The sequence below is a fragment of the Caulobacter sp. DMC95 genome (assembly GCF_056313785.1).
In genome coordinates, this window is sequence record NZ_JBQUZP010000008.1 from 1 (window position 1) to 54673 (window position 54673).

The window sequence follows — 54673 nt, forward strand, 5'->3', positions numbered from 1 at the left end:
GATCGCTTCATTCGTCCGTCCCTTTCCTGGGGGCGGACTCTAATTATTCCTGGAGGAGTTTCAGGGGGTCACGTCAGCCGCAATAGCCACGACTGTTCGCATCAATGAAGAAGGGCCCGCAGCGTGCGCTGCGGGCCCTCGTCCGTTTCGCGATGACCGAGCGTCTATTCGACGCCGAGCTTCTTGCGGAGAAGCTCGTTGACCGTGCCCGGGTTGGCCTTGCCGCCGGTGGCCTTCATGACCTGGCCGACGAACCAGCCCAGCGCCTGCGGCTTGTCCTTCACGGCTTCGGCCTTGTCAGGATTGGCGGCGATCAGCTCGTCGATGGCCTTCTCGATCGCGCCGGTGTCGTTGATCTGCACCAGACCGCGCTTCTCGACGATCTCGGCGGGACGCCCTTCGCCGGCCCACATGTGTTCGAAGACCTCCTTAGCGATCTTCGACGAGATGGTGCCGTTCTCGATCAGCTCGACCAGCTGGGCGATGTCGGTGTGCGGCAGCGGCGAGTCGGAGAACGACGTGCCCGCCGCCGACAGCTTGGCTAGCAGCTCGTTGGTCACCCAGTTGGCCACTAGCTTGGCGTCGCGGCCCTTGGCGGCGGCTTCGAAATAGTCGGCGCGGTCGGCGTCGATGATCAACACGCCAGCGTCGTAGGCCGACAAGCCGTACTGGCTCTGCAGGCGCGCCTTCTTGGCGTCCGGCAGCTCCGGCAGGGTTTCCTCAATCGACTTCACCCAGGCTGAATCCAGAACCAGCGGCAGCAGATCCGGATCAGGGAAGTAGCGATAGTCGTGCGCCTCTTCCTTGCTGCGCATCGAGCGCGTCTCGTTTTTGTTGGGATCGTACAGGCGCGTTTCCTGGTCGATCACGCCGCCGTTCTCGAGGATCTCGATCTGGCGGCGGGCTTCGTACTCGATGGCCTGCTGGATGTAGCGGTACGAGTTGACGTTCTTGATTTCGCAGCGCGTGCCCAAGTGGCTGAAGTCGCCCGTGGCACGGAACTTCTCATAGTCACCCGGACGGCAGACCGAGACGTTCACGTCGGCGCGCAGGTTGCCCTTCTCCATGTCGCCGTCGCAGGTGCCCAGATAGACCAGGATCGTGCGTAGCTTCTTCACATAGGCGGCGGCTTCCTCGGAGGTGCGCATGTCGGGCTTGGAGACGATCTCCATCAGCGCGGTGCCGGCGCGGTTCAGATCCACGTAGGTCGCGTTGGGATCCTGGTCGTGCAGCGACTTGCCGGCGTCCTGCTCTAGGTGAAGACGCTCGATGCGGACGTCAAAGGTCGTGCCGTCGTCGCGCTCGACGGTCACCACGCCCTCGCCAACGATCGGTTGGTCGAACTGGCTGATCTGATAGCCCTGCGGCAGATCCGGATAGAAGTAGTTCTTCCGGTCGAAGCGGCTCTTCAGGTTGATCTGCGCGCGCAGACCCAGGCCCGTCTTCACCGCCTGCTCGACGCAGAACCGGTTCAGCACCGGCAGCATGCCCGGCATGGCCGCGTCCACGAGGCTGACCTGCTCGTTGGGCCCCGCGCCGAAGCCGACGGCGGCGCCCGAGAAGAGCTTGGACTTGCTGGCGACCTGGGCGTGCACCTCAAGACCGAGGACCATTTCCCAGGGACCGGTGCGGCCTTGGATCTGTTTGGATTCTTGCGTCATGGCCGTCTCTCTACATCAAGCGAGGCGGCGCGGAAAAGCTCTAGCGGCGCAGCGACACGATGTTCCGTCCATCCTAAATAGCCGTTGTGGCTTGCAGCATTACAGCGCGCTACGGGCGCCTGGACGCACCACTCGAAAATAAGGCCGAAATTCGCTCAAAATCGCACCATTTCACGATGAGGGAACCGTCGAGTTATCGCGCCGTTCGACTCCACGAACTGCTCACTCACGGAGGTAGAAATGCCCACCGCTTACACGAACCGCTCGACGCTCAATTTCGATTCCCCTGAGCCGACTGTCACGGCGGACCCGAATGCTTCGGCTCTGTTTCCGTCGCAGCCGGTCTATGCACGGACACCGAAAAAGAGTGCCGGCGGCAACCTGCCACTGATGGTCGGCGCGCCCGTTCTCGCGATCGTGGCCGGCGGTCTCGTCTGGATGGCGATGGGTGACCGGCCAGCGACGCCGACAGATCCGCAATCGCTTCAGACGGCCGCCGCTGAGACCGAGCCCTCCCCCGGTCTGGAGCCAAGTCTACCGCAAGCGACGCCGATCCCGCAGCCCACCGAACTGGCGGCGAATGAAGCCGCGCCCGCCCCTGAATCGGTTTCCCGCGAGTCGGTCGCCCGTACGCTGACCCCTCGCGCTTCGGCTCCGAGCCGCGCTCCGGATCGTCGCGTCGCGGCGGCTCCGGCTGAAACCACCGCTCCGGACGCCTCGGCCGCGTCGTCGAACGTCAGCGCGACCGTCCCGGCGCCGCCTCCGACGGTCAGCGCCCCAGCGGTCGCCGAGCCGCCGCCGCTGGTGATCCCGGCGCCGGCTACGCCGCAACCGTCGATGCCGGAACCGACCACGCCCATGTAGGGCGCCAAGACAGGCCTAAAGAAGAAGGGCGGCTCTAGATCGGAGCCGCCCTTTTCACATCACCACCACTTTTCGGCCTTGGCCTTGAAGCCCGCGGCCTTCTCGACCGCGCCGGCGACCGAGAACACCGTCGCCTCGTCAAGCGGCTTGCCGATGATCTGCAGGCCCAGCGGCAACCCGTTGGCGTCGAGACCCGCAGGCAGCGACAGCCCCGGCAGACCCGCGAGATTGGTCGTCACCGTGAAGACGTCGTTCAGGTACATGGCGATCGGATCGTTGCTGTTCTCGCCCAGGCCGAACGCCGCCGAGGGCGCGGTCGGGGTAAGGATCGCGTCGCACTGGGTCCAGGCGTTGTCGAAGTCCTCGGCGATGCGGCGACGCACCTTCAGGGCCTTCAGGTAGTAGGCGTCGTAATAGCCGGCCGACAGCACGTAGGTGCCGATCAGGATACGGCGCTTGACCTCATCGCCAAAACCAGCGGCGCGGGTGTTCTCGTAGATCTCGGTGAGGTTCGCGCCCTCTTCCCGCAGGCCGTAGCGCATGCCGTCGTAACGGGCGAGGTTCGAGGACGCCTCGGCAGGAGCCACGATGTAGTAGGCTGGCAGAGCGTACTTGGTGTGCGGCAGGCTGATGTCGACAATCTCGCAGCCGGCTTCCTTCAGCCAGGCGATGCCATCGGCCCAGAGCTTCTCGATCTCCGCCGGCATGTTGTCGACGCGGTATTCCTTGGGAATGCCGATCTTCAGGCCTTTCACCGACTTGCCGACGAACTGGGTGAAGTCCGGCACGGGCACGTCGAGGCTGGTCGAGTCCTTGGGGTCATGGCCCGACATCGAGGTCAGCAGCAGGGCCGCGTCCTCGACGGTCTTGGCGATCGGGCCGGCTTGGTCCAGCGAGCTGGCGAAGGCCACCACGCCCCAGCGCGAGCAGCGGCCATAGGTCGGCTTGATACCGACCGTGCCGGTGAAGGCGGCCGGCTGGCGGATCGAGCCGCCGGTGTCGGTCGCCGTGGCGCCCAGGCAGAGGTCCGCCGCCACGGCGGCGGCCGAACCGCCCGAGCTTCCGCCCGGCGTCAGAGCCTTGGTCGAGCCCTGGGCGCGCCAGGGGTTGGTGACGGGGCCGAAATAGCTGGTCTCGTTCGACGAGCCCATGGCGAACTGGTCGAGGTTCAGCTTGCCCAGCATCACCGCGCCGTCGCGCCACAGCCGGCTGGTGACGGTCGACTCATAGGTCGGGACGAAGTTTTCGAGGATCTTCGAGCAGGCCGTGGTGCGCACGCCGTTGGTGCAGAACAGGTCCTTCACGCCCAGCGGCGCGCCCTCCAGCGGACCGGCCTCGCCCAGCGCCCGGCGGGCGTCGGACTTCGCGGCCATGTCCAGAGCCTGCTCCGGCGTTTCCAAGATATAGGCGTTCAACCCGCGAGCGGCCTCGATGGCCTCGATGTGGGCCTTGGTCAGTTCAACCGAGGTGAACTCGCCGGCGGCCAAGCCGTCGACGGCGGCCTTCAGGGTCAGGTTCGTCAGGCTCATTATTCGACGACCTTCGGCACGACAAAGAAGTTGTTGATCGATTTGGGCGCGTTGCTGGTCACGCGGGCGGGATCGCCGCCCATGGTGACGGCGTCTTCGCGCAGCGGCAGGCCAGCGGCCACGACGCTGGTCAGGGGCTCGCAGCCGTCGGTGTCCACCTCGGCCAGCTGCTCGATCCACGTCATGATGCCGTTCAGTTCCTGGGCCAGCGGCTCCAGGCGCTCTTCGGGCGTCGCAATGCGGGCGAGGCGCGCGACCTTCCGCACGGTGGCGGCGTCAATGGCCATGGAAGGCTACTCCGGATAGATAGTCAGCATTGACTGTTATTGTCGGTGGGTAGCGGGCGACGGCTCGCGTTTCAAGGCGAACCTCTCCTTCGACCTCACCCTGAGCTTGTCGAAGGGCGAGGCTGACGCACGACGCGGCGCCCTTCGACAAGCTCAGGGTGAGGACGTAGAAGACCGCCATGCCCGTTCTCGACATCCAAGACTTCGCAGCCGCCCTGCCCCAGTATGCCGCCATCGTGGGCCTGGACCCGGGCGAAAAGACGATCGGCGTGGCCGTCTCCGACGTCACCCGCACGGTCGCTAGCCCCTTAGCGCTGATCGAGAAGACCAAGTTCAGCAAGGACGCAGAGCAGCTGTTCAAGCTGATGGACAGCCGGAACGCGGTCGCGATCGTCATTGGTCTGCCCATGAACATGGACGGCACCGAGGGCGTGCGCTGCCAGTCCAACCGGGCGCTGGGCCGCAACCTGCTGCGCCTGAAGCCCGAGTTGCCGATCACCTTCTGGGACGAGCGCCTGTCGACGGCGGCGGTCACCCGCGTCCTGATCGACGAGCATGACATCTCGCGCAAGCGTCGCGACGAGGTGGTCGACAAGATGGCCGCCGGCTGGATCCTGCAGGGCGCACTGGAGCGTCTGCGCGGCGTCTAGATCACTGTCCGCATCGAACATTCCCTCCCGGCGAGAAAGTCGAGGCTTTTCGACCCGGAACCGAGTTGGTTAACATTCGTCGATTGCCAAACGGGGGATGGGCATGGACTTGAGACAGAAATCTGGCCGCCATCGCGCGGCCGCGGCAAGCGCAGCCTTGATCGTTCTGCTGACAGCCAACATCGGCGTCGCGAGCGATGGCGCAGACTGTCCACCCAATCCCGAGCCCGGCAAGTGCTACGAAAAGGTCTACAGCCCGGCGCTTTACGAGGATCGGGCCGAACAGGTGCTCGATCAACCGGCGCGGACTGGAAGCAATAGCGCGCCGGCCACCTACAGAATCGTAGTGACGCGGCACAAACTGCGTGACGCCAGCTTCACCTGGCAGGTCGTCCCCTGTGGTCCGGGTCGCATGCCGCCACGCACAGGCGGCTAGTCTGCAAACGGACGGAATTTGTCTGAAGTAACGCCGCTTGACCCAAAAACTCTTTTTGGGTTTTCCCTGAGGCTCGACGGCCCCACCGAAAAAGAAATTCGCTCAGCGGGTGAATTTTCGGGACAACATCGTTTTTTCTTTGGTTAAGGTTAATTGTCGCGTTCCGGGATCGGACTCCAAGTTCGTTCCACGACTATACAGTTCTGGGTTGAGGGCAAACGAGGGGGCTCGAGTGACGAAGAAGGTCTTGATGGGTTTGGTGGCGGTCGCCGTCACCGGCATGTCGGTGAGCCCGGTGCTCGCGGACGGCCGTAACTATGCGCCGGCGCCCGCCGCGCGCAGCTATCCGCCGGTGCCGCCGCCGCCGGTCTATCCGCCCGCGCCGCGTCCGCCGTCGCCGCCGCCAGGCCCGCCCGCGGATGACTGCCTCTGCACGCGTCCGGCGGTGTTCTATGGTCCGACCACGGGCTGGGGTGACATTCGGGTCGCTGCTCCGGGCGTGCGCGTCTATGGCGAGCCGGTCGTCGTGCCGTCGGGCCGCATCGATATTCAAGGCCCGCCGGTCTATGTCGACGCACCGCCGGTTCGCGTGGCCGCGCCGCAGATCTATCTGCACCGTCCTGAAGTGCATGTGCGTCCGTCGGCCGTCACGGTCGAAGCGCCGCAGATCCACTTCACCGGCTGCGCTGACGGCGTGCGCTGCGAACCGGCTCCGCCGCGTCGCTAAGCGTAACCTCAGTCGGGTGATTATCGAGGAGGGTGGCCCAAGGCCCCCTCCTCTTTCTTTTGACGCTAAGAAGCAGGGTCATCGCTGCGGCGCGCAGAACGCTCGGGCTTCGCGCGCCAGCGGCAAGTCACCGCCCTCCAGCGCGGCCTTCACCGCATCGTCGCAGCGATTCTCGCTCAACAGCGCCGTGACCTTGCCGCGCAAGGCCGCCGACTTGATCGCAGCCTCCCTCAGGAGCTGGGCCTCTTTGCGCTCGCCGGGCAGACAGGGCGAGTACCATTTCGCGTCACCGCACCGAGCGATCAGACGCGTCTGGCGCGACAGATCCGTCGAGGTTTCGGAGGCGGCCGCTTCTGCAGGCTTGTCAGCAGCCGGCTTGGCGCGCGCCGCAGCCGGCGCCAGTTCTACGGAAGGGGGCGGCGCCATGACCGGCGGCTGGCCCTCCAGCGGCTTGACCGTCATCTCGGTCGGCATCTGGTAGTGGCAGACCCAGCCCTTATCGGTCGTCTGGCAGGACTGCAGCGTCGCGCGGGTCTCCTCGGCCGGCGCGGAGGCCTGCAACAAAGCGAGCATAAGCAACAGCATGGCCAACCCCGATCGCCGCGCTTCCGAACGCGACCTCTACAGTATGCGCCTCCTGCACGCGGCAACAAGTGAGGGTGTGATCTGAGCGGGCGAGGCAGCGCGTTTTAGAAGCCGCCTACCCCGGCCTTTCCTTAACGGTCAAAGCCGCCTAAGACGCGGGCTCATGACGGCTTCCGCCCATGACCCCGCCCGCGCCGCGATCGAGACGATCCGCAGCCGCGTTTTTGCTTTTCCCAAGCGTCATTTCCTGTCCGCAGGCGATCTGAATGCGCCCCAGGCCGCAGACTTGCTGGATCTGGCCGACGCCTTCGTCGCCCTGAACCGGCAGACTTCCAAGACCCTCGACATTCTGAAGGGTCGGACGCTGATGAACCTCTTCTTTGAGAACAGCACCCGCACCCAGAGCTCGTTCGAGCTGGCCGGCAAGCGCCTGGGCGCCGATGTCGTCAACATGAACCCCAAGACCTCGTCGGTCGCCAAGGGCGAGACCCTGATCGACACGGCGGTCACGCTGAACGCCATGCGACCCGACCTGCTGGTCGTCCGCCACGCCTCATCGGGCGCGGCCAGCCTGCTCAGCCAGAAGGTCAGCGGCCACGTGGTCAACGCCGGCGACGGCCAGCACGAGCACCCGACCCAGGCCCTGCTGGACGCCCTGTCGATCCGCCGCGCCTTTGGCCGCGTGTCGGGCTTGACGGTCGCGATCTGCGGCGACGTGCTGCACAGCCGGGTCGCTCGCTCTAACGTCGCCCTTCTGCACACCCTGGGCGCCAGCGTGCGCCTGGTGGGGCCGCCCACCCTGATGCCGGCTCAGGCCGAGCGCTGGGGCGTCGCGGTTCACCACGACATGAAATCAGGCTTGGCCGGCGCCGACGTCGTCATGATGCTACGCCTGCAGTTGGAGCGTATGCAGGGCGCCTTTGTGCCCTCGACCCGTGAGTACTTCCGCTTCTACGGTCTTGATCGCGAAAAGCTTTCCCGCGCTGCGCCCGGCGCCAAGGTCATGCACCCAGGCCCGATGAACCGGGGCGTCGAGATCGATTCCGACGTCGCCGACGATCCGGCCGTCAGCCTGATCCAGGACCAGGTCGAGATGGGCGTCGCCGCCCGGATGGCGGTGCTCACCAGCCTCGCGGCCCGTCTGGAGGCGGCCCAATGAACGCCCCTCAGCCCCTCGCCTTCGTCAACGCCCGCCTGGTCGATCCAGAATGCGGCTACGATGGTCCCGGCGGCGTCATCGTCTCCGAAGGCGTCATCACCGACGTCGCCAAGGGTCGCGAGTTCGGCAAGCTCAGCAAGGCCGTGCGGGTCGTGGACTGCGGCGGCGCGCTTCTGGCCCCCGGCCTGATCGACCTGCGCGTCCGCACCGGCGAGCCCGGGGCCGAGACCAAGGAAACCCTGGCCAGCGCCGCCAAGGCCGCTGCGGCCGGCGGCGTCACCTCGTTCGTCGTCCAGCCCGACACGGCCCCGGCGATCGACGACCCCAGCATGGTCGACTTCATTCTGCGCCGCGCCCGCGACGTCGACAGCGCCCGCATCCTGGTGGCCGGCGCGGCGACCAAGGGCCTCCTGGGCGAGCAGATGGCCGAGATCGGCCTGATGCGCGAGGCCGGCTGCGTCTATGTCACCGACGCGGGCAAGCCGATCGTCGACAGCAAGGTCATGCAGCGCGTCCTGACCTACGCCAAGGGTTTTGACACCCTGCTGGCCCACCGGCCGATGGACCCGTGGCTGGGCAAGGGCGGCGCGGCGATCGGCGGCGAGTTCGCCGGCCGCATGGGCCTGCCGTCGGTCTCGCCGATGGCCGAACGCATCATGCTGGAGCGCGACGTCGCCCTCCTGGAGGCCACCGGCGGTAAGCTGCTGGTCGACCAGATCAGCTCGGCCCAGGCGCTGGAAACCCTGGCCCGCGCCAAGGGCAAGGGCTTGCGGATCAACGCCTCGGTGTCGATCAACCACCTGTCGTTCAACGAGCTGGACATCGGCGACTACCGCACCTTCGCCAAGCTGAACCCGCCCCTGCGCGGCGAGGACGACCGCCAGGCCCTGATCGAGGCCCTCGCCTCGGGCCTGATCGACATCGTCGTCTCCTCGCACAGCCCGGCCCCCGCCGAGGACAAGCGCCTGCCATTCGACGAGGCCGCGCCCGGCGCGGTGGGCCTGGAAACCCTGCTGCCCGCCCTGCTGTCGCTGTACCACGAGGAGCGCCTGCCGCTGCTCGACCTGATCCGCGCCGTCACCCTGGCCCCGGCCCAGCTGCTGGGCCTGCGCGGTGGCCGCCTCTCCCCGGGCGCGCCGGCGGATCTGGTGCTCTGCGACATCGACGCGCCGATCATCGTGGATGCGGCCCGCCTGCTGTCGAAGTCGAAGAACTCACCGTTCGACGGGCGGCGCCTGCAGGGCCAGGTGTTGATGACTGTGGTCGACGGCCGCGTGGTGCATCGGGCTGAGGGGTGACTCCGAAATCCTCCCCCCAGCGGGGGAGGTGTCGGCGCAGCCGACGGAGGGGGAAGTCCTGCCGACCCTGCCTCTTCCCCCTCCGGCGCTTCGCGCCGCCTCCCCACTAGGGGGAGGATTTGGATGGCGTCCGACTCTGCATTAAACCTAAGGCACAACTTTCGCTTGCGTAGCGGTTGAATTCGCGCGCAACTCGCCTTAGGGTCGAACCGTGCAAGATCTCGCCGCCATCGCCTATCTCACCCTCGGGATCGCCATTGTCGGCGGCTACCTGTTGGGGTCCATCCCATTCGGGCTGATCGCCACGCGCCTGGGCGGAGCGGGCGACATCCGCCAGATCGGCTCGGGTAATATCGGCGCCACCAACGTGCTGCGTTCGGGGCGCAAGGACCTGGCGGCCATCACCCTGCTGGGCGATGCGGGCAAGGGCGTGGTGGCGGTGCTGCTGGCCCGGTATCTGACCCACGGCAATGCGGCCGTGATCGCCTTGGCCGGCGGCTCGGCGTTCCTGGGTCATCTGTTCCCGGTCTGGCTGAAGTTCAAGGGCGGCAAGGGCGTGGCCACCTTCTACGGCGTGCTGCTCAGCGCCTGCTGGCCGGTGGGTGTCGCCGCCGGGGCCACCTGGCTGGCCATGGCCTTCCTGTTCCGCATCAGCTCGCTGGCGGCCCTGACCGCAGCGACCCTGGCCGCGCCGTTCGCCCTAGCCTTCGACCAGCCCTACCCGTTCCTGGGCCTGTGCCTGTTCATGGCCGTGCTGATCTTCATCCGTCACCGCGAGAACATCGCGCGCCTGCTCAAGGGCGAGGAGCCGAAGATCGGCAAGAAGAAGCCGGCGGAGGACGCTCCGCCCGCGCCCGACGCGCCGTGACGCCCGGCCGGCTCTCGGACATCCAGCGCTTCGCCTGGCTGCGGCTGGCGCGCACCGAGACGGTCGGCCCCGTCGCTTTCGACCATTTGATCACCCGCTACGGCACGCCCGAGAGGGCGCTGTCCGCCCTGCCCGATCTCTCGCGCAAGGGCGGCCGCGCCGTGCCGCTATCCCTGCCGCCACGCGAGGAGATCGAGCAGGAGCTCGAAGCCGGCGACAAGCTGGGCGCGCGCCTGATCTGCGGCTGCGAGCCGGACTTCCCGCCCCGGCTGGCAGCCCTAGATCCGCCGCCGCCCGTGCTGTGGGCGCTGGGGCGAGCCGAACTGCTCTCCCAGCACAGCCTCGCCATCGTCGGGGCCCGCATCGCTTCGGCCGCCGGCCAGCGCTTTGCGCGCCAATTGGCCGCCGATCTCGGAATCGCCGGCCATATCATCGTGTCGGGCATGGCGCGCGGCATCGACGGTGCCGCGCACGAGGGCTCGCTCGCCACCGGCGCCGTGGCGGTGCTAGGTGGCGGAGTCGGCGACATCTATCCGCCCGAACACGACCGGCTGCACGCCCGCCTGGCCGCCGAGGGCTGCGTCGTCTCGGAAAGCGCGCCCGACCGCCGGGCCCAGGCCAAGGACTTCCCGCGCCGCAACCGGATCATTTCGGGCCTGTCGCTGGGCGTCATCGTCGTCGAGGCCGAGCTGAAGTCGGGCTCGCTGATCACCGCGCGCCTCGCCGCCGAACAGGGCCGCGACGTCTTCGCCGTGCCGGGCTCTCCCCTGGACCCGCGCTCCAAGGGCACGAACGACCTGATCCGCCAGGGCGCGATCCTGTGCGAAGGCGCCGAGGACGTGCTGCGCTCGCTGTCGGGCCAGACGCATCTGCGCGAGCACGACCACCGCTATGAACCGGCGCCTGACATGGACATCGACCACGACGCCTTGCGCGAACACGTCGCCGCGCTGCTCTCGCCGACGCCGGTGTCGCGGAACGACCTCGTCCGCGCGGCCGCCGCCCCGGCTTCGGCGGTGATGGCGGCGCTGGTGGAGTTGAGCCTGGCCGGCCGCGCCGAGCTTCTGGACGGCGGATTGGTCGCGGAGGCCTAACCTTTCGCTCCGGGCCCGGGCTGATACGCTGGCGTCAAGACGCACCGGAGAGAGTCGTGGACGCCGAAACCCTGCAACGGACCTTCGACGCGGCGGTTAAAGCCCACGGCGAGGGCCGGCTGGATGACGCCGAGGCCGGCTTCCGCGCCGTGCTGGCCGTCCTGCCGCACGAGGGCGAGGCGCTCTTCGGCCTGGGCCTGACCCTGATGGGGCTGCGGCGCTTTACGGCAGCGGTCGCCCCGCTCCAGGCCGCCGCCGCTCAGCCGGGCGCCGAGCCTATCCGCTTTCTCTGCCTGGCCCAGGCGCTCTACCTGACCGGCGCATTCGCGCAGGCGGCCGAGACCTTCGCGGCGATGGAAAACCAGGAGGGCTTCCACGACGGCGCCCGCCTGACCTGGGCCCGGTCGGCCGCCTACGCCGCGCTGGACGACAGCGACGCCGATAGCGCCCTGGCGCTCTACGGGCGGATCGCGGGGCCTGCAGCCGAGGATCTCGACACCGTGGCGCGCGAAGGCTTTTCCGCCCTTGTGGCCTTCCAGCGCCTGGACGCCGCGCGCAAGCTGGGCCGATGGCTGGAAGCCCGGTCGCCGGGGGACGCGATCCAGGCCCACGAGCTGCGGGTGCTGACCGATCCCGAGATCGACCGCGCGCCGCCCGCCTATGTCGAGGCGCTGTTCGACGCCTTCGCCGAACGCTTCGACCACCAGTTGGTCGAGAACCTGGAGTACCAGGCCCCGGCGATCCTGGCGCAGATGGTCGGCGTCGCCGAGCGCCGCTTCGAGCACATGCTGGATCTCGGCTGCGGCACCGGACTGGCCGGTCCGCCCTTCCGGGCCGGCGTCGCGCGCCTGACGGGCGTGGATCTGTCCACCGCCATGCTGTCCAAGGCGGCCGAGCGCGGCGGCTATGACGCCCTGGTCCACGCCGAGGCCGTCGCCTTCCTGCGAAAGACGTCGGACCGCTTCGACCTGATCGTCGCCGCCGACGTGTTCAGCTATCTCGGCGACCTGAGCGATATCCTGACCGCTGCAGCCGCGGCGCTCAGCGACGAGGGCCTGCTGGCCTTCAGCGTCGAGCAGGGCGAGACGGGGTGGCGACTGCTGCCCTCGGCGCGCTACGCGCACGGCGACGACTATGTGCGCGCCGCCGGCGGCAAGGCTGGGTTGGAGGTGATCCAGCATCGCCAGACGCCGCTGCGCCGTCAGGCCGACGCCGCGATCCCGGGCGGGCTCTACGTGCTGCGGAAGATCAGGGCCGCCTAACGCCGCGCGCCCCTGGCGAACAGCAGGTCCGACCACCGCCAGTGACCGCCGCCCAGAGCGAAGCGCGCGCCGCCCGGGCCGTCGTTCAGCGAGATCAACACCAGCCCGCGCATCGGCTCGGCGCGGCAGGCCGCCGGGGCGAAGGCGACTTCCAGCATGATCATCTCGCGCAAACCCGAAAGGCCGTCGCCCTCCTCGCCGTCGGTGCGCTGCCAGTCGCCGTTCCAGACCAGCGGCGCGCGGCCGGCGCCGACCGTGGCGGCGTGAGCCCGCATCAACGAGGCGCGGGCGCGGGGGTTCTTGCGCAGACCCTCCTGCAGCAGCCGGACCATGTCACAGCCCGCCCCGCCCCCGCCCCCGCCCCCGCCAGCCCCTGAACCAGCGGTCGCCGCGCCCATTAACTCGGATTCGCCCAGACCCATTACCCGCGCAGGCGCGGGCTTCGGGCTGGCCGGCAGCGGGATCACGTCCTTGGGGACCGGCGCCTTGGTCACCCGGAGCGGCGAGCGCGGCGCGGCCCGGGCGGCGTCCTTGGGCTTCTCCGGCGACGGCGGCTTCTTGGGCGCTTTCACCGGCGACTTGGGCGCTTCGTGTGGCGCGGGCGGTGGAGGCGGCGGAGGTGGCGGCGGGGGCGGTTCGACCAACGACACGACCACCGGCGGGGTCTCAAGCGGGTGCGGAGGAGGCGGTTGGATCGCGAGCAGCACCGCTACGGCCGCAGCGTGCGCCGCCAGGCTCGCCACCCAGGCCGCGCCCCTCCCGCCCTGTCGTTTCCAGTGCGCCATCTGCTCGCCGCGCCACAGGCCAAAGCGCAGGCCCTGGCGCTTGTGGACCATGGGTCCGCGTCAGGAAGTGGGCGAATGGTGGCGCTTGAAGGAGCGCCTAGACGCTCAGATCGACCAGCAGTCCCGTCCCCGCCGCCGGCGCTGCGCGCACGGCTTCTTTCAGCCGATCGACGATTTCCGCGCGTTCGGCGTTCGAGGTCACGGGCTTGATCGGGCGGATCGGCGAGACATAGGCCTCGGTGGCGATCCGGTTGACGGTGAGGTCCATGGCGGTCAGCACAGGTGGAACTTGCCACGCCAGTGTCGCGCAAGGGGCTTAACAAGCGCCTACCGGACACCAAAGCCTGACTGTTTTCCGGGTCCTTCGTTGACAGACCCCTAGTGAAGCCCCCACTTTCGCGCCGCTCGCCTGCAGGGCGATCTCTTTTTCCTGAACAAGAGTCAGAATGAACGTCGTCGTCGTCGAGAGCCCGGCCAAGGCCAAGACCATCAACAAGTACCTCGGGTCCGACTACACGGTTCTCGCTTCCTACGGCCACATCCGCGACCTGCCGTCGAAAGATGGCTCGGTCGAGCCGGACAACGACTTCGCCATGAGCTGGGAGGTCGACGCCAAGGCCTCCAAGCGCGTCAGCGACATCGTCGACGCCATGAAGAAGGCCGACCGCCTGATCCTGGCCACCGACCCGGATCGCGAGGGCGAGGCGATCAGCTGGCACGTGCTGGAAGTGCTGAACAAGAAGAAGGCGCTGAAGGACAAGACCGTCCAGCGTGTCACCTTCAACGCCATCACCAAGACCGCCGTGACCGAGGCCATGAAGGCCCCGCGCGATCTCGACATGGAGCTGGTCGAGGCCTACCTCGCCCGCCGCGCCCTCGACTACCTCGTCGGCTTCACGCTCTCGCCCGTGCTGTGGCGGAAGCTGCCGGGCAGCCGTTCGGCTGGCCGCGTGCAGTCGGTGGCCCTGCGCCTGGTCGTCGATCGCGAGCTGGAGATCGAGCGCTTCAAGACCCAGGAATACTGGACCGTCGACGCCGACGTCTCGGCCGGGTCGGATCCGTTCCTGGCGCGCCTGGTCAAGCACGAGGGCAAGAAGCTCACCAAGTTCGACCTCGGCAACGAGGCCTCGGCCCTGGCCGCCAAGGCCGCCGTCGAGGCCGCCGTCTTCAAGGTCGAGGCTGTCGAGAAGAAGCCCGGCAAGCGCTCGCCCGCCCCGCCCTTCACCACCTCGACCCTGCAGCAGGAAGCCGCGCGCAAGCTGGGCTTCTCGGCCCAGCGCACCATGCAGGCCGCCCAGAAGCTGTACGAAGGCGTCGACATCGGCGGCGAGACGGTGGGTCTGATCACCTATATGCGGACCGACGGCGTCTCGATGGCGCCCGAAGCCATCTTCGAGGCGCGCGACGTGATCGGCGCGGTCTATGGCAAGGAGTACGTCCCGGACTCGCCGCGGATGTACAAGTCCAAGGCCAAGAACGCCCAGGAGGCCCACGAAGCCATCCGCCCGACCGCCATGGGTCGCAACCCGGGCTCGCTGCGCCTGGAGCCGGAACTGGGCCGTCTGTACGAACTGATCTGGAAGCGCACCATCGCCTCGCAGATGGAGAGCGCCCGCATCGAGCGCACGACCGTCGACCTGACCAGCGCCGACGGCCAGACCGGCCTGCGCGCCACCGGTCAGGTCGTCCAGTTCCCCGGCTACCTCGCCGTCTACGAGGAAGGCCGCGACGACGAGGGCGATGAGGACAGCGCCCGTCTGCCGGCCATCACCGAAGGCGCGAGCGCCAAGGTTCTGAAGTCGCGCGCCGACCAGCACTTCACCGAACCGCCGCCGCGCTACTCCGAAGCCAGCCTCGTCAAGAAGATGGAAGAGCTGGGCATCGGCCGCCCATCCACCTACGCCTCGGTGCTGGGCGTGCTGCGCGACCGCGAATATGTCCGCATGGAGAAGCAGCGCTTCATCCCTGAGGACAAGGGCCGCCTGGTCACCGCGTTCCTCGAGCAGTTCTTCAAGCGCTATGTCGAGTACGACTTCACGGCGGCGCTGGAGGAGAAGCTCGACCTCGTCTCAGACGGCAAGCTGGACTGGAAAGAGTTCCTCCGCGAGTTCTGGAAGGACTTCCACGCCGCCGTAGGCGAGATCGCCGAGCTGCGCACCACAAACGTCCTGGACGCCCTGAACGAGGCGCTGGGCCCGCACATCTTCCCCGACAAGGGCGACGGCTCCAACCCGCGCCTGTGCCCGACCTGCGGCTCGGGGCAGCTCTCTTTGAAGACCGGCAAGTTCGGGGCCTTCATCGGCTGCTCGAACTATCCTGAGTGCCGTTACACGCGCCAACTGGGCGTTTCCGAAGGCGATGGCGACGCCGAGAGCGCCGACAAGGAATTGGGCGTCAATCCGGCGACCGGCCGCGCCGTTTGGCTGAAGAACGGCCGTTTCGGCCCCTATGTCGAGGAGCTGGCGGCCGAGGGCGACAAGCCCAAGCGCTCGTCCCTGCCCAAGGGCTGGATCGCCTCGGCCATGGACCTGGAGAAGGCCCTGCGCCTGCTCTCGCTGCCGCGCGAGGTGGGCAAGCACCCGGACGACGGCAAGGTGATCACGGCGGGCCTGGGACGTTTCGGCCCCTTCGTGCTGCACGACGGCACCTACGCCAATCTGGAGAACGCCGACGAGGTGTTTGATGTGGGCCTCAACCGCGCCGTCGCCATCCTGGCCGACAAGCGCGCCGGCGGCGGTCGTCCGCAGCGCGCGGCGGCCGCGGCCCTGGCGGAACTCGGCAACCACCCTGAGGACGGCAAACCGATCCGCGTGCTGTCGGGCCGCTTTGGTCCCTACATCAAGCACGGTGACACCAACGCCAACGTGCCCAAGGGCAAGGATCCGGCTGCCATCACGCTGGAAGAGGCCCTGGCCCTGATCGCCGAACGCGCGGCCAAGGGCGGGGCCAAGAAGCCCGCCAAGAAGGCGGCGGCTTCGAAGTCTAAAGCCAAAGCCGAAGGCGACGCGCCGGCCAAGAAGACAGCGGCGAAGAAGCCCGCCGCCAAGAAGCCAGCCGCCAAGAAGGCCGCCCCGAAGGCCAAGGCCGTAGCGACGACTGAAGACGGCGCCGCACCTTGGGACGACGAGGGCTGACGCTGTTCAGGGCTGAGGGACGGGAGTAGACTTCACCCATGACGACCCTGGAACGTCCCCTGCCTTTGCAGGTCGTGGTCGTGGCCCTGGTGCTGTGCTGCATCGGCGGCTTCGCCATGGGCCTGACCAACGCGATGAAGCTGGATCGCGGCGGCGCCGTGACCAGCCCGCAGCCGCTGGCCGAGACCTCGGGCGTTCCGGTCAAGGACGCCGCTCCCGCCCTCGCCTACGAGCCGCCGCCGGTCGAAAAGCCCAAGCCCAAGGCCGTCGAGGTCGAAACCGTCGAGCAGGAAGCCCCACCGCCGGCCCCGGTGGTCGAGGCGCCGCCGACCGCGCCCGCGCCAGTGGCCGAGACCAAGCCCGCCGAGCCGCAAGCGCCGAAGTCGATCGAGGATCTGTACTAGGCCAAGCGCCCCCTCCGTCTCGCTGCTACGCAGCGATCCACCTCCCCCGTTGCACGGGTGAGGAAGACGCTTCCCTCCTCCCTCGCAAAGCGGGGGAGGTGTCGCGATGCGGATACGCATCGTGACGGAGGGGGCGCTGGCGCCACCCCGCGTTTCCCTAAGGCCTCCGAACGCGTTAAGGCAGGGCATGGCCAAACTTCGCCCGACCAAGACCTTCAAGCCCAAGCCGCCTGCCGGCCTGCCCGATCGCGACACGCTGCTGGCGTTCCTGCGCGACGCGGGCGAGACGGGGAAGGCGGATATCGCCCGGCACTTTGGCCTCAAGGGCGCCGACCGCCGGGCCCTGCGCGAGATGATCCGCGAACTGGAAGCCCAAGGCGCTCTGGCCAAGCGCGGCCGCAAGGGCTTTGCGGAAGCCGGCTACCTGCCCCCGGTCGGGGTGGCCGACGTGGTCGAGCGCGATGGCGACGGCGAGCTCTATGTGAAGCTGACCAAGTCGGACGACGACGTGCCCAATGTCCGCCTGGCGCCCGGCAAGGGCGAGGCCGCCGCCGGCGCGCCGGGCCTGGGCGACCGCCTCCTGGTCCGCTTCGAGCGGCTGGAGACCGGCGAGTTCGAGGCCAAGCTGATCAAGAAGCTGGGCCAGAGCGCCCACAAGATCCTGGGCGTCATCCGCAAGCACCGCCGCGAGGTCCGCGTCGAGCCGGTGGACCGCAAGTCCAAGGAAAGCCTGGTCCTGGACCCCAGCGTCGCCCATGACTTCAAGGACGGCGACCTTGTCCTGGCGCAGGTGGGCACGCACGGCGGCCGCTATGGTCCCAGGCCCGGCAAGGTGCTGGAGGTGGTCGGAACCGAGAACGACCCGCGCGCGGCCTCGCTGATCGCCATCCACAGCCACGGCATCCCCACGGGCTTCTCCGAGGCCGCAGAGGCCGAGGCCAAGACCGCCGTCGAGCCGACGCTGACGGGCCGCGAGGACCTGCGGCACCTGCCGTTCGTGACGATCGACCCCGTGGACGCCCGCGACCACGACGACGCCGTCTTCGCTCACCTCGACGAGGACGCGACCAATGTCGGCGGATGGGTGGTCTGGGTGGCCATCGCCGACGTCGCGGCCTATGTGCGCCCCGGCTCGGCCCTGGACCGCGACGCCCGCGAGAAGGGCAACAGCGTCTACTTCCCCGACCGCGTCGAGCCGATGCTGCCCGAGACCCTGTCGAACGGCCTGTGCTCGCTGCGCGAAAGCGAAAACCGCGCGACCCTGGCCGTGCGGATGGTCTTCGACAAGTCGGGCCGCAAGAAGGGCCACAGGTTCGTGCGCGGCCTGATGCGCTCGGCCGCCAAGCTCTCCTACGAGCAGGCTCAAGCCGCGATCGACGGCCAACCCGACGACAAGACCGGCCCGCTGCTGGACCCGATCCTGAAGCCCCTGTGGGCCGCCTATCACACGATGAAGATCGGCCGCGACGCTCGCTCGCCCCTGGCCATCGAGAGCGACGAGCGCCGCATCATCATTCGCGATGGCGAGATCACTTCGATCACCAAACGCGCTAGCCTCGAAGCTCATAAGCTGATCGAGGAAATGATGGTGCAGGCCAATGTCTGCGCCGCCGAAAGCCTGGAGGCCAAGCGCTCGCCCCTGATCTACCGGGTGCACGACACGCCCAGCCTGGAGAAGGTGCAGAACCTCGCCGACTTCCTGCAGACCCTGGAGATCCGCTGGAGCAAGGGCGAGGCCCCGCAGACCGCGCGCTTCAACAAGCTGTTGGACGAGACGCGCGAGAGCCCCAACGCGGCGATCATCAACGAGGTGGTCCTGCGCACCCAGATGCAGGCCCACTACAGCGCCGACAACATCGGCCACTTCGGTCTGAACCTGGCCAAGTACGCCCACTTCACCAGCCCGATCCGCCGCTATGCCGATCTGATCGTCCACCGGGGCCTGATCCGGGCTCTGGGCCTGGGGACCGATGGCCTGACCGACCAAGACATCGCCCAGATCAAGGACACCGCCGAGGTGATCACCCACGCCGAGCGCCGGGCCATGGCCGCCGAGCGCGACGCTACCGACCGCTACATCGCCGCCTTCCTGGCCGATCGGGTGGGTGCGACGTTCGAAGGCCGGATCACCGGCGTCACCCGCTTTGGCCTGTTCATCAAGCTGACCGACACCGGCGCGGACGGCCTGGTGCCGGTCTCGACCCTGGGCCAGGAATTCTTCGTCCACGACGACAAGATGCACGCCTTGGTCGGCGAGCGAACCGGCAAGCGCTGGCCCCTGGGCATGGGCGTCGAGGTCAAGCTGGTCGAGGCGACGCCGGTCACCGGCGGCCTGTTGTTCGAGATGCTCAGCGATCCGCTGCCGCCCGACCCGAAGATGCCTCGCCCGAGGCTCGGCGCGCGACGCCAGGCGGCGGTGAAACCACGCGGCGGATTGCCCAAGGGCGTACGACGCGGGAAGCGGCGGTAGCGGCGCCCTAGATGCTCCCCCGCGATGCGGGGGAGCTGTCGCAGCGCGACTGAGGGGGCCATCACGGCCGCCATGCAGCTTGCCCCCTCCGGCCCTCTGGGCCACCTCCCCCGCATCGCGGGGGAGGTACTACTTCGCCGCGATCGCCGCTTCGAGCCTGTCGGCCATCATCACCTGATCCGCCACCGACGGGTGCCAATTGCACGATCCGCGATCCATGCCCGTGATCCGTACGGCCTTGGCGCCGGTGCGATCGGCGACCTCGGCGACGTCCTCGGCGAAGGTGTCGCCGGCGATCAGGAACACGCGCGCCTTGGGGCGGCCGGCCTTCAGCGCTTGGATTAAAGCCACATAGCGGTCGCGATAATCTTGGCGCAACGCCACTTCGTTGGCCCACGGCTCTCCAGGGTTCAGCGGCGTCGAGAAGTCGTTGGTGCCGAGGCCAATCACCAGCACATCGGGGCTCCAGGCGTCGTCCGCGCCCACGCGCGGCTGTTCCTTTCCCGGGATCAGGCGCGGAAACAGCACAGGCAGCGGCTGCCCCGGCGCGAGGCCGTTGTAGTTGCGCACGACGCCGCGACCCGAGAAGGCGACGATGCGATAGTCCGCGTCCAGCCGTCGGGCCAGGATCGGCCCGAAGGCTAGGCTGGTATCGGTCAGGTCGTGGATTTGGCTTTCGGTGCACTCGCGGACCGGCGAGCGAACGCCGTAACCGACCGTATGGGAGTCGCCGATGAACTCGATCTTGCGCGGCCGCGTGGGGGCCGGCAGCGCCTTGCCCGCCTCGCCGACGAAGAAGCCCTGGAAGCGCGACGATCCCGACTGGCTCTCCGTCAGCTTGTCCAGCCGCACGACGTGTTCGCCCGCCCCAAGGCGATCCAGCTTCAGACGGGTCTGGCCCGACTTGGTCAGCTCGGCCTTGCGCACGCCGTCGACACTGACCGCCAGGTGCTCGCCGCCGGTGTCGACAACGATCTCGACCGAGGGTCCCGTGAACCGCCCCTCGAAATAGACGCCGGGCCAGCCGAAGTCGTAGCCTCCCTCGGGCGCGGAGGCGACGCGGCCGCCGATGTTGAGCGGCAGTGCGGTCTGGGCAAGGGCGGCGGCGAGGACGAACGCGAGCATGTCCTTTTCTCATCCGGGATGCGCGTCGCGTCAAACCTAGCTATGCAGTCGCCATGCGCGCCGAGATCGAACCCTTCCACGCCATCGCCATCAGCCGTCTGGCCCATCAGCTGAAGATGGAGGGCCGTTCGATCATCCACATGGAGTTCGGCCAGCCCTCCACCGGCGCGCCGAGCAAGGCGCTGGCCAAGGCGCATGAGATTCTCGACCAGGAAGCCATGGGCTATTGGGAAAGCCCGCTTCTGCGCGAGAGGATCGCCCAGCGCTATCAGACGCTGTACGGCGTCACCGTCGCGCCCGAACGGATCATCCTGACCTGCGGCGCCTCGCCGGCCCTGGTGCTGGCGCTGTCCAGCGTGTTCAAGCCCGGCGATCGCATCGCCCTGGCCCGTCCCGGCTATGTCGCCTATCGCAACACGCTGAAGGCCCTGCACCTTGAGCCCGTCGAGATCGCCTGCGGCCCCGAAGACCGTTTCCAACTGACGGCGAAGCACTTGGCCGAGCTTGAACCCGCTCCCGCCGGCGTCATCGTCGCCAGCCCGGCAAATCCGACCGGTACGATCATCGAACCCGAAGAGCTGGAAGCCATCGCCAAGGTCTGCGCCGCGCGCGGCATCCGGATCATCAGCGACGAGATCTATCACGGCCTCAGCTACACCGGCCGCACGCCCTCGATGCTGGAGTTCGCGCCGGATGCGCTGATCGTCAACAGCTTCAGCAAGTACTTCAGCATGGCCGGCTGGCGGCTGGGCTGGTTACTGACGCCGCCGGGCGAGGATCTGGAGCGCGCGCGGGCCTATGTCGGCAACCTGTTCCTGACCGCGCCCTCCCTGGCCCAGCACGCCGGCCTGGCGGCCATGGACTGCATCGACGAGCTGGAAGGCCACATCGCCGTCTATCGCGCCAACCGCCAGTTGATGCTGGACGCCCTGCCGGCCCTGGGTCTCAAGGAAATCGCCCCGCCCGACGGCGCCTTCTACATCTGGGCCAATATCGCCCACCTGACCGACGACTCGCTGGCCTTCTGCGAGGACCTGCTGCGCGACACGGGCGTGGCCACCGCGCCCGGCGTCGACTTCGACCCGGTCGAGGGCAAGCGCTTCATCCGCTTCAGCTTCGCGGTCTCGACGCCCGAGGTCGAAGAGGCCCTGCGGCGGATCACGCCGTGGTTCGAAGCGCGGGCGGCGGCCTAGAAAGCCTCCCCCGCGAGGGGGAGGATCTTTCAGCCCTCTACTTCTTCGCCAGATAGTCCAGCGCCATGAAGGCGTGGGCCTTCACGCCGGTCTCGAACACGGCCTCGTCGACGTCGAAATAGGGCGAGTGGTTGACCGGAACGGTCTCGGCCGGGACGCCCGGCTTGCGGCCGCCCAGCTGGATGAACACGCCCGGCACCTTCTCGGCGTACATCGAGAAGTCCTCGGCGCCGGTGACCAGGGCGGCGTTGTCGTCGACCTTGCCGGGGGAGGCCTTTTCAAGGGTCCCCTTCACCCACTTGCTCAGGGCCGGGTCGTTGTAGGTGACCGGATAGGGCTGGGTGAACACCACCTCGGCCTTGGCGCCGTAGCGGTCGCCGATCGCAGAGACAGACTTCTGCATGCGGGCGATCAGATCCTCGCGGCGCTCCTTGGAGAAGGTCCGCATGGTCCCCTCCATCTTCAGGTCCTCGGGGATGATGTTCTGGCGGAAGCCCATATTGATCGTGGCGATGGTCAGCACCGAAGGCGAGGCGCCGACGTCCACCTGGCGGGCGGCGATCTGGTTGGTGGCCTGGATGATGTCGGCGGCGACGCTGGCCATGTCGATGCCGGCCCAGGGACGGGCGCCGTGGGTCTGGCGGCCCTTGACCGTGATCGTGATGCGGTCCGACGAGGCGTAGAAGCCTTCGGGGCGATAGTTCAGCTCGTGCGGATCGCCGGGGCCGATGTGGACGCCGAACACCGCGTCGACCTTCGGATTTTCCAGCGCTCCGTCACGGATCATCAGCTTGGCGCCGCCCTCCTCGCCGGCCGGAGGGCCTTCCTCGGCGGGTTGGAACAGGAAGACCACCGTGCCCTGAATGTCCTGCTTCATGCCGGCCAGCACCGTGGCCGCGCCCAGCAGCATGGCCACGTGGGTGTCGTGACCGCAGGCGTGCATTACCGGCACCGTGCGGCCTTCCCAGGTGGCCTTGACCTTGGAGGCGAACGGCAGGCCGGTCTTCTCCTCGACCGGCAGGGCGTCCATGTCGGCGCGCAGGGCCACGACCTTGCCGGGCTTGCCGCCCTTCAAGACGCCCACGACGCCGGTCTTGCCGACGTTCTCGCGCACTTCGATGCCCAGGGCGCGGAGCTCCTTGGCGATCAGGGCGGCGGTGCGGACCTCCTGGTTGCCCAGTTCGGGATTCTCATGAATGTCGCGCCGCAAGGCGATGACCTTGGGCTGGACCGCCTTGGCGGCCGTCTCGACCTTGGCGGCCGAAGGCGCAGCCACAGCCGGCGCGCTCATCGCCAAGCCCGCCAGCAGCGCCAGCGTCGAAATCCGTCCGATCATCATCACCCCTCCAGGAAAAGCGGCGCGAGCTTGAGACGCGTCGCTGCGAAGGGTCAAGCCGCAAGCGGCCTTGACGCTACGTCTCCCTATGCAGCCGCGCGGATGGGTCTAACCTTGAGCCTATGAGCCTGCCGCCGATTGACGCGAAATTCGACACGATCAACGACGGCGCGACGCGCGAGACCGGCGTCGCGCTGAAGCCCCGGCATGCGGCCACCCTGATCATTGTGCGGACCGATGGTCCTCAGCCGCGCCTTCTGATGGGCCGCCGCAACCGTGGCCACGCCTTCATGCCCGACAAGTGGGTGTTCCCAGGCGGACGGGTGGACCGCACCGACTACGACGCCCCCAGCGCCACCGAACTCGACACCGAGGTCGTCACGCGCCTGGAGCTGGAGCCCCGCCACCCCAAGCCCGCGCGCCTGGCCCGCGCCCTGGCGCTGGCGGCGGTGCGCGAAACCTTCGAGGAGACGGGCCTCTTGCTCGCCAAGCCCGCGCCGGAGCGACCCGGCGCCGGTCCCTGGCGACCGTTCCTGGCCCAGGGGGCCCTGCCCGACCTGGCGCCGCTGAGCTTCGTAGCCCGCGCCATCACCCCGCCCTATCGCCCCCGCCGCTTCGACGCGCGGTTCTTCATGGCCTCGGCCGAGTCGCTGCTGTCGCTGGACCGCCGCCCCGACTGCGGCGAACTGGACGAGATCGCCTGGGTCGACTTCCAGGAAGCCATGGCCCTGGACCTGCCCAACATCACCCGCTTTGTCGTGCATGAGATTGGCCAGCGGCTGGCGGAGACTGGACGTCCGGCCCCGTTCATGCGCTTCCTGAACGGCAAGCGCCACTTGACGCATCTCTAGCGGTCGGGGGCGTCCTCGCCCTTCGACAGGCTCAGGGTGAGGACGACTTGCGGTGGGGTCCGTCGCGAACCTCATCCTGAGCTTGTCGAAGGACGAGGTTCGCTAACTCTGGGCTCCTTTGGGGAACACCGATGATCGGCTCTCTCATCGCCATGACCCTCGCCGTCACACCGGCCGCGCCCACCGACATCGACAAGCTCGCCTTCTTCAACGGCTGCTGGACGCTGACCCGTCCCAACGGCACGAAGATCGAGGAGCAGTGGCTGGCCCCCGCCGGCGGCGCGATGATCGGCATGAGCCGCAGCGTGCGCGACGGCAAGCTGCGGGAGTTCGAGTTCATGCGCATCGTCCCCGGTGACGACGGCGGCCTGCGCTATGTGGTGATTCCGTCCGGCCAGGCCGAGACGGCGTTCGCCCTGAGGGATGTGGCCGCCAACGCCGTCACCTTCGAGAACCCCACAAACGATTTCCCCCAGCGGATTCTCTACCGGCTGGCGGACAAGAACACGCTGGTGGCGCGGATCGAGGGTTCCGTGAATGGTCAGGAGCGGTCGGCGGACTTTCCTTACAAGCGGTGTCCCGCCGGCAATTGACTTTGAGCCGCCGATGAGTATGTTCCGCGCCTCTCATTTCCAACGCGCGGGAACCTGCGCGACCACCGCAGGGATTCGACCATGGCCAAACCGGCTTCCATCAAGATCCGCCTGAACTCGACGGCGGACACCGGCTTCTTCTACGTCACCAAGAAGAACGCCCGCACCAAGACCGAGAAGATGGTGCTGAAGAAGTACGACCCGGTCATCCGCAAGCACGTCGAGTTCCGCGAAGGCAAGATCAAGTAAGATCGCTTTTCGCGCCACGACATTGAAACGCCCGGCTATCGCTAGCCGGGCGTTTTGTTTTGTCTGGAGTCCGGCGCTGGCGACCCGCTTCGGGGCCGCCAGCGCCGCTAGCCTCAGCAGCCCTCGCCGTAGACCAACGGCCGGCACTTGCCGTCGATGTCGGCGGGGGGCTTCACGCCCGTGACGGCCGCAAGCGTCGGCGCGATGTCGACGGTGTCGAGCGGCAAGACGCGCTCGTGCGGGCTGGCGCCCTTCCACCAAAACAGGATCGGCACACGGCGGTCATAGTCCCAGGGGCTGCCATGGGTCGAGACATAGGTCGGCCCGGCGGTCGCCGGCACGCGGTCCGGGCGGAAGGCCACCAGGATGTCGCCCACCCGGCCCGGATAGATGCTGCGGCGCAGCCGCTCGGCCAGCGACAGCTCCTCGGGCGAGGCGCCGGCCGGCGCGGCCTCCATCGTGAAGAGCGCGTTCGAGTCGAACGCGCCGGCCACGGCGGGGTCGCTGTTGATCAGCGGCAGGGCGGCGGCGGTGATGCGCGCGCGCTCGACGTCCGACACCGCTTTACGATCGGGTCCGACGACATAGATCTGGTCAAGGCCGCCCTCGGCGTTCAGCGGATCCCACGACAGGTCCAGCTGCTTGCGGACCTGGGCGTTCAGCTTGGCGATCCACGGCCGGCCGATGACGCGCTCATAGTCAAAGCCCTCGTCGTGCAGGCGCTCGGCCATGTCGGCGCCGCCGTGATCGGCGCTGAGCGCCACCAGCACCCCGCCCTTCACCTTCTCCAGACTCTTGAGGAAGGCGCCCAGGCGCTCGTCCAGCCGGGCGATCTGGTCGCACATTTCCGGACCGCGCGTTCCGAAACGGTGACCGATGAAGTCGGTGGCCGACAGGCTGACGGTCAGCACATCCACCTGCGGGCCATCGCCCAGCCCGTAAGCCTCGCGCAGGGCCGTCGCCAGCTCCAGTGTCACTTGATCGGTATAGGGACTGGCGTAGAGATCGCGACGCTTGTCCGCTTCGTTGGTCGTAGCGGGCAACGGCAGGGCCGCGCGCCACTTGCGGCCGCCGGTCTCGTAGTCGGCTTCCAAGGCCTTGCAGCGCTTGGCCGAGCCGCCCCCGGTCACTGCGTCGAGCGGGCTGCGGGCATAGTCCCAGACGAACGGCTGCTTCTTCAGATCGGCCGCCAGCTTGGCGTTGAACGCCGCGACAGGTTTCAGGCGCTCTTCGGCGGTTTGCCCCTCGCGGACGAAGGTCGTGAACCCAAAGCCCGGCTGATACCAGAACTGGCCGTCCGCCGCGTGGCCGGACATGGTCAGCGCCCCGCGGTCCTTGCCCGAAACGCCGAACACGCGGCTCTTGGGCGAGACGGCCTTCAGCCAGTCGCCATAGGTGGTGGCCACCATGTTGGCCGGCGAAACCGCCCTGCCCTTGGGGTCATCCGCCAGAGTGACGCTCGGATCGGCCAGGCAATAGACGGTCTTGCCCGTCGTCTTGTCGTACCAATCGTTGGCGCTAATGCCGGTCTTGTTGGGATGCTTGCCCGTCAGCAGAGTCGAGTGGCCAGGGCAGGTCTCGGTGAAGGCGTGCGACTGGTAGCCATTCGGATAGACGATCCCGGCGCTCAGCTGCTTCAGGCCGCCCGTGAACTCGGCCCGATGCTGGGCGTAGAGGTTGGCGCTGAACTGGTCGATCGAGATGACGACCACCAGCTTGGGCGACGGCTTGCTCATGACCGGCTGGGCCTGTGCCACGAAGCCGACGGAAACGGCGGCGGCGATGACGCCGCAGGTAAGCATCTTCTTCATTAGAGCGATTTCGCCCGAAGCCGTCATCCGTGCAAGGACGGAAGCGTTTCAGTCGTGAAATGCGCGCTCGGCGCCCTAGGCTCAGGCGGCCTTGCCGACCACGGCGTTCCGACCGGACGCCTTGGCCTGATAGACGCCTTCGTCGGCGCGCTTGAGCAGGGCTTCGGGCGTATCGCCCTCGCCCGCCGTCGCCGAGACGCCGATCGAGATGGTGACGTTCAGCATTTCCTTGCCGTGGGCCACCTTGAACGGCGAACCGGAGACATGCATCCGGATTCGCTCGGCGATGCGAAGGGCGTCACCCAAGGCGGTGTCAGGCATGATCACCACGAATTCTTCCCCGCCATAGCGGCAAGGCAGATCGATGGCGCGGACGTTCGAGGCCAGACGCAGGGCGAACTCGCGGAGCACCTCGTCGCCGATGTCGTGGCCGAAGGTGTCGTTGATCTTCTTGAAGAAATCGATGTCGATCAGCAGGGCCGAGACCGGATCACCGCCCAGGGTCGCGCGCTTGACCAGCGAGTCGAGCTGGCCGGTCATGTAGCGACGATTGTGCAGGCCGGTCAGTTGGTCGGTGACGGCCAACTCCAGCGAATGATCCAGGTTGTTGCGCAGATAGTCGGTGTAGCGCTTGCGCTGGATCTGCGTCTTGACGCGCGCGGACAGCTCCTGCGGGTCGATTGGGCGCGAAAGGATGTCGTTCACGCCGATTTCCAGCGCCTTGACCATGCGGCCGCGATCATCCGGATCGACCATGGCCAGCACAGGCAACTGGCGGGTCCGTTCCTCGGACCGCAGCGCGGCGGTGAAGCGCAGGCCGTCGAAACCCTTCGCGGCGGCGTTGACGATGACCAGATCGACAGGACCGCTGGCGCTGATCTTCGCCTTCTCAGGATCGCTTTCGACGACCGGGCGATGCTCGACGCCCAGTTCGGCGGCGACGCGTTGAGCCTGGCGCTCGTTGTCGTCGACAATTAGAACCCGGCCGCCCAGGCCGTCCAGACGCGCGGCGGCGCCGGCGATAACGCCAATGCGGCGGCCCGAGGCCTCGCGCTGGCGCAGTTCGTCGATGACCAGCTTGAAACGGGTCAGGCTGCGCACGCGGGCGAACAGCATGACGTCGTCGATCGGCTTGGTCAGGAAGTCCGAGGCGCCCGACTCCAGGCCTTGGATGCGGTCGCCACGCCCATCGAGCGCGGTGATCAGCACCACCGGAATGTGGCGGGTGACCGGATCGTCCTTCAGCTTCCGGCAGACGGTAAAGCCGTCCATGCCGGGCATCATGACGTCCAGCAGAATGATGTCGGGCAGATCGCGGGCGGCCATGGCCAGGGCCGTCGGCCCGTCCATGGCGGTGGAAACCTCATAGTACTCAGCCGTCAGCTTGGCCTCGAGCAGGCGGACATTGGCCTCGATGTCGTCGACGACGAGGATCCGGGCGCTCATGCAGGCTGCCTTTCGAGCAGGCGCTTGATGGTGTCGAGGAAGTGCACGACCGAGATCGGCTTGGAGATGTAGGCCTCACAGCCGCCCTCGCGGATGCGCTCCTCATCGCCCTTCATGGCGAAGGCGGTCACCGCCACCACCGGAATGTGGGCCAGGTCGTCGTCTTCCTTCAGCCACTTGGTGACCTCCAGGCCCGAGATCTCGGGGAGCTGGATGTCCATCAGAATCAGGTCTGGCTTGTTTTCGCGGGCAATGGATAGCGCCGACAGACCCTCGCGGGTCTGCAGGGTCTCATAACCCTGGGCTTCGAGCAGATCATGAAAGAGCTTCATGTTCAGCTCGTTATCCTCCACGATGAGGACCTTCTTCGTCATCCTTACCCCGACCATGCGGTCACGTGGCGACGCCTAGGGATTCGCGCCGTCTTCCAGAACCTGATCGCACGGATATCCTTAAGCCCGCGCTAATCGCGTTCAGCCCTAACGATCCGAGCTCATGGAACCGCGTTACTCCGACCTCCAGGCCTGCGTCATCTCGGCCACCGCGCCCTTGGTCATCGTCGATGTCGACGAGGTACTGGCGCAATTCATGCGCGGCTTCGGAGCCTTCGTCGCCCGCCAAGGCTTTGAATTGCGCGTCGACCGCTTCGCCCTTTTCCAGAACATCTATCGCCCCGGCGAAACCGAACACTTGGACATGATCGCCGGCAAAGCCCTGTTCGACGACTTCTTCCGCGACGGGGCCGATGACCTGGATCCGGCGCATGGAGCAGCCGACGCCCTCGCCGACCTGTCGACCCGCGCCGAAGTGGTGATTCTGACCAATGCGCCGGAGCACGGCCGGATCGCGCGCGCCAAGTGGCTGAAGACGCACGGTTTCGACTATCCGCTGGTGATCAACAGCGGCCCCAAGGGTCCGCCCGCAGCGGAGCTGGCCTCGCGCACGACCGGTCCGGTCGTTTTCATCGACGACCTTTTGCCGCAGCTGGAATCGGTGGCCAACAGCGCCCCGCAGGTCGGGCGCTTCCAGATGGTCAGCGACGAACGCCTGCGCCCGTTCGCCCCCTCCGCGCCAGATCGTCATGCTCGCATTGACGAATGGCCCACCCTCAAGACCGCGCTCGAGGAGCGCCTTTTCCGATGATCCGCTTTGGCGTGGACTTTGGCGGCACCAAGATCGAAGTCGCCGCGCTGAATGCGGGCGGCGACTTCGTGGCCCGGGTGCGCAAGCCCAACCCGGGAAACTATGAAGAGGCTCTGGAGGTCGTCGCCGCGCTGGTCGCCGACGCGGAGTCGATGGCGGGCGCCAGTTGCGCGCGACTGGGCTTGGGGATTCCCGGCTCGATCTCGCCTCGCACGGGCCTGATCCGCAACGCCAACAGCACATACCTGAACGGCCGTCCGTTTGGAGAAGACCTGGAAACCCGCCTGGCGCGGCCAGTGCGCCTGGCGAACGACGCCAATTGCCTGGCCCTGTCGGAAGCCGCTGACGGCGCGGGCGCCGGCGCGTCCGTCGTCTTCGCCGCCATCACCGGCACCGGCTGCGGCGGCGGGGTGGTCGTCGACGGCAAAATCCTCAATGGCCACAACGGGATCGCCGGAGAATGGGGCCATTCCCCCCTCCCCTGGCCCGGGCCCGCGGAATATCCTGGTCCCGACTGCTGGTGTGGCCGCAAGGGCTGCCTGGAGACCTGGATCGCCGGCCCCGCCTTCGCCCGTGACGCCGGCTTCGCAAACGGACAGGCGGCGATGCAGGCGATCAGCGAAGGCGACGAGAAGGCCAGCGCAGCGCTGGATCGCTATGTCGACCGTCTGGCGCGCTCGCTGGCCGTGGTCTGCGACCTGATCGACCCCGACGTGATCGTTCTGGGCGGCGGCATGTCGAACGTCGACGCCCTGTACGAGCGCCTGCCGGCCGCGATCGCGCCGCACGTGTTCTCCGACGTCTTCGAGACCCCGGTCCGCAAGGCCCGCCACGGCGACAGCTCGGGCGTGCGCGGCGCCGTCTGGCTTTGGCCGCCTGAGGCCTAGGCGCCAGCATGAAGTCCCTGTGCCGCGATTGCGGATGGACCGGCGAGACCAAGGTCGCGCGCTGTCCGTCCTGCGCCTCGCCACGCACGGTGTTCCACGAGGAGCTGGGGACTCTCTCCATCGCGCACATGGACTGCGACGCCTTCTACGCCTCGGTGGAGAAGCGCGACGACCCGTCCCTGCGCGACCTGCCGGTGATCATCGGCGGCGGCAAGCGGGGCGTGGTCACCACCGCCTGCTACATCGCCCGGATGAGCGGCGCCAAATCGGCCATGCCCATGTTCAAGGCGCTGAAGCTGTGCCCCGACGCTGTGGTCATCAAGCCCAACTTCGCCAAGTATAAGGAAGAGAGCCGGCGGATCCACGAGAAGCTCGACAGGCTCACCCCGCTGATCCAGCCGCTGAGCCTGGATGAGGCGTGGATCGACCTGACGGGCACCGAGCGCCTGCACGGCGCCACGCCGGCCGAAATGCTGTCCCGGCTGCAGGCCGAGATCGAGCGCGACATCGGCCTGACGGTTTCGGTGGGCCTGGCTCCGAACAAGTTCCTGGCCAAGATCGCCTCGGAGCTGGACAAGCCGCGCGGCTTCTCGGCGATCGGTGCGGCCGAGGCGCAGGCCTTCCTGGCCAGCAAGCCAGTCAACATCCTGCCTGGGGTGGGTCCGGCCACAGTCGCATCCCTGGCCGAAATCGGCCTGCGCACCGTAGGCGACATCGCCGCCGCCGACCTGAAGCTCCTGGCCAATCGCCTGGGCTCGGGCGGCATGCGGCTGCATCGCCTCGCGCACGGCCAGGACAGCCGCATCGTCGACCCCGACCAGGCCCGCAAGACCATCAGCGCCGAGACCACCTTCAACGACGACCTGCACAAGCGCGAGGATCTTGAGGACGAGTTGTGGCCCCTCTGTGAGAAGGTCGCCAAGCAGGCGCGCAAGGAAGGCGTCGCTGGCCGCGTCGCGACGCTGAAACTACGCACCCCAGACTTCAAGATCCACACGCGCCGCCGCACGCTGGCGGTGCCGACCCAGACAGCACGCACCCTATTCCAGGTGGCGCGCGAGCTCCTGGCCGCCGAACCACGGGGTCTCGCCTATCGCCTGATCGGCGCGGGCCTGACCGAGTTCGTCGACGCCGACACGGCCGGGGCGGACATGTTCGCGGACGACGAGCGCCGCGCCCTGAAGAGCGAAACCGCCATCGACGCCCTGCGCGGCAAGTTCGGCGCCGCCGCCGTCGTCACCGGCCGCGCGCTGAAGGGGCGGTAAGCGGGCGCCCACTTGCATGACGGGACCTCGGCCACCATCTGGACGCTTCATCGTTGGAACCGTTCGCGCGCGGCCTTCGCTCTCCCAAACGTGAAGCCGAAAACCGAGGCGCCTCTGTGCTAAAGCGGCGCAGTGGTGCTTCGGGCTCTTCCAAAGCCGCCGCGTTTCCATATCTAATCCATGGCAGGCGGGTGATTTGCCCGCCGGGAGAGAACAAGTCGATGGCCGAGCGGAAGCAAGGCGGGCAAGGTAACGGCGTCGGGTCGTCGGTCGTCACGGAAGTGAAGCCGAAGACACAGAAGCCTTCGCTCTATCGAGTTCTAATTCTCAACGACGACTACACTCCCATGGAGTTCGTCGTCTACGTGCTCGAACGGTTCTTTAACAAGTCGCGTGAAGACGCTACTCGCATCATGCTGCACGTTCACCAGAACGGTGTCGGTGTCTGCGGTGTCTACACTTACGAAGTCGCAGAAACCAAGGTCGCCCAAGTCATCGACTCGGCGCGACGCCATCAGCACCCCCTGCAGTGCACCATGGAAAAGGACTGAGGAGCCTCCCCCGTTGCCCTCTTTTTCGCGCCCCCTGGAAGAGTCCCTGCACCGCGCCGTCGCGTACGCCAACCAGCGCAAGCACGAGTACGCGACGCTGGAGCACCTTCTGCTTTCCCTCACCGATGACGAGGACGCCGCCGGCGTGATGCGGGCGTGCGATGTCGACCTCGCCGCGCTGAAGAAGAGCCTGTCGAACTATCTCGACGTCGAATTAACCTCGCTCGTCGTCGACGATGACGAGGACGCCAAGCCGACCGCCGGCTTCCAGCGCGTCATCCAGCGCGCGGTGATACACGTCCAGTCGTCTGGCCGCGAGGAAGTGACCGGCGCCAATGTGCTGGTCGCCATCTTCTCCGAACGCGAAAGCCACGCCGCCTATTTCCTGCAGGAGCAGGACATGACGCGGTACGACGCGGTGAATTTCATCGCCCACGGTATCGCCAAGAAGGCCGGCGCCTCTGAATCCAAAGCCGTCAAGGGCGCGAGCTCCGGCTCCAACGCCACCGAGGAGGACGGCGAGAAGTCGACCACCAAGACCGGCGGCGAGGCGCTTGAGGCCTATTGTGTCGACCTCAACGAGAAGGCTCGCCAGGGCAAGGTCGACCCGCTGATCGGCCGCGCCAACGAGGTCGAGCGCGCGATCCAGATCCTGTGCCGTCGCACCAAGAACAACCCGCTGCTGGTGGGCGATCCGGGCGTGGGCAAGACCGCCATCGCCGAGGGCCTGGCCCGCAAGATCGTCACCCACCAGGTCCCCGAGGTCCTGGAAGGCGCCACCATCTACTCGCTCGACATGGGCGCGCTGCTGGCCGGCACCCGCTATCGCGGCGACTTCGAGGAACGCCTGAAACAGGTGGTCAAGGAACTGGAGAACCACCCGAACGCGGTGCTGTTCATCGACGAGATCCACACCGTGATCGGCGCCGGCGCGACCAGCGGCGGGGCGATGGACGCCAGCAACCTGCTGAAGCCCGCCCTGGCTTCGGGCACCCTGCGCTGCATGGGCTCGACCACCTACAAGGAGTTCCGCCAGCACTTCGAGAAGGATCGGGCCCTGGTCCGTCGCTTCCAGAAGATCGACGTCAACGAACCGACGGTGGAAGACACCATCAAGATCCTCAAGGGCTTGAAGACCTACTACGAGGACTTCCACAAGCTGAAGTACACCAACGACGCCCTCAAGGTCGCCGTGGAGCTGTCGGCCAAGTACATCACCGACCGCAAGCTGCCCGACAAGGCGATCGACGTGATCGACGAGGCTGGGGCTTCGCAGATGCTGCTGCCGGAAAGCCGCCGCAAGAAGACCATCGGCGTGAAGGAGATCGAAAGCGTCGTCGCCAAGATCGCCCGCATTCCGCCGAAGTCGGTCAGCAAGTCGGACACCGAGGCGCTGAAGGAGCTGGAAAGCGACCTCAAGCGCGCCGTGTTCGGCCAGGACGAGGCCCTGAGCCAACTGGCCGCCGCCATGAAGCTGGCCCGCGCCGGCCTGCGTGAACCGAACAAACCGATCGGCTCGTATCTGTTCAGCGGTCCGACCGGCGTCGGCAAGACCGAAGCCGCCAAGCAGCTGGCCCAGACCCTGGGCATCGAGATGCTGCGCTTCGACATGTCGGAGTACATGGAACGCCACACCGTGAGCCGCCTGATCGGCGCCCCTCCCGGCTATGTCGGCTTCGACCAGGGCGGTCAGCTGACCGACGCGGTCGACCAGCACCCGCACGCCGTCGTCCTGCTCGACGAGATCGAGAAGGCGCACGGGGATGTCTACAACATCCTGCTGCAGGTGATGGATAACGGCACCCTGACCGACAGCAACGGCAAGAAGGTCGACTTCCGCAACGTGGTCCTGATCATGACCACCAATGCGGGCGCGTCCGACGCCCAGCGTAACTCGATCGGCTTTGGCCGCAGCAAGGTCGAAGGCGAGGAAGAGGCCGCGCTCAAGCGCCTGTTCACGCCGGAGTTCCGCAACCGCCTGGACGCCGTCGTGGCCTTCAAACCCCTGACGCCGGAGATCATCCGCCAGGTGGTGCAGAAGTTCGTCATGCAGCTGGAAGCCCAACTGGCCGACCGCAACATCACGATCGAACTCAGTGACGACGCCGCCGACTGGCTGGCCAAGAACGGCTTCGACGAGCTCTATGGCGCCCGTCCGCTGGCCCGGGTCATCCAGGAGCACATCAAGAAGCCCCTCGCCGACGACATCCTGTTTGGACGTCTGGTGCGCGGCGGCCACGTCAAGGTCGTGCTCAAGGACAGCAAGATCGACTTCGAGATCGACGCCTCGGCCGCGCCCAAGGCTGGCAAGACCGACGAAGCCGAACCGGCCCTGGCCGAATAGGCCAGCGACCAGCTCTAAAGCGAAAGGCCCGGAGCGATCCGGGCCTTTTTGCTGTCTAGGCAAAGGTTGTCACGCCGATAGCGCCGTGGAAGCCGCCCTCGCCTTCGACAGGCTCAGGGTGAGGACGAATGCCGTCGCCGGCGAGCACCAAAAGCAGCCCTGTCTTTCCACTAAAGCGCGGCGCTGATCTTTTCCGCCAAGGCCTTCAGCTCGGCGACATCGGCCATGCCGCCTTCGCCGTGACGGCCCAAGGTCTCGCCCTCGTAGCGGGGGATGACGTGGAAGTGCAGATGAAAGATCGTCTGGCCGGCCGGCGCGCCGTTGAACTGGGTGACGACCACACCGTCGGGCTTGAGAGCCGTAACGGTCGCTCGGGCCAGCTTCTGGGTCGCGGCGATCAGGTCGGCCAGCACCTCGGGCTCGATCTCCAGGATGTTGCGCGCCTGGCTGACCTTGGAGATCACCAGGGCGTGGCCGCGCGACTGCGGAAAGACATCCATGAACGCCAGGACCTTGTCGTCCTCGAACAGCTTCACGCTGGGGATCTCGCCGCGGATGATCTTGGCGAAGATGTTGTCCGTGTCGTAGCGTCCGTCGAGGCTCATGACCGTCTCCCTATGATGGCATGGTCGTAGCAAACGCGAGGGGGCGCGCAAACCATGGACGGCAAGCCTCAGGGCCTCACCGAGCAGCAAACAAAATGGTTCGCCTCGGTCCGCGCCAACCTGGAGCGCGAGACCGGCAAGACTCTGGAGCAATGGGTCGAAACGGTTCGCCGCGAGTGCCCGGAAACGCGACCGAAGGCGCGCAACGATTGGCTGAAGGCGACCTATGGGATAGGCCAGAACCGCGCGGCGACGATCTTCGGCGTCGCCTTCCCCTCTGACATGGGCTGGGACGACGCGGACGGCCTGCGCGCGGCGCTATGGACAGACCCGGCATCGGCCGCCGTCCTCAAGGCTCTGGAGGCGGCGATCGCTGACCTGCCCGACGTCGTGGCCGGCCAGCGCAAGGGCTACACCGCCTGGTCCCGCAAGAGCCAGTTCGCGGCCGCCAAGCCGCTGAAGGGTGGCGGTGTCGCCCTGGGCCTCGCGCTGACGCCAGACGCCTCCGGACGCCTGGCCGAGCCCCGCAACGAGAGCTGGTCCGAGCGCCTCAAGGCAAAGCTCCTTCTGGCCTCGCCCGCTGAGGTCGACGCCCCGCTAAAAGCGCTGCTCAAAGCGGCTTGGGAACGCTCCTAGGACTACGCCTTGGCCGGCTCCAGGCGCGCCAGCAGAACGCCTTCGCTGACTTGGCCGCCAGCGGTCGCTGAAAGCTCGGCCACCACGCCGTCAAACGGCGCAGCCATGGCGTGCTCCATCTTCATGGCTTCGAGCGTCAGCAGGGTCTGGCCTTTGCTCACGGCCTGACCGGCCGCAACCGCGACCGAGACGATCTTGCCCGGCATCGGCGACAGGATCGCGCCGTCCGAGGCTCCGCCTTCGCCCGCGCCGCCAACCTTGGCGACGAAGTCGAACTCCTGGACGTCTCCGCCCTCGAACACCTGGATCGGACCCTTGCCATAGGTGGTCGGCAGACGCGTCACCTCGTCGAAGGTCGAGCCGTCGGCATGGCGGATGTCCCAGGACCAGTCCTCGGTCCCGCCGCCGATCAGAGCCACGCGCAGCGGCATGGCCTTGCCGTCGCTCGACATCGGCAAGTGCATCGACGCCCGCGGCGCGTTCATGCGGAAGCCGAGCAGCTTGGACGGCGCCGGCTCCCACGGATCGCGACGGGCTTCAGCTTCCAGGAAGCTATCCAGCCGCCAGCCGATCGCGGCCATGGCCGGCTCGTCGCTGAAGGCGCGTTCAGTGAGCTCATCGAGACGCGCTTCGATAAAGCCGGTGTCCACCGCCCCATCGACGAAGTCGGGATGGCTGGCGCACTTGGCCAGGAAGGCGGCGTTGGTCTTGACCGGCCACACCTCGACCAGGGCGCAGGCCTCGGCCAGACGCTGGGCGGCGTCCTCGCGGTCGGCGCCGTGGGCGATCAGCTTGGCGATCATCGGGTCGTAGAACGGCGTGACCTCGCCGCCCTCCTCAACCGCGCTGTCGACCCGGACATCGCCTTCCGGCAGTCGGAAATGCTTGAGCTTGCCGGTCGAGGGCAGGAAGCCCGTGGCCGGGTTCTCAGCGTAGAGCCGCGCCTCCATCGCCCAGCCGTCCAGCGTGATTTCGTCCTGCTCCAGCGGCAGCGGCTCGCCAGAAGCCACGCGGAGTTGCCATTCGACAAGGTCCTGGCCGGTGACCATCTCAGTGACAGGGTGCTCGACCTGCAGCCGGGTGTTCATCTCCATGAACCAGATCCGGTCGGCGCGCAGGCCCTCGCTGGCGTCGGCGATGAACTCGACCGTACCGGCGCCGACATAGTTCACGGCCTTGGCGGCCTTGACCGCCGCCGCACAGACGGCCTCCCGGGTCGCCTCGTCCATGCCGGGAGCCGGCGCTTCCTCAATGACCTTCTGGTGGCGGCGCTGCAGCGAGCAGTCGCGCTCGAACAAGTGGACGACATTGCCAAAGCTGTCGCCGAACACCTGCACCTCGATGTGACGCGGGCGGGTGACGTACTTTTCCAGCAGCACGCGGTCGTCGCCGAAGGCGGCGGACGCCTCGCGGCGGCACGATCCAAGCGCAGCCTCAAAGTCCTCAGCCCGCTCGACCTTGCGCATACCCTTGCCGCCGCCGCCGGCCACAGCCTTGATCAGCACCGGATAGCCGATCTTGGCGGCTTCAGCGCTTAGCCGTTCGACCGACTGGTCCTCGCCCAGATAGCCCGGCGTGGTGGGCACGCCGGCCTTGATCATCACCGCCTTGGCGGCGTCCTTCAGGCCCATGGCGCGGATCGCCGAGGGCGGCGGGCCGATCCAAACCAGACCCGCGTCCATCACGCTCTGGGCGAACTCGGCGTTCTCGGAGAGAAAGCCATAGCCGGGATGGATGGCCTCGGCGCCCATCTGCTTGGCCGCCGCCAGGATCTTGCGTGGATCCAGATAGCTCTCCCTGGCCGGCGCCGGGCCGATCAGGATCGCCGCGTCGGCCTCCATGACGAACGGCGCATTAGCGTCCGGCTCGGAATAGACGGCGATCGTCCGCACGCCCAGCTCGCGGGCGGTGCGGATGATCCGACGGGCGATCTCGCCACGGTTGGCGATCAGAACTGAGGAGAGCAAGTCGGGACCCTACATCTGGGAAAGGGTGAAGAGCATCAGGCCGGACACCAACAAGCCGAACGCCATCACGCTCGACATCCAAACGACGAACGTCTTGAACAGCGCGCCGACGATGGTCGAGCCATAGCCGCCGCGTAGCGTCTGGAACAGGTTGACGGGCGCCCAGAGCGAGATCAGCACGAACCACGGGGCCATCAGCGGCGCAGGCAGGACAAAGCCGATCGCGTTCACCAGGAACGAGAACGAGATCAGGTTCGTGGCCACCAGCAGATGGTCGTAGATGAAGAACTGCCGGCGGTTCACATAAACGAGCGCCAGGCTCAGCCCCATGATCGGCAGCAGCAACACCGCCAGGCGATGCGCCCAGCCGAACATCACGACCAGATAGTAGTCGGGATTCTGAACAGCCTTGGCGAGGTTCTCCTTGAACCAGCCTTCTGTCGCGGCCTTGGTCGGATTGGCGTCACCGACCTTCTCGCCAGGCACTGTGACATTGACCTGTACGCCGTCGATCGTGGTCCCGGTCAGCTTGCGCTGGCCGTTCGGCAAAATCTCTTCGTCGTCGAACTGAATGTCGCGGATCTGCTTGGCCGTATCCGCACCCTTGTTCTCGGCCTTGGCGCGCGCCTCAGCGGCGGCGTTCGGGTTGCTCTGGAGCGCATTGGCTTCCGCGATCTTGTCGGCGTAGCGGGTTTCGGCCCGCTTGACGTCATCGGCATACTCGGCGGCGATCGCCTTCGGATCAGCCCCGGCTTCCTTCAGGTCCGCGTCGCGCGCAGCGGCAAGTTCCCTAAGGCGTTCAGCGCGGACCTCGCCCGCCGTCCGGCGCATCTCATCGGCCTTGGCCTTGCGGCCTTCGGGCGTGGCCAGCGCCGCGATCTCCTGCTCTTCCTTCAACTCCATCTCGTGCCTGGCGCCGTGGATGGCGTGCTCGGCGGCGAAGATGAACAGCAAGAGCGCGACCAGGAAGGTGCGGAAGGGCGGCACGTGCCGGGCAATCCGTCCTTCCATGTAGTCCTTGGCCAGCTTGCCCGGCTTGAAGAACAGCAGCGGCAAGGTGTTGGCCAGGCGGCCATCGAGGTGGAACATCCCCTCAATGGCCTCCCAGATAAGATGCAGGATCGACCGATGGTGCGTATCGGCGTTCTGGCCGCAGTTGTAGCAGTACCAGCCCTCAAGAGCCGTTCCGCAGTTCTTGCAGGGCTCTCCCTGCTGCGTGAACGGCCGCTTCCTCGGGCGAACAAAACTCGCCGCCGAGTCCGCTGCTGCTGCTTCCAGATCCGCGCCCGTCATAATGCCCCCCGGTTGAGTCTATTCAGACCAAGCGGGTTTACGACGTGAGAGGAAAGCGCGCACGCCTTCTTGCCCCTCGGGCGACACACGGCGGCGCGCGATCCGACGAGCGCTCTCTTCGATCAGCCCCTTGTCGAGCTTTTGACCAACAAAGTCGTTGACCAGAGCCTTGGCGTCGCCGATCGCGCCGGGGGCGCAGGGGGCCATTTCGGCGATCAGGGCGTCTCGCGCGGCTTCCAGGCTGGCGACATCCTCGAACACTTCGTCGACCAGACCAAAGCCCCACGCGTCATCAGCGTCGAAGACGCGGCCAGTCGCGAACAGCAGCTTGGCGGTGCGCGGGCCCAGAGCCTGGATGACATAGGGGCTGATCGTCGCCGGTGTCAGACCAAGCTTCACCTCCGAGAAGGCGAACTTGGCGTCGACCAAGGCCAGGGCGTGATCGCAGGCCGCAACCAGACCCGCGCCGCCGCCAAAAGCGGGACCTTCGACCAGCGCCACAGTAAGCGCCGGGATGTCATGTAGCGCCTTGAGCATGTGGGCCAGTTCGAGCGCGTCCTGGCGGTTGTCGTCCTCGTCCCACTCGACGGCCGCGCCCATCCACGAGAGGTCGGCGCCCGCGCTAAACGCGCCACCGACCCCGCGCAGGAACACAACGCGGACGCCTTCGGCCCCATGCAAGGTCTCAAAGGTCTGGCGAAGCGCCGCGATCGTGGCGGCGTCAAAGGCGTTCTTCTTCTCCGGCCGGTTGATCCACACAGTGACCGCGCCGTCGGGCGTGCTGTCCATGTGAACCAGCGGGCTCATGGCGTCGGTGTCAGGCACCTCGACGATGGGATCGGCGATCGGGTTGGTCATCTGGGAGTCCTTCCTGGAATCTACATCCGGAAAACGCCGAAGGTGGTCTCGGGGATCGGCGCGTTCAGCGACGCAGAGATGGCCAGACCCAGCACGTCGCGGGTTTGCGCCGGATCAATGATCCCGTCATCCCAGAGGCGCGCCGTCGCATGGTAGGGGTTGCCCTCGTCCTCGTAGCGCTGGCGGATCGGCGCCTTGAAGGCTTCGGCCTCCTCCGGCGTCCACTTGGCGGCGTCCCGGTGGACGGTGGCCAGCACGCTGGCGGCCTGCTCGCCACCCATCACCGAGATGCGGCTGTTGGGCCAGGTGAACAGGAAGCGCGGACTGTAGGCGCGGCCGCACATGCCGTAGTTGCCCGCCCCGAAGCTGCCGCCGATCAGGACGGTGAACTTCGGCACCTCGGCCGAAGCGACCGCCGTAACCAGCTTGGCGCCGTCCTTGGCGATGCCGCCTGCCTCGTACTTGCCGCCCACCATGAAGCCCGAGATGTTCTGCAAGAAGATCAGCGGAATCTTGCGCTTGCAGGCCAGTTCGATGAAGTGCGCGCCCTTCAGCGCGCTCTCGCTGAAGAGCACGCCATTGTTGGCGAGGATGGCCACCGGCTGGCCCCAGATGCGCGCGAAGCCACAGACGAGCGTCGTGCCGTACAGCGCCTTGAACTCGTCGAAATGGCTGCCGTCGACGATGCGGGCGATCACCTCACGCACGTCGTAGGGCGCACGCACATCGGTCGGCACGATCCCGTAGATCTCTTCGGGGTCGTACGCCGGCGGCTCAGGATCGGCCAGCACCAGTTGCTCGGGCTTGGTGGTGTTCAGGTTGGCGACGATGGAGCGAACGATTTCCAGAGCATGCTCGTCGTTCTCAGCGACGTGGTCGACGACGCCCGAGCGACGACCGTGGGTTTCGGCCCCGCCCAGCTCCTCGGCCGAAATGACCTCGCCAGTCGCCGCCTTCACCAGCGGCGGACCGGCCAGGAAGATGGTCCCCTGGTTGCGGACGATGACTGTCTCATCGCTCATCGCCGGCACATAGGCGCCGCCGGCGGTGCAAGAGCCCATCACGCAGGCGATCTGCGGGATGCTGGCCGCGCTCATGCGCGCCTGATTGAAGAAGATGCGGCCAAAATGGTCGCGATCGGGGAAGACCTCGGCCTGGTGCGGCAGGTTCGCGCCGCCGCTGTCGACCAGGTAGACGCAAGGCAGGCGGTTCTGCGCGGCGATCTCCTGGGCGCGCAGGTGCTTTTTCACCGTCATCGGGAAGTAGGCGCCGCCCTTCACCGTGGGATCATTGGCGACGATCATGACCTCGCGGCCTGAAACCCGGCCAACCCCGCAGATCATCCCCGCCCCCGGCGCCTCGCCGTTGTAGAGGTCGCAGGCGGCCAGTTGGCCGATTTCCAGGAACGGCGAGCCCGGATCCAGCAGGCGCTCGACGCGGTCACGCGGCAAAAGCTTGCCACGCGAGGTGTGTCGCTCGCGGGCGCTTTCGGGTCCGCCCAGCGCCGCTTGCGCCACCTTGGCGCGCAGGTCATCCACGAGCGCCCGGTTGTGGGCCGCATTCTTGGCGAAGGCGTCGCTCGACGCGTCGATAACGGAGTTCAACTTCGGCATGACCGACGCTTAGCCTTTTCCACCCTGCCCCGGAAGTCGGAGTTTTTTGGACCCCGAACCCAAAGATTCCGAGCCAAAACCGTTCTCGACCATTTCGCTTGCGCGATCAACAGTTGCGCCTGAACGGGCCCTTGTGGTCAAGCCTGCCGGTTCGGGTTAGCGTCCGCGCCGTGGAAACGCCCCTGCCCGACGACTCGGCCTTGGCGCGCCTCTTCGCCCGCGCACGGCGAACCGGGGCGGCGACCTGGTTTTCCCTGCCCGGCGGGGCGACGCTCTTCGAGCCTGGCGAGGCGGCTGACCACCTCTATTTTCTAAAGACCGGACGCCTGGGCGCCTTCCGCCGTGAGGAAGGCCAGGAGCCCCAGTTTCTCGGCGTGATCCGCCCCGGCGAACCGGCGGGTGAGATGGCTTTGGTCGGCGGCACGGCGCACTCAGCCAGCATGGTCTCCTTGCGAGACAGCGAGGTCCTGGCGCTGCCTCGCGACGACTTCTTCGAAACCGCCGAGGACGACCCGACGGTCATGCTGGAACTGTCGCGGCTGATGATCCGCCGCGCCCGGCAGGCTCAGACTCACGCGGCGATCGGTGATCCGTCGGTGTTCGGGTTCATCGCCGTCGAACCCGGGGCGGCGATCCGGCCGGTCGTGGAACGGCTCGGGCGCTGTATCGAGGCCCTCGGATACTCCGTCACCGTCGAGGGCGGCGAGTCGCTGCTCGCGCCGACTGAATGGTTCAGCAACGTCGAACGCGAACATGATTTCGTTCTGTACGTTGCGGAAGCTGACGAGACCGCTTGGAAGCATGTTGTCGGGCGTCAGGTGGACCACCTGTTCCGTGTGGGGCGAGGCGATCGCGCCCCCCCGACGACGATCCCCTCCTATGCCTCGGGTCCTTTGCAGGCGCAGCGGCTCGTCGACCTCATCCTGCTGCAGTCCGCAAACCTCGATTGTCCCTCGGGCTCTGAAGTCTGGATGGCCGCCACCCAGGCCGCCCGACTGTTTCACTTGCGCGAAAACGGGGTGGCCGACCTTCAGCGGCTCGCCCGCGTGCTCACCGGACAGTCCGTCGGACTGGTGCTGTCGGGCGGCGGCGCCAGAGCCTACGCCCATATCGGCGCCATCCAGGCCCTGCGCGAGCGCGGCATTCCGATCGACTTTGTGGGCGGCGCCTCGATGGGCGCCATCGTCGCGGCCGGGATCGCCATGGGGTGGGATGATGGCGAACTGGAAGCCAGAATCCGCAAGGCCTTTGTCGACACCAGTCCGCTGGACGATATCGCCTTCCCCATGATCGCCATGACGCGCGGCGAAAAGGTTCGCGACCGGCTGGCCGAACACTTCGGCTCGGTCGATATCAGCGATCTGTGGCTGCCGTTCTTCTGCGTCTCGTCGAACCTGACTTCCGGCTCTTACCAGTTGCACCGCACCGGAGATCTGCAGGAAGCGTTGCGCGCCTCGATCTCGCTGCCCGGCGTTCTACCGCCAGCCACGGACAAGGGCCAGGTTCTGGTGGACGGCGCGGTCATGAAGAACTTCCCCGCCGACGTGATGCGGTCGTTCCAGCTTGGCCCGATCGTCGGTGTCGACGTGACGCGCGGCCGCAGCATCACCAGCGCCGACATCGTGCCCCCCCCTTCATTGTGGAACTGGTTCTTCTCGGGCGAGTGGCGCAAGGGGCCGCCGATCGTGGCGCTTCTGATGCGTGCGGCCACCGTGACGACGGGCCGGGATCTCGCCGCCGCCCGCGAAGCGACCGACGTGTTGATCACCCCAAAGCTGGAGGGGATCGATATCCGTGACTGGCGCGCCTTCGAGCCGGCGGTGAAGGCCGGCTATGTCGCCGCGAGCTTCGCGCTGGACGGCGTGCATCGCCCCATCACCGACCTGCGGAAGCGACCGAGCCTGGCCGAGCGCCGCGCGACGTTTAGTCCCGGCTGGCCTAGATGAAGCCCCTTCCCTTTCGCGAGAACCGGTCCAATATCTGCCTTGTGTTGTTCAACATCTGAAAGGAGGTGATCCAGTGTCTCATTGTCTCCAACCGCGGTCGCAAGTCGTGACCTGGAGCCCGAAGAGCGAGGTCTCCGCCTAAGGCGTTGAGCGCCAAGGGTTTCAAGTCACAGGCTGCGAAGGCGGCTACGACGATGGAGGGCCGCCCCGAGCGATCGGGGCGGCCCTTTTCATGTCGCGATCGCAGGATCAGCCGCCGATCAGCTCCCGTCCGATCAGGAAGCGGCGGATCTCATTGGTCCCCGCGCCAATGTCGTAGAGTTTGGCGTCGCGCAGCAGGCGCTCGACCGGCCATTCCTTGGTGTAGCCCGCGCCGCCCAGAGCCTGGATCGCCTCCAGCGAGACCTTCACGGCATTTTCAGACGCCATCAGGATCGCGCCGGCGGCGTCGAAGCGGGTGGTCTTGCCCGCGTCGCAGGCCTTGGCCACGGCGTACACATAGGCCCGCGCCGAGTTCAGGGCGACGTACATGTCGGCGATCTTGCCCTGCATCAGTTGGAACGAGCCGATCGGCGCGCCGAATTGCTTGCGGTCGCGGACATAGGGCAGGACGATATCGAGGCAGGCCTGCATGATGCCCAGCGGCCCTGCCGCCAGCACCGCGCGCTCATAGTCGAGACCGCTCATCAGGACGCCGACGCCGCCGCCGACCGGCCCCATGACGTTTTCTTCCGGGATCTCGCAGTCCTCGAACACCAGCTCGGCGGTGTCCGACCCGCGCATGCCCATCTTGTCCAGCTTCTTGGATACGCTGAAGCCCTTCATGCCCTTCTCGACCAGGAAGGCGGTGATGCCACGGCTGCCCTCGCCGGTCTTGGCGTAGACGACCAGCGTGTCGGCGTGCGGGGCGTTGGTGATCCAGAACTTCGTGCCGTTCAGGATATAGCGATCGCCCACCTGCTCGGCCCGCAGCTTCATCGACACGACGTCCGAGCCCGATCCGGCTTCACTCATCGCCAGCGAGCCCACGTGTTCGCCGCTGATCAGCTTGGGAAGATAGCGACGCTTTTGGTCCGGCGTCGCCCAACGCCGGATCTGGTTCACGCAGAGATTGGAGTGAGCGCCGTAGCTGAGCCCCACCGAGGCGGATGCGCGGCTGACCTCTTCCATCGCCACGACGTGCTCGAGATAGCCAAGGCCCAGACCGCCGAATTCTTCCTCGACCGTGATGCCGTGCAGACCCAGCTCGCCCATCGGCATCCAGAGCTCGCGCGGGAAGCTGTTGGTCTCGTCGACCTTGGCGGCGATCGGCGCGATCTTGTCGGCGGCGAAGCGCGCCGTGGTCTCACGGATCGCGTCGGCGGTCTCACCAAGGGCGAAGTCCATCGAGGGAGCGAAAGTCATCGACACTGTTTCCTTCCCGAGCGCCCGAACGGAAGATGTGGGCGGTTTCAGCGCTTGTCACGCTCTGGCTCATCACTGAGACAGCGTTTGCATCCGATCGCGGTCGATTTCCACCAGAAAACGGACGTCCAATAGCAAAAACGCCCGCCAGTCCCGAAGACCAGCGGGCGTTCTTTCTCCTGCCTCTGGGTGGGAGGCAAAGAAACCTACTCTTCGTCGCTCACGTCGGGGCCCGCCAGGCGGCGCAGCAGAAGGTAAGCGGAAACCACGAAGCAGATCGCGCCGACCATGCTGGCGCCGTAGCCGAAGAGCTTCACCTGCCCGTCCGAGCCGGCCGCAACGGTCAGGATCCACAGAACCCCGCCGCCAAACAGCGCCAGGCCCAGGATGCCAAGGCTCACCAGCAGGCTGGTGTTGCCAAAGCGGGGCTGCTCGGGCTCGACCAGCGGCACGTCCATCACGCCGATGGTCGCGTCTTCGCTGGTCGAGAACCCATCGAGGTTGAAAACCGACGAGCCGGCCGCCGAGGCGGCGAACAGGGTCGGCTCGCTCGGCGCGGCGCGCGGCGGGGCCGGCGACTCCGCCAGCGGCTCCGCCTCGGCTACGTCGCTGGCTTGCGGCGTCAGGCGGAACGGCGTGAACTCGACCGGCGCCGTCGGCGCTGGTTCGAAGGGCGCAGGTTGTTCGGCCTGGAACAGCGCCGGCGCCGGCTCGGCCTCGGCCGGCTGGGTCGGGACCGGCGGTTCGGGCAGGCCCAGATCATCCTGGCGGATCACCGGCTTGGCCGCCGGCGTGGACGCGACCGGCGCTTCGGGAAGGATCGCCTCGAGGCGGGCGGCGACCGCCGCGGCCGATTGCTCGGTGGCGGTCGGACCATCGTCTTCCGGCGCGACCACCGTCAGCGGCAGGCCTTCCTCGCGCTCGGCGATCAGCCGGTCGCCTTCGGTGCGCGTATTGACGGCCGCCGGCGTTTGCTTGGGCACGGCGCAGCTGGCGTCATAGTCGACCTTCGGGCGCAGCACTGGACTCGGCGCCGGCACCCATTCGCCGTTGGCCGGCGTCAGGAAGAGAGTCTTCTCGGCGGCGCGGCGGCGGACCAGCGCGTCGATGACGATCCGCTCTCCTTCGAAGTCGGCCTTGCGCCACATCTCCATCGCGCACGCCGCTTGCAGGAGCGAGCCTTCATTGATCCGGCGCAGCACGCCCGAGCGGAGGAAGTTATCGAGGCCGATGTTGAAGGCGAAGCAGACCAGCGCGTCGAACTGGTTCTGGTTCAGCGGCGCGTAGGTGTGCTCGTTCACCGAATGGGCGACCGAGATGAGGTCGTAGAGCAGCAGCGCCTCGGCGTCCTTTTCCGAGACGGAGGCGCCCTCGCGGGCGGTCAGGGTGTGGCCATAGCCGACCGTCCAGCGCCCGTCGGGGAGCTGCGCGGCCTTCTGACGGTACCCTTCGAATCTCTTGATGAGATCGACGGCGGCCCGGGAGACCTGATGACGCGGTTTCATCGCCTAGATTGACCCAGTTTGAGACAGACGCGGATGCGTTCGCCTGTCTCGGCGCAAGGTCGGCGCCAGTTTCCCCTGCTGGGCGTATCGGCAGGCGAGAAATCTTCAGTGCAGCAGCAGCGAGGCGATGAGGAGCACCGCGAAGAAGCCGGTGAAGTCGGTCAGGAAGGTCACGAAGATCGAGGAGGAGACCGCCGGGTCGCGCCCCATCTTCTCCAGCGCCAGAGGCATCAGGATCCCGCCTAGCGCAGCGGTGAAGATGTTGGTGATCAAGGCCGCGCCGACGATGATCGCCAGCTTGTCGTGGTGGTCGGAGGGACCAAAGAACATGTAGGTCGCCGCGCCCATGACCAGGGCCAGGCACAGACCATTCACGAGGCCGACCAGCAGCTCCCGCGCCACGATCCGGCGGGCGTTGGCGGGGGTCAGCTCCTTGCTCGCCAGAGCGCGCACGGCCACGGCCAGGGTCTGGGTGCCGGCGTTGCCGCCCAGCGACGAGACGATCGGCATCAGGATGGCCAGGGCCACCAGCTGGGCGATCTCATCCTGGAAGATGGCCACGCCGCTCACCGCCAGGGTGGCGGTGCCGAGGTTCAGCATGAGCCACGGCAGGCGGGACTTGACGATCTCGATCACCGAGGCGTCACGGCCCGCGTCCGACACACCGGCCAGGGCCAGGATGTCTTCCTCGGCTTCGTCGCGAATGACCTCGACGATGTCGTCGACGGTGATCTGGCCCACCAGGCGCCCGCCCGGCTCGATCACCGGGGCGCTGATCAGGTGATACTTATCGAAGATGTAGGCGACCTCTTCCTGGTCCATCTCGACCGGAATTTCGGTGACCGCCTCCATCAGCTCGGCCAGCGGCGTCTGGCGGCGGCTGCGAAGCAGGATGCTGATGGGGATCGCCCCCACCGGCTTGAAGGTCGGATCGACGACGTAGACGTCGAAAAACAGCTCCGGCAGCTGGTCGCCGGCCTCACGGACGTGGTCGATGGTCTGACCGACCGTCCAGAACTCCGGCGCGGCCAGGAACTCGCGCTGCATCAGGCGACCGGCGGTCTCGTCCTCGTAGGACAGGGTCGTCTCGATGGCTGCGCGGTCGGTCTCGCCCATGGCGGCCAGCACCTGGAAGCGCTTGGTGTCGTCAAGGTCGTCGATGACGTCGGCGGCGTCATCGGTGTCCAGCTCCTCGAGGGCGCGGGCCAGGGTCACCGACGGCGTGGCCTCCAGCACCTCCTCGCGGATGTTGTCGTCCATCTCCGAGATGATCTCGCCCAGCGCTTCGGGATCCAGCAGCGGAATCACCTGCTCGCGATAGTCGGCGGTGAGGAAGCCCATCAGGTCGGCGACGTCGGCGGGATCTAGGGCCCCGACCAGCTCGCGCAGGCGCTTGGAATCGCCGCTGTCGGCGGCGTCGATCACCATCTCGACGTATTCGGGATTGAGCGCGTAGTCGTCGCCGAGCGCGAGGTCTTCGAGTTCCTCGGGCGTCTCGGACTTGGGCAGCGGGATTTGGGGCGGCGGAACCTGGCCCAGCGGCATGTCGTCCAGCACGTCGTCGTTCAGTTCGGCGGTGTCCCGGGTCATGGGGGCCTCCTGAGCTCTCAGAGCGCGTGGGTTCGTTGGGCTGGTCCGATCAAGTGACCCTGAGGCGAAATCAAGGCCTGAAACGATTAGAGCGCCCCCAGCGAGTCGGAAACCGAATTCGCCAAGCGCGCCCTACTCTTGTTCACCTTGGTGCGGTCGAGAAGACTCGAACTTCCACGGGTTGCCCCACAGCGACCTCAACGCTGCGCGTCTACCAATTCCGCCACGACCGCTCGTGGTGAGGGGCGGCTGGTAGCAAACTGAATCGGCTTTGGGAAGCCGGAAGTTGGAGAATGTCGCTCTCCGCCGTGCGACGGATCAGCTGCCGCCGGCCATGTAGTCGTAGACGTCAGCCGCGCGGGTCACCTGGATGGCGATCCGTTCGTCGCTGATCTGGATTTCGCCACGCGCGATCGGGTGGTTGTTGGCCAGAATCCAGACCTCGTCGTTGGTCTTGGCGTCCAGCGGGATCACCGCGCCCCGGCCCATGCGCAGAAGCTGCTGCATCGGCAGGATCGAACGACCCAAGAGGACCGAGATCTCGACATTGACGGCGTTGACCTGGCTCACGAAGTAAGACCCTTGAACTGACACGCGCGACCAAGCGGGTCGCGGCGTCGAGGATTGCAAGAATAAGGCCGCATGCTTTCTCTCCCGTTAAACCCTGAAAACACTGGGCTTCCGAGCCTGAGGCGAGACGACGCGGCGCCCGTCGGGTGGGCGGTTTCGACCGGGGCCGTCCCCTACCCGGCAGCCGTTGCCGCCATGGAAGCCCGGGCGGCGGCCATCGCCGACGGAACGGCGAGCGAGCTGATCTGGCTTCTGGAGCACCCCCCGCTCTACACGGCCGGCGTCTCGGCAAAGGCCGGCGACCTGATCCAGCCCGACCGCTTCCCGGTGTTCGAGAGCGGGCGCGGCGGCCAGTTCACCTATCACGGCCCGGGCCAGCGGGTGGCCTATGTGATGCTGGACCTGACGAAGCGCGGGCGCGACGTGCGGACCTTCGTGGCCGCGCTGGAGGCGTGGATCATCGACGCCTTGGCCGCCTTCAACGTCACCGGCGAACTGCGCGAGGGCCGTGTCGGCGTCTGGGTCGAGCGCAAGGGCGCCGGCTGGAGCCGCGAGGACAAGATCGCCGCGATCGGCGTCAAGCTGCGTCGCTGGGTCAGCTTCCACGGGATCAGCCTGAACGTGGAGCCGGACTTGTCGCACTTCTCCGGCATCGTGCCCTGCGGCCAGACCGAGCACGGCGTCACCAGCCTGGTGGATCTGGGCCTGCCCGTGACCCTGGACGAGGCGGACGCGGCGCTGCGGGCGAGCTTCGCGAAAGTGTTCGGGCCGGTCGAGGACGCTGAAGCGCCGATTTGAGGTCATGGGAACTCCGCTTCGCGGCTCCCCTCCCCTTGAAGGGGAAGGGCTGGGGATGGGGTGACCTGCTAAGGCGTCATCGAGCGCCCCCTCCGTCACGAGGCTTCGCCTCGCGCCACCTCCCCCGTTGCACGGGTGAGGAGGAGGCCGTCATCCTCCCCCGCGTGCGGGGGAGGTGGATCGGCGCGGATACGCGACGAGACGGAGGGGGCGCTCTGGGCGCGTTTCATCCGCTTCACGCGATCACTCGCTGAAGGTGCTGGGGAGGCGACGGAGCGGCCGGGCGAACCCGGAGACCGTGAGGGTTGATTTGCGTTTCGGCTCGACTGTCCGCTCCGCCAGGTTGTTCTTGCCCGTGAGGATGGGGGGCGTGAGCGTCTTTCAGCTCGGGACCCCAGGAGCCCCCGGACGGGCGCGGACCAACTGGAGCGGCGACTTCCGTGTCCAGCCCGACGATCCGCGATAGGCGGCTTATACGATCACCGCCCTGTCGCTCCGCGCTCGCCTCTCCACGGCTTCTTCCGAGATCCCGGATCTATCCAACGAACAGACCCCGGTCGAAACCGCTTCGAGACCACGCGGCCCCGCTCAACCTAGCCCCGCCGCCGTTTTGGGCCGGATCCAAACGCCCTCCCCCGCGACGGGGATGGCTATGATTGTGCGGGAGGATTTAGCGCCGGGGATAAGTTTGGGCGTAAAAGTGACAAGCCATTGATTTCGTTGGCGTCGGTTCCGCCAATTCCGAGCGTTCACGCCCGCCAATCCCCATAACTCGGTTCCCTCTCCCAGAGGGAGAGGGTGGCCGCGAAGCGGTCGGGAGAGGGGTTACAACGCCACCGCCCTGCCGGCGCGCCGGCCAAGGCCGTACCCTCTCACCCCAACCCTCTCCCGATGGGAGAGGGCGCATGGCCGCCCCAACCTAGATCGAGATCGTCTTCAAGGGGTTGGGCCCGTAGCGATTGGCGCCCTGCTCGCCGCCCATCACGCCCAGTTCGACCACCGACCAGAGGATGACCAGCGAGAACAGGAAATCCAGGAAGTGCTCGGGTTGCGGCCAGACCGCGACCACCGCGATCAGGATCAGCATCGACCACCAGCCCGACCGACCCCTGTCATGCAGCCGCTTGGACAGCAGGCAGGCGCCGGTGAACAGCAGGATCGGATAGACGAACCAACCGGTCAGCCAGTGCAGGGTGTAGTTGGCGATCGCCTCGTAGAAGACCGCGATCCCGACCACCACGGCCGAGGCGACCAGGAACGGCGTGCGCGCCAGCCTGCCGTTCGACGACAGGAACAGTTCCGCCAGTTCGCTACGATCGCTCATGCCCGCTCCTTCGAGTCGGCCGCGCCGACCGCCGCAATCTAGAGCGAGCGCCGTTCCGGCGCAAAGACGTCAGTCGAAGACGCCGGCCAGGTGATCGCCCACGCCGGGGCGCCCCCGAAATCTCGGCGAAGGGCCATAGGCGTTCGCCTCGGGGGTCCCGTCGATCAAGCCGTAGTCGACGAAGACGTAAACCCAGCCCACCAAGGCGAAGAGCCCACACGCCCCTCCGACGTTACGCAGGCCCGCGTCAAACAGATAGCCCATGGCCACGCCCGCGCCATAGACAAGGCCAATCAGCATGACGCTACGGGCGGCGGGCCGATTTCGATCATGGCCGCGCTTGGCGGCGATCGCCGCGCTGGGCCAAAGCAGCGCCAGGTCGATGATCCCTCGGACCGCGTATCCGGAAGGGTCCTTCATTCCTTCCCGCGTAACGGCCAGGGCCAGGATCACGAGAATGACATGCCCGATCGCCAGCCCCAGCGACGCGATCAGAAAGTCGAGACGCTTCATCCGTCCCGCGAAGGAAAAGAGCGCCCAGAGCACGGGACCGCCCGCCCGGGATCGTTCAGTCGAAGGTCTTGGCGACGTCTTCACCCCGCCCGCCATACCCCTTGGGCGAGGCGCCATAGCGATTGGGGCCCTTGGTTCCGTCAATCAGGCCGTAGTCGATAAACATGTACAGGCCGATCGGCAGGATGAGCAGGCCGAACACCCCGCCCATCATGACGTTACCCGCCGCATTAAACGCCGTGCCGATCTCCCCCAGCGCGTAGAGCGCGCCCATAAGCGTCAAGGTCCACCACGCGGGACGATTGCGATCATGTCCGCGCTTGATAGCGATCGCTGCGCTGGGCCAGAGGAACAGCACCGTCAATCCCAGCCGAAGGGGCATGTAGGTCGACGCCTCGGCCATCCCCATCCCCATCGCTGCGCCGATCGCGATCAGCAGCACGAAGCGCACGACGCCGAGGCCAATACTGGCGATCCAGTACTCCGACCGCCGGAAGCGGCCGTCGAAGCTGAAAAGACCTTCAATCACTGGATGGGTTTTGCGAGCCATGAGTCGAAGGCTAGCAACTCCACCTCAGGTCGCAAGTCCTGTTATCACGCGAACTCGACGAGCACCTCATCGGCTGCGACCGGATCGCCGCCCTTGGCGTTGACGGCCTTCACCACCCCGTCGCGCTCGGCGCGGATGATGTTCTGCATCTTCATGGCTTCGAGCACGCAGACGACCTCGCCTTCGCGGACCTGCTGGCCGGCGGTGACGTCCATCGAGACCACGAGGCCCGGCATCGGCGACAGCACCAGCTTGGAGGTGTCGGCGGCCTGCTTCTCGGGAAGCTTGTCGTGCAGCTCGGCCGAGCGCGGGGTCAGGACCAGCACGCGGGCCTTGGCGGCGCGGTGGCGGACGGTGAAACCCTCGGCGGCGGGCGCGGCCTGGACGGTGAAGGCCAGACCGTTCAGCACGGCCTTGAACACCGGCTTGCCCGGACGCCAGTCGATGTCGGTCAGGAACAGGGTGCGGCCCTCGTCGAGCAATTCGGCCGCGACCGCGCCCTCCTCGCCGGCGACCTTGACCCGGCGACGGGTCTCGCCGATCGCCACCACCCATTCGTCTCGGGCCTCGCTGATCAGGCCGGACTCGTAGGAGCGGGCGCGGGTCGCATAGACGCGCTGCATCGCCGCGCCGACGGCGGTCATGATATCGAGCTGTGCGGGCGTGGGCTCTGTTCCGTTGAAGCCTTCGGCGAACTCGTCCTTGATGTAGTTGGTCGAGATCTTGCCGGACCGGAAGCGCTCTTGGTCCATCACGGCCGCCAGGAACGGGATGTTCTGGCCAAGGCCCTCGATGTGGAAATCTTCCAGCGCCCGGCCCATGCCGTCGATCGCCGCGATGCGGGTCGGGGCCCAGGTGCAGAGCTTGGAGATCATCGGGTCGTAGTACATCGAGATCTCGTCGCCTTCGCGCACCCCGGCGTCATTGCGGACCTTGTAGCCGTCCTTCTCGCCTTCCGCCGGCGGGTCGTAGCGCACGAGGCGGCCGATCGAGGGCAGGAATTTGCGGTACGGGTCCTCGGCGTAGATGCGGCTTTCGATCGCCCAGCCGTTGATCTTCAGGTCCGCCTGGCCGAAGGCCATCTTCTCCCCGTAGGCCGAGCGGATCATCTGCTCGACCAGATCAAGGCCCGTGATCAGCTCGGTCACCGGGTGCTCGACCTGCAGACGGGTGTTCATCTCCAGGAAGTAGAAGCTCTTGTCCTGGCCGGCGACGAACTCGACCGTGCCGGCTGAGTCATAGTTGACGGCCTTGGCCAGGGCGACGGCTTGGGCGCCCATGGCGTTGCGGGTGGCCTCGTCCAGCAGCGGGCTGGGCGCCTCCTCGATGACCTTCTGATTGCGGCGCTGGATCGAGCATTCGCGCTCGAACAGGTGGACGACATTGCCGTGCTTGTCGCCCAGCACCTGGATCTCGATGTGGCGCGGGCTTTCGATGAACTTCTCGATGAAGATGCGGTCGTCGCCAAAGCTGGCCTTGGCCTCGGCGCGCACGGCCGGGAAGCCTTCCTCGACGTCCTGGCGGGTCCAGGCGACGCGGATGCCCTTGCCGCCGCCGCCGGCCGACGCCTTGATCATCACCGGATAGCCGATCTCCTCGGAGATCTTCACCGCCTCGGCGGTGTCGGCGATCTCGCCGATATGGCCGGGCACGCAGGAGACGCCCGCGCCTTGCGCGAACTTCTTGCTCTCGATCTTGTCGCCCATCGCCTGGATGGCGCCGGGGTTGGGGCCGATGAAGACGATCCCTTCGTCGGCGCAGCGCTGGGCGAAGCCGGCGTTCTCGGACAGGAAGCCAAAGCCCGGATGCACCGCCTGCGCGCCCGTCTGCTTGCAGGCGGCGATGATCTTGTCAGCGACGAGATAGGACTGAGCGGCGGGCGAAGCGCCGATATGCACGGTCTCGTCGGCCATCTCCACGGCCAGGCTGCCCGCATCGGCGTCGGAGTAGACGACCACCGTCTTGATGCCCAGACGACGGCAGGTCTTGATCACTCGGACTGCGATCTCGCCACGGTTGGCGATCAGGATCTTCGAGAACATCGGCTACTTCCGCCCGCAGATTTTTGTGCTTTGCAGCATGGCCTATCAGGCCTCGCCGGCTTTGCAAGCTTGCCCTTACGGCGCTAGGCCCGCGCCCGGACCTGACACCGGTTTCCAGAGGGGCGATGAATTCGGGCGACTCGCCCTAGTCTCTCCGCCCGGTTCAAGGACTCCCTTCGACGACGAGGTCGCGCCGCCATGCCCAAGCTTTTCGCCCCGCTCGCCGCCGCCCTGGCCCTGACCGGCGGCTCCGCCCTGGCCCAGACCCCGGCGGCCACGCCCGCCGCAGCGCCGGCGCCGGCCTACTCCAGCCGCGTCATCACCCTGGCGGAGGCCAAGACCGTCGCGGCGGCCGCCGAGGCTGAGGCGCGCAAGAACGGATGGACGATGGTCATCGTCGTGCTGGAGTCGAATGGTCAGCAGGTCCTGGCGCAGAAGATGGACGGCACCCAGTACGGCTCCAACGAGGTCGCGCTGAAGAAGGCCCAGACGGCGGCAAACTTCCGCCGCCCCACCTCGGTGTTCCAGGAGGCGGTCAAGAGCGGCACGCTGAACGCCATCTTCACAGGGGCCACTGCCGTGGAAGGCGGCGAGCTGCTGCTGGTCGACGGCAAGATCGTCGGCGCGATCGGCGTCTCGGGCGGCACGTCGGCCCAGGACGGGGTTGTGGCCCGCGCGGGCCAGGCGGCGCTGAAGCAGCCCTAAGCCGCGAACTCCCGCGCGAACATCGCCTCATACTCGGCGATCAGCGCCTCTTGCTCCGGCGCGATCAACCGCGCCACGGCGGCGGCGAAGGTCACCGGCGCCAGGCCGGAGGCGCTGACCAGCTTGCCGTCGGTCACCGCCCTGGGCGTGTCGACATAGTGCTCGGCGCCCGCATAGCCGGGAACGACGCCCTCCAGCCAGTCCTTGCCATTCGAGGTGTGCTGGCGGCCCGCGAACAAACCCGCGCGCGCCAGGGCCGTGGTCCCGGCGCAGATGCCCGCCACCGGCTTGCCGTCGGCCAGGGCCTGGCGGATCAGCGCGCTGATCGCGGGGGTCTCGCCCTCGCTCCAGGCGTCGCTGCCGATCAGCAGGAACACGTCGGCGTCGCTCAACACCGGATCATCGAACCGATAGTCGGCCGCAGCCAAGACGCCGCCGATCGAGGTCTCCGGATCGCCGGTGGGGGTGGCGACTTCGATCTGCACCTTCAGGTGCTCGCGCAGCAGCGCCAGCACCGCGCCGGCCTCCCAATCGGCCCAGCCTGGCTGCAGAAAGGCGACGGCGACGGTCATGGGTGGCTCCTGGCGCTACCGAAACAGCGCCGAAGCGCCTACATTGGCCTTCATGACAGACGCAGCCACCCTTTCAACCGCCGGCTTTGACCTGACCCCGCCGACCGAGCCCGAGCGCGAGCGCCTCGAGGCCGACCTGACGGCCGAGGAAGCCCGCGTCCTGCTGCATCACGGC

General features: G+C 67.2%; 53 protein-coding genes, 1 tRNA gene and 4 pseudogenes (1 of these 58 cut by a window edge). 31 read left to right on the forward strand and 27 right to left on the reverse strand.

The window, feature by feature from the left end:
• Nucleotides 1-164: 164 nt before the first annotated feature.
• Nucleotides 165-1661 (reverse strand): Asp-tRNA(Asn)/Glu-tRNA(Gln) amidotransferase subunit GatB, encoded by a 1497-nt coding sequence (gene gatB, locus ACT53N_RS16930; RefSeq protein WP_476064985.1) that lies wholly within the window; start codon nucleotides 1659-1661, stop codon nucleotides 165-167.
• Between the two features lie 240 nt (nucleotides 1662-1901).
• On the opposite strand from gatB, the gene ACT53N_RS16935 reads away from it, so the two are divergent.
• Nucleotides 1902-2525, forward strand: coding sequence for a hypothetical protein (locus tag ACT53N_RS16935; RefSeq protein WP_476064986.1), 624 nt, complete (start codon nucleotides 1902-1904; stop codon nucleotides 2523-2525).
• A 59-nt stretch (nucleotides 2526-2584) separates the two neighbouring features.
• Here ACT53N_RS16935 and gatA read toward each other — a convergent pair whose 3' ends face one another.
• Both gatA and gatC read right to left on the reverse strand, forming a co-directional pair.
• Nucleotides 2585-4054, reverse strand: a complete 1470-nt coding sequence (gene gatA, locus ACT53N_RS16940) for an Asp-tRNA(Asn)/Glu-tRNA(Gln) amidotransferase subunit GatA (RefSeq protein WP_476064987.1) — start codon at nucleotides 4052-4054, stop codon at nucleotides 2585-2587.
• Nucleotides 4054-4341, reverse strand: coding sequence for an Asp-tRNA(Asn)/Glu-tRNA(Gln) amidotransferase subunit GatC (gene gatC / locus ACT53N_RS16945; protein ID WP_310216614.1), 288 nt, complete (start codon nucleotides 4339-4341; stop codon nucleotides 4054-4056). Before gatC ends, gatA begins: the two co-directional genes overlap by 1 nt.
• A gap of 179 nt (nucleotides 4342-4520) precedes the next feature.
• Here gatC and ruvX point away from each other — a divergent pair, with 179 nt between their 5' ends.
• The 3 genes from ruvX (at nucleotide 4521) to ACT53N_RS16960 (ending at nucleotide 6154) form a co-directional block, all read left to right on the forward strand.
• Nucleotides 4521-4991: a Holliday junction resolvase RuvX gene (gene ruvX / locus ACT53N_RS16950; protein WP_476064988.1), complete on the forward strand. Its 471-nt coding sequence runs from the start codon at nucleotides 4521-4523 to the stop codon at nucleotides 4989-4991.
• Between the two features lie 103 nt (nucleotides 4992-5094).
• Nucleotides 5095-5427 carry a hypothetical protein gene (locus ACT53N_RS16955; RefSeq protein WP_476064989.1) on the forward strand — a complete coding sequence of 111 codons (333 nt, stop codon included), beginning with the start codon at nucleotides 5095-5097 and terminating at the stop codon, nucleotides 5425-5427.
• A gap of 232 nt (nucleotides 5428-5659) precedes the next feature.
• Nucleotides 5660-6154 (forward strand): hypothetical protein, encoded by a 495-nt coding sequence (locus tag ACT53N_RS16960; RefSeq protein ID WP_476064990.1) that lies wholly within the window; start codon nucleotides 5660-5662, stop codon nucleotides 6152-6154.
• 78 nt (nucleotides 6155-6232) lie between these two features.
• On the opposite strand, the gene ACT53N_RS16965 is transcribed toward ACT53N_RS16960, so the two are convergent.
• Nucleotides 6233-6739 carry a hypothetical protein gene (locus ACT53N_RS16965; protein WP_476064991.1) on the reverse strand — a complete coding sequence of 169 codons (507 nt, stop codon included), beginning with the start codon at nucleotides 6737-6739 and terminating at the stop codon, nucleotides 6233-6235.
• 163 nt (nucleotides 6740-6902) lie between these two features.
• On the opposite strand from ACT53N_RS16965, the gene ACT53N_RS16970 reads away from it, so the two are divergent.
• The 5 genes from ACT53N_RS16970 (at nucleotide 6903) to ACT53N_RS16990 (ending at nucleotide 12420) form a co-directional block, all read left to right on the forward strand.
• Entirely contained in the window at nucleotides 6903-7898 is a 996-nt protein-coding gene (locus tag ACT53N_RS16970) for an aspartate carbamoyltransferase catalytic subunit (RefSeq protein WP_310216626.1), read from the forward strand.
• Entirely contained in the window at nucleotides 7895-9196 is a 1302-nt protein-coding gene (gene pyrC / locus ACT53N_RS16975; RefSeq protein WP_476064992.1) for a dihydroorotase, read from the forward strand. The genes ACT53N_RS16970 and pyrC overlap by 4 nt, the downstream gene beginning before the upstream one ends.
• A gap of 211 nt (nucleotides 9197-9407) precedes the next feature.
• Nucleotides 9408-10064 (forward strand): glycerol-3-phosphate 1-O-acyltransferase PlsY, encoded by a 657-nt coding sequence (gene plsY / locus ACT53N_RS16980; RefSeq protein ID WP_476064993.1) that lies wholly within the window; start codon nucleotides 9408-9410, stop codon nucleotides 10062-10064.
• Complete coding sequence (dprA, locus tag ACT53N_RS16985; protein ID WP_476064994.1) at nucleotides 10061-11158, forward strand: DNA-processing protein DprA; 1098 nt, start codon at nucleotides 10061-10063, stop codon at nucleotides 11156-11158. Before plsY ends, dprA begins: the two co-directional genes overlap by 4 nt.
• Before the next feature lie 56 nt (nucleotides 11159-11214).
• Nucleotides 11215-12420 (forward strand): class I SAM-dependent DNA methyltransferase, encoded by a 1206-nt coding sequence (locus ACT53N_RS16990; protein ID WP_476064995.1) that lies wholly within the window; start codon nucleotides 11215-11217, stop codon nucleotides 12418-12420.
• On the opposite strand, the gene ACT53N_RS16995 is transcribed toward ACT53N_RS16990, so the two are convergent.
• Together ACT53N_RS16995 and ACT53N_RS17000 are read right to left on the reverse strand one after the other, a co-directional pair.
• Nucleotides 12417-13205: a hypothetical protein gene (locus ACT53N_RS16995; RefSeq protein WP_476065137.1), complete on the reverse strand. Its 789-nt coding sequence runs from the start codon at nucleotides 13203-13205 to the stop codon at nucleotides 12417-12419. The genes ACT53N_RS16990 and ACT53N_RS16995 overlap by 4 nt on opposite strands.
• A 97-nt stretch (nucleotides 13206-13302) precedes the next feature.
• Nucleotides 13303-13473 (reverse strand): hypothetical protein, encoded by a 171-nt coding sequence (locus ACT53N_RS17000; RefSeq protein ID WP_310216754.1) that lies wholly within the window; start codon nucleotides 13471-13473, stop codon nucleotides 13303-13305.
• A 178-nt stretch (nucleotides 13474-13651) separates the two neighbouring features.
• On the opposite strand from ACT53N_RS17000, the gene topA reads away from it, so the two are divergent.
• The 3 genes from topA (at nucleotide 13652) to rnr (ending at nucleotide 19213) form a co-directional block, all read left to right on the forward strand.
• A complete protein-coding gene (topA, locus tag ACT53N_RS17005) occupies nucleotides 13652-16339 on the forward strand; it encodes a type I DNA topoisomerase (RefSeq protein WP_476064996.1) in 2688 nt (895 codons plus the stop codon).
• 38 nt (nucleotides 16340-16377) lie between these two features.
• Nucleotides 16378-16743, forward strand: a complete 366-nt coding sequence (locus tag ACT53N_RS17010; RefSeq protein WP_476064997.1) for a hypothetical protein — start codon at nucleotides 16378-16380, stop codon at nucleotides 16741-16743.
• Between the two features lie 187 nt (nucleotides 16744-16930).
• Nucleotides 16931-19213, forward strand: coding sequence for a ribonuclease R (gene rnr / locus ACT53N_RS17015; RefSeq protein ID WP_476064998.1), 2283 nt, complete (start codon nucleotides 16931-16933; stop codon nucleotides 19211-19213).
• 129 nt (nucleotides 19214-19342) lie between these two features.
• On the opposite strand, the gene ACT53N_RS17020 is transcribed toward rnr, so the two are convergent.
• Nucleotides 19343-20338 (reverse strand): SGNH/GDSL hydrolase family protein, encoded by a 996-nt coding sequence (locus tag ACT53N_RS17020; protein WP_476064999.1) that lies wholly within the window; start codon nucleotides 20336-20338, stop codon nucleotides 19343-19345.
• Nucleotides 20339-20391: 53 nt separating this feature from the next.
• Here ACT53N_RS17020 and ACT53N_RS17025 point away from each other — a divergent pair, with 53 nt between their 5' ends.
• On the forward strand, nucleotides 20392-21531 hold the full coding sequence (locus ACT53N_RS17025) for a pyridoxal phosphate-dependent aminotransferase (protein ID WP_476065000.1): 1140 nt from the start codon (nucleotides 20392-20394) through the stop codon (nucleotides 21529-21531).
• Nucleotides 21532-21568: 37 nt separating this feature from the next.
• Here the strand turns inward: ACT53N_RS17025 and ACT53N_RS17030 are convergent, their stop codons facing one another.
• Nucleotides 21569-22867 carry a M20 family metallopeptidase gene (locus tag ACT53N_RS17030; RefSeq protein ID WP_476065001.1) on the reverse strand — a complete coding sequence of 433 codons (1299 nt, stop codon included), beginning with the start codon at nucleotides 22865-22867 and terminating at the stop codon, nucleotides 21569-21571.
• A gap of 122 nt (nucleotides 22868-22989) precedes the next feature.
• Here ACT53N_RS17030 and ACT53N_RS17035 point away from each other — a divergent pair, with 122 nt between their 5' ends.
• The 4 genes and pseudogenes from ACT53N_RS17035 to rpmG all read left to right on the forward strand — a co-directional run bounded on the left by ACT53N_RS17035 (nucleotide 22990) and on the right by rpmG (nucleotide 24560).
• Nucleotides 22990-23718, forward strand: coding sequence for an NUDIX hydrolase (locus ACT53N_RS17035; RefSeq protein WP_476065002.1), 729 nt, complete (start codon nucleotides 22990-22992; stop codon nucleotides 23716-23718).
• Nucleotides 23719-23733: 15 nt separating this feature from the next.
• Nucleotides 23734-23824: pseudogene (locus tag ACT53N_RS17040) on the forward strand (hypothetical protein); the annotation flags it as partial.
• Between the two features lie 46 nt (nucleotides 23825-23870).
• On the forward strand, nucleotides 23871-24311 hold the full coding sequence (locus tag ACT53N_RS17045; protein WP_476065138.1) for a DUF6265 family protein: 441 nt from the start codon (nucleotides 23871-23873) through the stop codon (nucleotides 24309-24311).
• Nucleotides 24312-24392: 81 nt separating this feature from the next.
• A complete protein-coding gene (gene rpmG / locus ACT53N_RS17050; protein ID WP_010920317.1) occupies nucleotides 24393-24560 on the forward strand; it encodes a 50S ribosomal protein L33 in 168 nt (55 codons plus the stop codon).
• Between the two features lie 113 nt (nucleotides 24561-24673).
• On the opposite strand, the gene phoY is transcribed toward rpmG, so the two are convergent.
• From phoY to divK, 3 genes are all read right to left on the reverse strand, one after another.
• Entirely contained in the window at nucleotides 24674-26362 is a 1689-nt protein-coding gene (gene phoY / locus ACT53N_RS17055) for an alkaline phosphatase PhoY (RefSeq protein ID WP_476065139.1), read from the reverse strand.
• Between the two features lie 90 nt (nucleotides 26363-26452).
• The gene (locus tag ACT53N_RS17060; protein ID WP_476065003.1) at nucleotides 26453-27817 is read right to left on the reverse strand and encodes a PleD family two-component system response regulator; all 1365 of its coding nucleotides are present in this window, start codon (nucleotides 27815-27817) and stop codon (nucleotides 26453-26455) included.
• Nucleotides 27814-28191 (reverse strand): cell-cycle response regulator DivK, encoded by a 378-nt coding sequence (gene divK, locus ACT53N_RS17065; protein ID WP_096051803.1) that lies wholly within the window; start codon nucleotides 28189-28191, stop codon nucleotides 27814-27816. Before divK ends, ACT53N_RS17060 begins: the two co-directional genes overlap by 4 nt.
• 121 nt (nucleotides 28192-28312) lie before the next feature.
• On the opposite strand from divK, the gene ACT53N_RS17070 reads away from it, so the two are divergent.
• From ACT53N_RS17070 to clpA, 6 genes and pseudogenes are all read left to right on the forward strand, one after another.
• Entirely contained in the window at nucleotides 28313-28960 is a 648-nt protein-coding gene (locus ACT53N_RS17070; RefSeq protein WP_476065004.1) for a hypothetical protein, read from the forward strand.
• Nucleotides 28957-29847, forward strand: coding sequence for an ROK family protein (locus tag ACT53N_RS17075; protein ID WP_476065005.1), 891 nt, complete (start codon nucleotides 28957-28959; stop codon nucleotides 29845-29847). The genes ACT53N_RS17070 and ACT53N_RS17075 overlap by 4 nt, the downstream gene beginning before the upstream one ends.
• An 8-nt stretch (nucleotides 29848-29855) precedes the next feature.
• Nucleotides 29856-31112: a DNA polymerase IV gene (locus ACT53N_RS17080; protein WP_476065006.1), complete on the forward strand. Its 1257-nt coding sequence runs from the start codon at nucleotides 29856-29858 to the stop codon at nucleotides 31110-31112.
• Between the two features lie 38 nt (nucleotides 31113-31150).
• Nucleotides 31151-31291, forward strand: a pseudogene (locus tag ACT53N_RS17085) (hypothetical protein); the annotation flags it as partial.
• Between the two features lie 42 nt (nucleotides 31292-31333).
• The gene (gene clpS, locus ACT53N_RS17090) at nucleotides 31334-31663 is read left to right on the forward strand and encodes an ATP-dependent Clp protease adapter ClpS (protein WP_012640501.1); all 330 of its coding nucleotides are present in this window, start codon (nucleotides 31334-31336) and stop codon (nucleotides 31661-31663) included.
• A gap of 13 nt (nucleotides 31664-31676) precedes the next feature.
• Entirely contained in the window at nucleotides 31677-34007 is a 2331-nt protein-coding gene (gene clpA / locus ACT53N_RS17095; RefSeq protein WP_476065007.1) for an ATP-dependent Clp protease ATP-binding subunit ClpA, read from the forward strand.
• A gap of 170 nt (nucleotides 34008-34177) precedes the next feature.
• On the opposite strand, the gene ACT53N_RS17100 is transcribed toward clpA, so the two are convergent.
• Nucleotides 34178-34612, reverse strand: a complete 435-nt coding sequence (locus ACT53N_RS17100) for an HIT family protein (RefSeq protein ID WP_476065008.1) — start codon at nucleotides 34610-34612, stop codon at nucleotides 34178-34180.
• A 54-nt stretch (nucleotides 34613-34666) separates the two neighbouring features.
• Between ACT53N_RS17100 and ACT53N_RS17105 the strand changes: the two genes are divergently transcribed.
• Nucleotides 34667-35248: a DUF4287 domain-containing protein gene (locus ACT53N_RS17105; RefSeq protein WP_476065009.1), complete on the forward strand. Its 582-nt coding sequence runs from the start codon at nucleotides 34667-34669 to the stop codon at nucleotides 35246-35248.
• Between the two features lie 2 nt (nucleotides 35249-35250).
• Here ACT53N_RS17105 and ACT53N_RS17110 read toward each other — a convergent pair whose 3' ends face one another.
• The 4 genes from ACT53N_RS17110 to ACT53N_RS17125 are packed head-to-tail and all read right to left on the reverse strand — an operon-like array spanning nucleotide 35251 to nucleotide 40979.
• Nucleotides 35251-37215 carry an acetyl/propionyl/methylcrotonyl-CoA carboxylase subunit alpha gene (locus ACT53N_RS17110; protein WP_476065010.1) on the reverse strand — a complete coding sequence of 655 codons (1965 nt, stop codon included), beginning with the start codon at nucleotides 37213-37215 and terminating at the stop codon, nucleotides 35251-35253.
• Between the two features lie 9 nt (nucleotides 37216-37224).
• Nucleotides 37225-38508, reverse strand: coding sequence for a DUF3667 domain-containing protein (locus ACT53N_RS17115; RefSeq protein ID WP_476065011.1), 1284 nt, complete (start codon nucleotides 38506-38508; stop codon nucleotides 37225-37227).
• Between the two features lie 18 nt (nucleotides 38509-38526).
• Complete coding sequence (locus tag ACT53N_RS17120; RefSeq protein WP_476065012.1) at nucleotides 38527-39366, reverse strand: enoyl-CoA hydratase-related protein; 840 nt, start codon at nucleotides 39364-39366, stop codon at nucleotides 38527-38529.
• 20 nt (nucleotides 39367-39386) lie between these two features.
• A complete protein-coding gene (locus ACT53N_RS17125; RefSeq protein WP_476065013.1) occupies nucleotides 39387-40979 on the reverse strand; it encodes a carboxyl transferase domain-containing protein in 1593 nt (530 codons plus the stop codon).
• Nucleotides 40980-41149: 170 nt separating this feature from the next.
• Here ACT53N_RS17125 and ACT53N_RS17130 point away from each other — a divergent pair, with 170 nt between their 5' ends.
• Nucleotides 41150-42925 carry a patatin-like phospholipase family protein gene (locus tag ACT53N_RS17130; protein WP_476065014.1) on the forward strand — a complete coding sequence of 592 codons (1776 nt, stop codon included), beginning with the start codon at nucleotides 41150-41152 and terminating at the stop codon, nucleotides 42923-42925.
• A gap of 55 nt (nucleotides 42926-42980) precedes the next feature.
• The gene (locus ACT53N_RS17135) at nucleotides 42981-43067 is read left to right on the forward strand and encodes a hypothetical protein (RefSeq protein WP_127847015.1); all 87 of its coding nucleotides are present in this window, start codon (nucleotides 42981-42983) and stop codon (nucleotides 43065-43067) included.
• Nucleotides 43068-43174: 107 nt separating this feature from the next.
• Here ACT53N_RS17135 and ACT53N_RS17140 read toward each other — a convergent pair whose 3' ends face one another.
• The 5 genes from ACT53N_RS17140 to ACT53N_RS17160 form a co-directional block, all read right to left on the reverse strand.
• Nucleotides 43175-44335 carry an isovaleryl-CoA dehydrogenase gene (locus ACT53N_RS17140; protein ID WP_476065015.1) on the reverse strand — a complete coding sequence of 387 codons (1161 nt, stop codon included), beginning with the start codon at nucleotides 44333-44335 and terminating at the stop codon, nucleotides 43175-43177.
• 200 nt (nucleotides 44336-44535) lie between these two features.
• The gene (spmX, locus tag ACT53N_RS17145) at nucleotides 44536-45834 is read right to left on the reverse strand and encodes a lysozyme-family localization factor SpmX (protein WP_476065016.1); all 1299 of its coding nucleotides are present in this window, start codon (nucleotides 45832-45834) and stop codon (nucleotides 44536-44538) included.
• A 105-nt stretch (nucleotides 45835-45939) separates the two neighbouring features.
• Nucleotides 45940-47424 (reverse strand): magnesium transporter, encoded by a 1485-nt coding sequence (gene mgtE / locus ACT53N_RS17150; RefSeq protein ID WP_476065017.1) that lies wholly within the window; start codon nucleotides 47422-47424, stop codon nucleotides 45940-45942.
• A gap of 148 nt (nucleotides 47425-47572) precedes the next feature.
• Nucleotides 47573-47657: transfer RNA gene (locus ACT53N_RS17155), tRNA-Leu, on the reverse strand.
• A gap of 85 nt (nucleotides 47658-47742) precedes the next feature.
• Nucleotides 47743-48054 (reverse strand): FliM/FliN family flagellar motor switch protein, encoded by a 312-nt coding sequence (locus tag ACT53N_RS17160; protein WP_476065018.1) that lies wholly within the window; start codon nucleotides 48052-48054, stop codon nucleotides 47743-47745.
• Nucleotides 48055-48066: 12 nt separating this feature from the next.
• Here ACT53N_RS17160 and lipB point away from each other — a divergent pair, with 12 nt between their 5' ends.
• A complete protein-coding gene (gene lipB / locus ACT53N_RS17165; protein ID WP_476065019.1) occupies nucleotides 48067-48792 on the forward strand; it encodes a lipoyl(octanoyl) transferase LipB in 726 nt (241 codons plus the stop codon).
• A 76-nt stretch (nucleotides 48793-48868) separates the two neighbouring features.
• Here lipB and ACT53N_RS17170 read toward each other — a convergent pair.
• Nucleotides 48869-49052, reverse strand: a pseudogene (locus tag ACT53N_RS17170) (hypothetical protein); the annotation flags it as partial.
• Nucleotides 49053-49503: 451 nt separating this feature from the next.
• On the opposite strand from ACT53N_RS17170, the gene ACT53N_RS17175 reads away from it, so the two are divergent.
• Nucleotides 49504-49563 (forward strand): hypothetical protein, encoded by a 60-nt coding sequence (locus ACT53N_RS17175; protein ID WP_476064227.1) that lies wholly within the window; start codon nucleotides 49504-49506, stop codon nucleotides 49561-49563.
• A gap of 148 nt (nucleotides 49564-49711) precedes the next feature.
• Here ACT53N_RS17175 and ACT53N_RS17180 read toward each other — a convergent pair whose 3' ends face one another.
• From ACT53N_RS17180 to ACT53N_RS17195, 4 genes are all read right to left on the reverse strand, one after another.
• Nucleotides 49712-50116 carry a DUF805 domain-containing protein gene (locus tag ACT53N_RS17180; RefSeq protein ID WP_476065020.1) on the reverse strand — a complete coding sequence of 135 codons (405 nt, stop codon included), beginning with the start codon at nucleotides 50114-50116 and terminating at the stop codon, nucleotides 49712-49714.
• 69 nt (nucleotides 50117-50185) lie between these two features.
• Nucleotides 50186-50746: a DUF805 domain-containing protein gene (locus ACT53N_RS17185; RefSeq protein WP_476065021.1), complete on the reverse strand. Its 561-nt coding sequence runs from the start codon at nucleotides 50744-50746 to the stop codon at nucleotides 50186-50188.
• On the reverse strand, nucleotides 50685-51179 hold the full coding sequence (locus ACT53N_RS17190) for a DUF805 domain-containing protein (protein ID WP_476065022.1): 495 nt from the start codon (nucleotides 51177-51179) through the stop codon (nucleotides 50685-50687). Before ACT53N_RS17190 ends, ACT53N_RS17185 begins: the two co-directional genes overlap by 62 nt.
• A gap of 44 nt (nucleotides 51180-51223) precedes the next feature.
• Entirely contained in the window at nucleotides 51224-53221 is a 1998-nt protein-coding gene (locus ACT53N_RS17195) for an acetyl-CoA carboxylase biotin carboxylase subunit (protein ID WP_476065023.1), read from the reverse strand.
• A 23-nt stretch (nucleotides 53222-53244) separates the two neighbouring features.
• Here ACT53N_RS17195 and ACT53N_RS17200 point away from each other — a divergent pair.
• Together ACT53N_RS17200 and ACT53N_RS17205 are read left to right on the forward strand one after the other, a co-directional pair.
• Nucleotides 53245-53311 (forward strand): annotated as a pseudogene (locus ACT53N_RS17200) (hypothetical protein); the annotation flags it as partial.
• 108 nt (nucleotides 53312-53419) lie between these two features.
• Nucleotides 53420-53926, forward strand: coding sequence for a GlcG/HbpS family heme-binding protein (locus tag ACT53N_RS17205; RefSeq protein WP_476065024.1), 507 nt, complete (start codon nucleotides 53420-53422; stop codon nucleotides 53924-53926).
• Here the strand turns inward: ACT53N_RS17205 and ACT53N_RS17210 are convergent.
• Complete coding sequence (locus ACT53N_RS17210) at nucleotides 53923-54498, reverse strand: type 1 glutamine amidotransferase family protein (protein WP_476065025.1); 576 nt, start codon at nucleotides 54496-54498, stop codon at nucleotides 53923-53925. The genes ACT53N_RS17205 and ACT53N_RS17210 overlap by 4 nt on opposite strands.
• Before the next feature lie 52 nt (nucleotides 54499-54550).
• On the opposite strand from ACT53N_RS17210, the gene msrB reads away from it, so the two are divergent.
• Nucleotides 54551-54673, forward strand: the beginning of a protein-coding gene (gene msrB / locus ACT53N_RS17215; RefSeq protein WP_476065026.1) for a peptide-methionine (R)-S-oxide reductase MsrB. The gene runs 357 nt beyond the window's last position; the window shows 123 of its 480 coding nt (coding positions 1-123); it begins with the start codon at nucleotides 54551-54553; the stop codon falls past the right edge of the window.

Coding starts and splice junctions, on each gene's coding strand:
- gatB (WP_476064985.1), bottom strand. CDS start 1,661: ATGACGCAAGAATCCAAACAGATCCAAGGCCGCACCGGTCCCTGGGAA.
- ACT53N_RS16935 (WP_476064986.1), top strand. CDS start 1,902: ATGCCCACCGCTTACACGAACCGCTCGACGCTCAATTTCGATTCCCCT.
- gatA (WP_476064987.1), bottom strand. CDS start 4,054: ATGAGCCTGACGAACCTGACCCTGAAGGCCGCCGTCGACGGCTTGGCC.
- gatC (WP_310216614.1), bottom strand. CDS start 4,341: ATGGCCATTGACGCCGCCACCGTGCGGAAGGTCGCGCGCCTCGCCCGC.
- ruvX (WP_476064988.1), top strand. CDS start 4,521: ATGCCCGTTCTCGACATCCAAGACTTCGCAGCCGCCCTGCCCCAGTAT.
- ACT53N_RS16955 (WP_476064989.1), top strand. CDS start 5,095: ATGGACTTGAGACAGAAATCTGGCCGCCATCGCGCGGCCGCGGCAAGC.
- ACT53N_RS16965 (WP_476064991.1), bottom strand. CDS start 6,739: ATGCTGTTGCTTATGCTCGCTTTGTTGCAGGCCTCCGCGCCGGCCGAG.
- ACT53N_RS16970 (WP_310216626.1), top strand. CDS start 6,903: ATGACGGCTTCCGCCCATGACCCCGCCCGCGCCGCGATCGAGACGATC.
- pyrC (WP_476064992.1), top strand. CDS start 7,895: ATGAACGCCCCTCAGCCCCTCGCCTTCGTCAACGCCCGCCTGGTCGAT.
- ACT53N_RS16995 (WP_476065137.1), bottom strand. CDS start 13,205: ATGGCGCACTGGAAACGACAGGGCGGGAGGGGCGCGGCCTGGGTGGCG.
- ACT53N_RS17000 (WP_310216754.1), bottom strand. CDS start 13,473: ATGGACCTCACCGTCAACCGGATCGCCACCGAGGCCTATGTCTCGCCG.
- topA (WP_476064996.1), top strand. CDS start 13,652: ATGAACGTCGTCGTCGTCGAGAGCCCGGCCAAGGCCAAGACCATCAAC.
- ACT53N_RS17010 (WP_476064997.1), top strand. CDS start 16,378: ATGACGACCCTGGAACGTCCCCTGCCTTTGCAGGTCGTGGTCGTGGCC.
- rnr (WP_476064998.1), top strand. CDS start 16,931: ATGGCCAAACTTCGCCCGACCAAGACCTTCAAGCCCAAGCCGCCTGCC.
- ACT53N_RS17020 (WP_476064999.1), bottom strand. CDS start 20,338: ATGCTCGCGTTCGTCCTCGCCGCCGCCCTTGCCCAGACCGCACTGCCG.
- ACT53N_RS17025 (WP_476065000.1), top strand. CDS start 20,392: ATGCGCGCCGAGATCGAACCCTTCCACGCCATCGCCATCAGCCGTCTG.
- ACT53N_RS17030 (WP_476065001.1), bottom strand. CDS start 22,867: ATGATCGGACGGATTTCGACGCTGGCGCTGCTGGCGGGCTTGGCGATG.
- ACT53N_RS17035 (WP_476065002.1), top strand. CDS start 22,990: ATGAGCCTGCCGCCGATTGACGCGAAATTCGACACGATCAACGACGGC.
- ACT53N_RS17045 (WP_476065138.1), top strand. CDS start 23,871: ATGACCCTCGCCGTCACACCGGCCGCGCCCACCGACATCGACAAGCTC.
- rpmG (WP_010920317.1), top strand. CDS start 24,393: ATGGCCAAACCGGCTTCCATCAAGATCCGCCTGAACTCGACGGCGGAC.
- phoY (WP_476065139.1), bottom strand. CDS start 26,362: ATGCTTACCTGCGGCGTCATCGCCGCCGCCGTTTCCGTCGGCTTCGTG.
- ACT53N_RS17060 (WP_476065003.1), bottom strand. CDS start 27,817: ATGAGCGCCCGGATCCTCGTCGTCGACGACATCGAGGCCAATGTCCGC.
- divK (WP_096051803.1), bottom strand. CDS start 28,191: ATGACGAAGAAGGTCCTCATCGTGGAGGATAACGAGCTGAACATGAAG.
- ACT53N_RS17070 (WP_476065004.1), top strand. CDS start 28,313: ATGGAACCGCGTTACTCCGACCTCCAGGCCTGCGTCATCTCGGCCACC.
- ACT53N_RS17075 (WP_476065005.1), top strand. CDS start 28,957: ATGATCCGCTTTGGCGTGGACTTTGGCGGCACCAAGATCGAAGTCGCC.
- ACT53N_RS17080 (WP_476065006.1), top strand. CDS start 29,856: ATGAAGTCCCTGTGCCGCGATTGCGGATGGACCGGCGAGACCAAGGTC.
- clpS (WP_012640501.1), top strand. CDS start 31,334: ATGGCCGAGCGGAAGCAAGGCGGGCAAGGTAACGGCGTCGGGTCGTCG.
- ACT53N_RS17100 (WP_476065008.1), bottom strand. CDS start 34,612: ATGAGCCTCGACGGACGCTACGACACGGACAACATCTTCGCCAAGATC.
- ACT53N_RS17105 (WP_476065009.1), top strand. CDS start 34,667: ATGGACGGCAAGCCTCAGGGCCTCACCGAGCAGCAAACAAAATGGTTC.
- ACT53N_RS17115 (WP_476065011.1), bottom strand. CDS start 38,508: ATGACGGGCGCGGATCTGGAAGCAGCAGCAGCGGACTCGGCGGCGAGT.
- ACT53N_RS17120 (WP_476065012.1), bottom strand. CDS start 39,366: ATGACCAACCCGATCGCCGATCCCATCGTCGAGGTGCCTGACACCGAC.
- ACT53N_RS17125 (WP_476065013.1), bottom strand. CDS start 40,979: ATGCCGAAGTTGAACTCCGTTATCGACGCGTCGAGCGACGCCTTCGCC.
- spmX (WP_476065016.1), bottom strand. CDS start 45,834: ATGAAACCGCGTCATCAGGTCTCCCGGGCCGCCGTCGATCTCATCAAG.
- mgtE (WP_476065017.1), bottom strand. CDS start 47,424: ATGACCCGGGACACCGCCGAACTGAACGACGACGTGCTGGACGACATG.
- lipB (WP_476065019.1), top strand. CDS start 48,067: ATGCTTTCTCTCCCGTTAAACCCTGAAAACACTGGGCTTCCGAGCCTG.
- ACT53N_RS17180 (WP_476065020.1), bottom strand. CDS start 50,116: ATGAGCGATCGTAGCGAACTGGCGGAACTGTTCCTGTCGTCGAACGGC.
- ACT53N_RS17185 (WP_476065021.1), bottom strand. CDS start 50,746: ATGGCGCCTCGCCCAAGGGGTATGGCGGGCGGGGTGAAGACGTCGCCA.
- ACT53N_RS17190 (WP_476065022.1), bottom strand. CDS start 51,179: ATGGCTCGCAAAACCCATCCAGTGATTGAAGGTCTTTTCAGCTTCGAC.
- ACT53N_RS17195 (WP_476065023.1), bottom strand. CDS start 53,221: ATGTTCTCGAAGATCCTGATCGCCAACCGTGGCGAGATCGCAGTCCGA.
- ACT53N_RS17205 (WP_476065024.1), top strand. CDS start 53,420: ATGCCCAAGCTTTTCGCCCCGCTCGCCGCCGCCCTGGCCCTGACCGGC.
- ACT53N_RS17210 (WP_476065025.1), bottom strand. CDS start 54,498: ATGACCGTCGCCGTCGCCTTTCTGCAGCCAGGCTGGGCCGATTGGGAG.